We start from the raw sequence: 57,232 nt of genomic DNA, 5'->3' as shown, positions 1-57,232 counted from the left end.
CGTTGGAATAGGGCAATTTCTTTCGCCTGCTTGGCGATCTGCGGCACAAATTGAATTGCCGAAGCGCCCGTACCGATTACCGCAATGCGCTTGCCGTGCAAATCATGCTCATGTTGCCAACGGGCAGAGTGGAAATGCACCCCCTGAAAATCATCTCGCCCGGGGATATCCGGATACTTGGGGTTGTTCAGCTGGCCGGTGGCAGAAATAAGAAACTGACAACTGAACACCCGGCCATCAGCAAGCTGCACATGCCAACGCATTTCTTGCTCTATGTAGCGCGCTTCCACAACATCGGCACTGAGCTCAATATGAGGCGTAATGCGAAACTTACTAACGCAATTTTCAATATAGGTGCGTATTTCCGGCTGTGGGCTAAAGCGGCGAGACCAGTGTGAGTGCGGCGCAAAAGAGTACGAGTATAAATGTGATTGCACATCACAGGCGGCGCCTGGGTAAGTGTTATCGCGCCAAGTGCCGCCAATACTAGCGCCGCGCTCTAAAATTACAAATTGTTCGTGGCCGCTTTGTTTGAGCCGAATGCCCATGCCAATGCCGCCGAAACCAGCACCGATAATTACAAATTGGGTATGAATCAGTTGCTGTTCTGTAGGCATAAGAAGGCGCTATCGTTATGTAATTGGTATGGCACCGCGAATAGCGATGGTGCCATGCCATTAGCTCGCCAGCACGATGCCATTAGTGCAGCACTCGGCAGCGGATGGTGCCAGGAATCTCTTTCAACTGTTCCAAGGCGTTATCGGCTTGTTGGCTATCCACATCCATTACCACGTAGCCTAATTCACTATCAGTTTGTAAGTACTGGCCGGAAATATTCACGCCCAGCTCGGCAAAAATTTGGTTAATGCGCGTAAGTACGCCCGGTTGATTGTGGTGAATGTGCAGTAAACGGCTGCTGCCGCCGTGCAGCGGTAAACTTACTTCTGGGAAGTTTACTGCTGAAAGGGTAGAGCCATTATCTGAGTATTTGATCAGCTTATGCGCTACTTCAGTGCCAATGTTCTCTTGCGCTTCTTGGGTAGAGCCTCCAATGTGCGGTGTAAGGATTACATTACTTAAGCCACGTAAAGGCGAGAGAAACTCATCGTTATTGCTTTTCGGTTCTTGCGGGAACACATCAATTGCCGCGCCTGCTAAATGGCCATTTTCTAGAAACTGCGCCAGCGCTGCTAAATCCACCACGGTGCCGCGAGAAGCATTTATCAGAGAGGCGCCAGTGCGCATCAATTCCAGTTCGCTGGCGGTGATCATGTTTTGGGTTTGCTCTGTTTCCGGCACATGCAAACTTACAATATCACTGGCTTGAAGCAGCGCAGGTAATGATGGCATCGGCAATGCGTTGCCCAAGGAAAGCTTGGTTTCAATATCATAAAACACAACACGCATACCTAGTTGCTCCGCCAATACGCCAAGCTGGGTGCCGATATGGCCGTAGCCAATAATGCCTAAGGTTTTGCCGCGCGCTTCATGGGAGCCGCCCGCCGATTTCAACCAACCACCTTGGTGGCAGGCCATATTTTTCTCCGGAATTTTGCGTAGCAGCATAATAATTTCCGCGAGCACTAACTCAGCCACGCTGCGGGTATTCGAAAAGGGCGCATTAAATACCGGAATACCGAATTCGCGAGCAGCGCTGGTATCCACCTGGTTGGTGCCAATGCAAAAGCAGCCAATAGCATTCAGTTTATCGGCGCGGGCGAGCACTTTGCGGCTCAGCTGAGTTCGCGAACGAATGCCCACAAAATGATAATCAGCAATCATGTCTGCTAGTTCATCTTCGTTAAATGCCGTGGTATGGCAATCAATTTGTGTGTAGCCATGCTGGGCAAAGCACTCTGCCGCGCTTTGGTGCACTCCCTCTAATAAGAGAATTTTGATCTTGTCTTTTGCGAGCGAGAGTACCGGCGACATCTGAAATTCCTTGTGCTTGCTGCTTAAAATTGCGGGTTAATCTTATTTTTCTAGTGTTTCTAACTGCTCGCCATCACTCAGTAGGGCAATATTTGCACCACGGGCAGCGAATAAGCCATTCGTAACTACACCGGTAATTTGATTGATTTTCTGCTCAAGGTCTACGGCGTTTTCGATATGCAGATTATAAATATCAAGAATAACGTTACCGTTGTCGGTTACAAAATCTTCGCGATAGATTGGATCACCGCCTAGCTTCACGATTTGCCGCGCCACATATGAGCGGGCCATTGGAATTACTTCAATTGGCAGGGGAAACTCACCTAGAACATTCACCAGCTTAGAGCTATCGGCAATACAAATAAATTGTTCGGCCACGGCGGCCACGATTTTCTCGCGAGTAAGGGCGCCACCACCACCTTTAATCATGTGCAGTTGGGCGTTAATTTCATCGGCACCATCAACATAAATTTCTACGCGATCTACACCGTTTAAATCATATACCGGAATACCATGCTGTTTTAAGCGCTGGGTAGAAGCTTCAGAGCTACTTACCGCACCCTCAATCTCGTGCTTCATGCTCGCTAGTGCATCAATAAAATAATTTACCGTAGAGCCAGTGCCAACACCCACGATCATGTCGGGTTTAACATAGGCAATCGCAGCTTCTGCCGCATGTTGTTTCGCTCGGTTTTGTGCGTTTTCGGTAGGTTGTTGCATAGATGTACCCATTACTCGGAATCCTTGGATTTAGCGGGGCCAGTAAACTGGTAGAGAATGGAACGATATTATACGGCTAATCGTTACCACTGCTAGTGTTAAATTGCCAAGTGCGGCAAGGTGTAACTATTTGGGCAATGGGCACATCCCATGAAGCAACAGGCAACTGCTCAGCGTACTGGCAATCATGGGCAATACCCACGCGCTGCAAATTAGGGTAACGATTCATACTACAGCCGGCTAGGGTTCTATCATAAAACCCGCCGCCCATCCCCAAACGGTTGCCATGGGCATCGAATGCTACCAGCGGCATGCATACTAAATCGATAGCACTTAAAGGCATAATATCTTGGCAGCGCATACGCGGCTCGGGAATATTAAACTTGTTCGCTACCAGCTCCGTATTGGCGTGATAGCGCAAAAATAATAACTGATTAGGCACCACCGGATGTAGCACCGGCACCGCCACGGTAATCTCACGTTGCCACAGAGCGTGAATAGCAGCCGCTAAGCTTGGTTCCCCATCATTGGCAATGTAGGCAGCAACACAACGCACAGGCGTAGCACTCACCATCTCGGTAAGGTGTTTTGCAATTGCGGCACTTGCCTGCTGTTGTTGTTCATCAGAAAGGGCTTGCCGAGCAGCTCGGTATTGTTCCCTTAGCTGCTGGCGCAACAGGCTCTGCTGGGTTGTGTTGTGTTGCACTGCCGCGGCATGTGTTGCTGTGCTTTTATGCGAAGAGTTCGGCAAATTTAGGTCCTTTTGCGTTCGATTGCGCACCATACGCTTTACAGTACCCTGCACAAGTTGCGAAACTTGGAGTATGCTAACGTTTCAATAACAATTTGCTCATCATGATAATAATAGGCTGATTCATGCGTGTAATTCAATCGGTTCGCCGTATTCTAATCTGTAGTGTTGCAGTGCTGTGTGTAAGTGTTGCCACCCCATTCGTAATGCCCAACTCGGCAATTGCCGCCGAGCCTGTGCAACAAGGGCCATTTTCACGGGTAATTCTGCGTGGTGGCATTTTGGTAAACGGTGAAGGCGCGCCACCCGTAGGCCCGGTTGATATCGTGATTGAAAATGATCGTATTGTGCGGGTTGATGTAGTGGGCTACCCAGGTGTGCCTATTCGCGAAGGTGGCCGGCCCACGGCTGGCCCTGGCGATCATGAAATTGATATCAGCGGCCATTATGTATTGCCGGGCTTTGTGGATATGCACGGCCATATTGGTGGTTCGGCACCGAATATTCCACCAGAGTATGTTTATCAACTATGGTTAGCGCACGGCATTACTACGGTTCGCGAACCGGGTAGTTTTCGTGGCCTCGAGTGGACAGTAGATCAAGCCCAACAAGCGGCTGATAATGCCATTGCCGCGCCGCGTATTATTCCCTATGCAGGTTTTGGCAGAGGCTCTAGTGAGCCCATCATTTCTGCTGAGCAAGCGCGGGCATGGGTGCAAGGTGCCGCAGCCCAGGGCGCTCAGGGCGTGAAGTTTTTTGGTGCCCCACCACGGGTGATTGCAGCTGCTATTTCCGAAGCCAATGAGCTTGGCCTCGGTACCATGATGCACCATGCCCAGTTGAATGTGGTGCGCACTAATGTGCTTGATTCGGCGGCCATGGGCCTTACTACCATGGAACATTGGTACGGCTTGCCAGAGGCCTTATTTACCAATCAGGTTATTCAGAATTACTCACCAGATTACAATTATCAGAATGAACAAGATCGCTTTAGTGAAGCAGGGCGTTTATGGCAACAAGCTGCAAGGAAAGGCAGTGATCGCTGGAACTATGTGCGCGATAAGCTAATCGAGCTTGATTTCACGATTAACCCCACGCTTACTATTTATGAAGCCAGCCGCGATGCAGCGGCCCAACGTAATGCTGAATGGCATGCGGAATATACGCTGCCTACGTTAGAGCGTTTCTTCACACCAAGCCGATATGCGCATGGTTCGTATTGGTTCGATTGGACCACGGATGACGAGATAGCTTGGCGCGAGAACTACCGTTTGTGGATGGAGTTTTTAAATGATTTCAAAAACCATGGTGGCAGAGTTACCACGGGCTCCGATTCCGGTTACATTTATAAAATCTATGGCTTCGGCTTTATTCAAGAGCTTGAACTATTACGCGAAGCTGGTTTTAATGCGTTAGAAGTTATTCGCGCCGCAACACTTTCTGGTGCCGAAGCGCTTGGCTTAGAAGATGATATCGGTAGTGTAATTCCAGGTAAAAAAGCGGATTTAGTGATTTTGCGCGATAATCCCTTACGCAACTTTAAGGTATTGTACGGCACTGGCCATTATCGTTTAGATGATAATAATCAGCCAATGCGAACTGATGGTGTGGTGTATACCATGCGCGATGGTATTCTTTATGATGCAAAAGCAATGCTGAAAAATGTGCGTGATATGGTTCGCGCAGCAAAAGAAGCGGAAAGCGAATAAGGTAAACTTATGAATAATTCAGTGCTAAGCAACGTGGTAAATAAAATTGCAGCCTGCAAATTGTTAGGCTGCAAATCGCGTTTAGCGTATCAAATGCTGCGGCGCACCGCTTCGAAGCCGCGTGTACTCTTGCCTTTGGCTGGCTGCATGGTAATTACCGCCTGCCAACCCATGTATAGTTTAGAACTGAAAGGTGAATGGCGAATGCATACCATTCACACCACATCGTTGGCCACCTTATCAACCGAAGAAACGCTACGTTGGCGTGATTATCGCGCAGATTTTGGCGATCGCAATATTCGTTTTGCCGGGCGAGATTGTATTAATCCGGATATCACTAGTGATTGGCAGCAACTTGGCGTAGTGGCCAATCGCATTGGTATGAACCCAGATATTTTCGCTTTAAATCTCGAAACACCAGTGCAGTTGCTGTATATCGAATGCGAAAATGAAGCGCGGTTTGCGTTTGGTAGCGAAATTATTCGTATCGATGAGAAACGTTTGATTATGGCGCATGAAGGGGTGATGTTTGAGTTCCAGCCGCATTAAACGTGAGGGTGTTCTTTGTTAGGGTGTTCTTTGTTGGGTGTTCTCCAAGGTGCCGCTACATCGTGGTAGCCCTTGAACCCACTGGCTCAAGGCGGGTGCTGAGCAGGCTACTGTAGGCTTCCCGCTGCAAGGCGGGCTTGCGCACTGGTAACCCGACAGGACCCTATACTGACGGTATCGGCTCAGGGACATGCAGACGTTGGCAAACACCCCAGAGAACATTGTTTGTGCAACTTGGTTAGTACAACGTACGTTAGTATAACTTATTCCGCGTTAGAACTGGAGGGTGGCAGCGTTGGTTTCGTTTCGTTTGCTGAAGATTTAGGCTGCCCCATCGCTTTTTCAATCGTGGCTTGTAACAAGCTGATTTTATCTTCTAGTGCGGCAATTTTCTTGCCTTCGGTAGCACGCTCTTGAATCCATTCATGGCACAAATTCAGTGCCGCCATGATCGCAATCTGCTCCATATTGGTGAGCTTCGTGCTCGCACGTGTTTCTGCCATGCGGGTATCTAATTGCTCAGCAGCTTCACGTAACGCAGTTTCTTGCCCAGCAGGGCACATAACGCGATAGTTACGGTCGAGTATTTTGATGTCTACAACATTATCACTCATGTGTTTTCCCTCTAAGCTAGCGCGCTATTACCTGATAGTTTAGTTAATAATTGGCGCAGCAACTAATACAGCAATCCGATGCCAAACATTGCACTGTTTTGGTATTTTTTTACGTAGTAACCATAATAGCGCGAAGCATAACGAGAGCGCAGCAAAGTTGCAATGAGATTAACACAGCTTTTCTGGCTGCAAACGGTGTGTGGTGGTAGGATTACATTAAATTTAAGTAGCAAGAGTGGAATTTATGAGCGAAGCCTCAGCGCAAACCTTTGAACAGTTATCTCGGCAATTGCAAGAAGAGCAAATTATTCTATCTGCCGCAGAAGTGCACGGCATGTTGGCAGGTTTAGTGGCGAGCAGTGCGCCAAGCAAAGAGCGCGAGTGGTTGTTGATTATGGCTGATTTGGCCAACGAAGGGCACAAATTTAGCGATTCGATGATCAATACGTTGGAAGTATTGCACCAACAAACCATAGTAGGCCTAAGTTGCAGCGATTTAAGCTTTCAACTGATTCTGCCAAGTGATGACGATCCACTAAGCGAGCGTTTACAGGCGCTAACGGAATGGGCGCAATGTTTTTTGGTAGGATTTGGCGTAAATCAGCAAAACTTAGCGGCCGCTTCAGATGATTTAAAAGAGGCGATTCAAGATCTCGCCGAAATTTCCAAGCTTTCCACGGATGTGGCGTCTGGTGAAGATGATGAGCGGGCGTTTTTCGAAGTAAGCGAATATGTTCGCATTACCGCCATTATGTGTTTTAACGAGTTAAGCACAAAACCAGCACCGGCTCCGCCAACTAGCTCAACGTTACACTAGAGAGCAACATACATGATTGAAGTAAGTGAGTTGCAACAGCGCCGCGCGGCCTTCATGGCCAGTATGGTGCCTGGTAGTATCGCGATATTTCCCGCAGCGAAAGAAGTGGTTCGCAGCCGCGATACACACTTCCCGTTCCGCCAAGATAGCGATTTCTTTTACCTTACCGGTATTAATGAGCCCGATGGTTTACTCGTATTGGCGCCAGAACTAGAAGAGCCTGAAATCCTGTTTGTGCTGCCGAAAGATGCCCATGAAGAAGTGTGGCATGGCCGCCGCTTAGGCTGTTTGCAAGCGGGGCACGATAGCGGTATTCAGGCCTGCTACGAAAACACCAAAGTGGCCGAACAACTACCGCAACTCATGGATGGCCATTCTGATTTGTATATCGCTTTCGATCAATTTCCAGAGTTTGAAGCCGAATTGCAATTAATGCTGCGTACTTTACGGGCGGCACCTAAGCGCACTAAAACGGCGCCCGAGCGTTTACATGATCCGCGCGCGCAATTGCACCAACAACGGTTAATTAAAGGCCCAGCCGAACAACAATTAATGCGCCAAGCAGCGGAAATTAGCATGGCTGGGCATCGCCGTGCCCTTAATTTTGTGCGCCCTGGTGTATTTGAGTATCAAGTAGCCGCTGAGCTTGAACATGAATTTGTAACCCGTGGTGCGGCCGGCTCAGCCTATGCAAGCATTTGCGGTGGCGGCAACAACGCCTGCATTTTGCATTACACGGCCAATAGCGATGTATTGCATGATGGCGATCTTATTTTAATCGATGCTGGCGCCGAGTATCAGGGTTACGCTGGCGATATTACCCGCACTTTTCCGGTGAATGGCAAATTCACCCCAGCCCAGCGGGAAGTGTATGAACTGGTGTTAGCCGCACAACTGGCGGCAATGGCCGAGTTGCGTCCGGGTTCGAGTATTCCCCGTGCCCAAGATGCCTGTATTGATGTGCTTACCGAGGGCTTAATTAAGCTAGGTATTTTAACCGGCGAGTTTAAGCAGCATCGTGAAGCTTTAAGTTGTCGGCAGTTTTATATTCATGGCTTAAGCCATTGGCTTGGTTTAGATGTGCACGATGTGGGCGCTTACCAACAAGATGGCGTGCCAATGCCGTTGGTTCCGGGCATGGTGCTCACCGTAGAGCCGGGCTTATATTTTGCCAGCGACGATGAGCGTGTGCCGGCCCGTTACCGCGGTATGGGCGTGCGCATTGAAGATGATGTGCTGATTACCGCAAAAGGGCATGAGAACCTCACCGCTGGTGTACCGAAAAGTGTGGAAGGTATTGAAGCATTGATGGCACAAGCACAGCGCACGCGTAAATCTGCCAAGGCGCAGAACCGAGAATCGCAGCATGCCCAGTAATTCGCGCGCGAATGCAAAAAGCAGTGTTGATATTGCCATTGCCGGCGGTGGGTTAACCGGCTGTTTAGCGGCGTTGGTGATGCACCGGCGTTTCCCGCAGGCAAATATTGTACTTATTGATCAACAAAACGGCACGCCCCAACAAGATCCTCGTGGCTTAGCGCTAGCACTGCGCACCCAACAAGTGTTGGCGGAATACGGGGTGTGGCAAGGCGAGTTAGCAAAAAGCCCGGCGATTCAACACATTCATGTATCAGATGCCAACTCACCGGGCAGTACCATGCTGCATGCGCAACAAGAAGGTATTGATGCGCTAGGTTATGTGGCCATGGCGGGGTTGTTACAGCAAGAACTCTCTAATGCTTGCGCGCGTGCCAGCACCGCTGGCAACCAAACAGGCAGTTTCGAACACTTGCAAGGCACCGCGGTAGCTTCATTGGCGGCGGAAAATACCGCAATGCAGCTAAAACTTTCCGATGGCCAAGAGCTGGCGGCGAAGCTACTTGTGGTGGCAGAAGGCTCGAATTCGCCTACCCGCGCGATGCTCGGTGTGCAAATGCAGCGCGAAGCTTATGCACAAGTAGCAGTAGCAGCGCGCGTGGAATATGCACAGCAGCATGGCAATGTGGCCTATGAACGATTTACCGCTGAGGGGCCAGCAGCGTTATTACCGCAAGGCTCTAAGCATGCGGCGCTGGTATGGTGCATGCACCCAGAGCGAGCAGCTGCGTTGCAACAACAAAACGATGCCGATCGCACTCGCGCGGTGCAGGATATTTTCGGTGCTGCTCCCGGGCGCATCGTGAACTGTGAATACCAAGCAACCTTTCCATTGCAGCTGGCAATGGCAGAACGTTTTATTGGCCATCGCAGCGTAATTATTGGTAATGCTTGCCATACCCTGCACCCGGTAGCTGGCCAAGGCTATAATTTAGGTGTACGCGACATTCTCGATTTGGCCAAGTACATTAGCGCTGAAGATGCCGGCGCTATGGCGGGCTTGAATGCCTACCAACAGCAACGGCAACGGGATTATGCAGAAATTATTGGCCTAACCCATGGCTTGGTAGCTGTGTTTTCTAATCAAGATACATTGTGGCGGAATATTCGTAGTAAAGGCTTATATGCGTTACGTAGTTGTTCTCTGTTAAGTAAACCCCTAATGCGTAAAGCAATGGGTTTTCGAACACTGTGGTAAACAATGTGGTAAACAAAAAGGGTAAGGAAAAGTAATGGCGTTGCATAGAACCCAAGTAGCAATTGTTGGTGGCGGCATGGTTGGCTTAGCCTTGGCCTGCGCGTTAGCGAAAGCTGGGCGCAAGGTGGCAGTAATTGAACGCGATGCCAATGCGGGCCAGTTACCGGAACAGGCTACTCAGCGGGTGAGCGCAATTAACTTAGCAGCACAGCAATGGCTTACCGATATGGGCGCCTGGCAGCACTTACCAAGCGAACGTTTGGGTGCCTATCAGGGTATGCATGTATGGGATCATGATAGCTTTGGCGAAATTACCTTTAATGCCGATGATGTTGATTTACCGAGCCTGGGCACCATTCTTGAAAATGCCGTTTTAACCGCAGCACTTTGGCAACAAGCCGAGCAGCTTGGGGTAACACTGTACGCTGGCGCGAGTATCGCGGCGGTGGAATACCATGAAGATGATGCCACTATTCAACTGGAAGGTGGTGATGTAATTTTGGCGCAGTTAGTAGTAGCGGCCGATGGTGCGCGTTCCAAGTTGCGCGAACAAGTGGGCACCCCGGTTATCCACCGGGATTACCAGCAAGCCGGCGTAGTGGCTACCATTCGCACCAGCGAACCGCATAACGGCATTGCTAGGCAGGCTTTCTCAGTTGGTAGGCAACAGGCGTTACCTGGTGGCCCATTGGCATTATTGCCGCTGGCCGATGCGCATACGTGTTCCATTGTGTGGAGCGCACCGCTATTGGAAGCCGAGCGTTTATGCGCCTTATCGGCAGAGGAATTTAACAAAGAACTGAATGTAGCAAGTAACCAATGTTTAGGGTTACTTACAGTGCAGAGTGAGCGGGAGCAGTTCCCCCTTACCATGCGATATGCGCAAAAATGGGTATATGGGCGGCAAGTATTGGTGGGCGATGCTGCGCACACTATTCACCCGTTGGCTGGGCAAGGGGTAAACCTTGGTTTCGGCGATGCGCATTTGTTAGCGCACGAGATAACTGAATTAGGTACGTTAAACGGCCAATTTGATAGCCAGCAATTGCAACGCGCATTGCGCCGCTATGAACGCGCCCGCAAGGCTGCAGCAGTGCGCCATATTGCAACCATGGAAGGCTTCCACCAACTCTTCACCACCCGCAATCCATTGGTGAAACTGAGTAGAAGCATCGGTTTACAGTTGGTAAATCAAGCCAAACCGTTGAAAGATTATTTCTTGCGGCAAGCGAACCAACTGGATTAAGGGTTTAAATAATCCTGCAAGTACGCCAGTAAATGCTCGGCAGCATCGTTGTTCGGTTCGCCGTGGCGCTCTAAATAAATGCCCACAGTACCCAATGCTGGCAACTCGGCGCCCCGTAGTTCAATTAAATCTGCCGGCAACGAGCTACGCGCCAATACAGTAATACCCAAATCGCTTTTCAAAGCGCTGCTAATACCGGTGAGATCACTATTGGTATAAGTAATGCGGCACGGTTGCCCAGCGGCTTTCAGTGCTTGCAGCGTGCGGCGGCGATAAATGCAGCCTTCCGCAGCAAGCACCAAGGGCACATTGCGTTGCCATTGGTAATCAGCGCGGCCAGCTACCCAAATTAAAGCATCTTCTTTCACTTTCACCGCATCGGTGGGTGCTTGTTCGGCTACGGTAAGAATAATATCAAACTGGCCACGGCTGGCGCCAAGGCGCAAATCTCGGCTTAAGGCCGAGGTTACTTCCAAGGTAATTTGTGGATAACTGGCGGCAAACTGACCGAGAATGCGCGGTAATAGCGCGGTAGCAAACTCACTGGGAATACCTAACCGCACTTGCCCAGAAATTGGTGCTTTGGCGAATTTAGCCAGCAATTGATCGTGCATGGCCAACAGTTGCCGCGCACCTTGGTATAGCTCTTGCCCGGCCGGCGTAAGTTTTAGCTTGTTGCCTTGGCGTTCAAATACCGGGTGTTCAATGCGATCTTCCAAGCGTTTAATTTGCAAACTGATGGCCGGTTGCGAGCGGCCCAAACGTTCTCCGGCTTGGGTATAGCTTTGCAAATCGGTAACGGTAATAAATGAGCGCAAACTTTCTAACGATAAACTATTCATAATTGCAGGCCTAAAGCATAATCAAGCAGGTTGCATTTGCCATGAAATAAGCGAATTAACTCGCTGAATTTATGCATAATTTCATGGGTACAACGCTAGTTTTGTATAAAAATTATCAATCACATGCAGTTTATCATAAATTTTATTAATAGCATTATTGCCCTTTTTAATTTGTTGCTTATCGGTTGTGCTTCTATAATGGCTGCCATTCAAACTGCATAAAAAACCAACAGAGAAGTGATGGCAATTATGGCTAACAATACTGCAGCTCAACGTACTCCACTTTACAACAATCATGTGCAAGCGGGCGCGAAGATGGTTGATTTTCATGGCTGGGAAATGCCGCTCAACTATGGTTCGCAAATCGAAGAGCACCACGCAGTGCGTCGCGATGTAGGCATGTTTGATGTATCACACATGACCATCGTGGATGTAACCGGCCGTGATGCCAAGCCATACTTGCGCCATTTGTTGGCGAATGATGTAGCCAAGTTAACTACCCCAGGTAAAGCCCTGTACAGCGCTATGCTGAACGAAGAGGGTGGGGTTATCGATGATTTAATCGTGTATTTCTTTAATGAAGATTCTTACCGCTTAGTGGTAAATTCGGCAACTCGCGATAAAGATATGGCGTGGTTAGAACTACAAAGCGGCGAATTTGATGTGGCCATTACCGAGCGCACCGAGTTTGCCATGATTGCCTTACAAGGCCCGAATGCCAAAGCTAAAATTGCCAACCTAATGAGTGCTGAACAGCATGCGTTAATAAGCGAATTGAAGCCATTTGTGGGCGTGCAACTCGATGATTTATTTGTTGCCACCACCGGCTACACAGGTGAAGCTGGTTATGAGATCATTATTCCTAATAATAACGTAGCCGATGTATGGGAAAAACTCGTTGCAGTAGGCGTGCAACCATGTGGTTTGGGTGCTCGCGATACCTTGCGCTTAGAAGCGGGTATGAACCTGTACGGCCAAGATATGAACGAAACCGTATCCCCTTTAGCTGCCAACATGGGCTGGAGTGTTGCATTCGAACCGGCTGATAGAAACTTTGTAGGCCGTAGCGCATTAGAAGCATTAAAAGCAGCAGGCACCGAGAAGTTTGTTGGTTTAGTAATGGAAGAGAAGGGCGTGTTGCGCGGTGGCTTAAAAGTAATGGTAGATGGCGGCGAGGGTGTAATAACCTCTGGCACATTCTCACCTACTTTAGGCTACAGTATTGCCATGGCACGAGTGCCATTGCCAGTAGGCGAAACAGCACAGGTGGAAATGCGCAAAAAACTAGTTACAGTTAAGGTTGTGAAGCCTAGCTTTGTGCGTAACGGTAAAGCTGTAGTTTCTGCGTAACATTCTATTTAAACACTATTAACAATAAACGGCCTTTGGGCTTAGGTAAGGAATGAATCATGAGCAATGTACCAAACGAATTAAAGTATGCACCCTCACACGAATGGATTCGCGCAGAAGGCGACGGCGTGTACACCGTAGGTATTACTGAGCATGCTCAGGAATTGCTAGGTGACATGGTATTCGTAGAGTTGCCAGACGTAGGCGATAACGTAGCTGCTGGTGATGATGTTGCTGTTGCAGAATCAGTTAAAGCGGCCTCAGACATCTACGCACCAATCGCTGGTGAAGTATTGGCGGTAAACGAAGAGTTAGAAGATTCACCAGAATTGGTAAACAGTGACCCATACGGTGATGGCTGGTTATTTAAGCTGAAAGCTGATGATGAGAGTGAGCTAGAGAGCTTGCTAAACGCAGAAGGCTACGCGGCTTCTATCGACGAAGATTAATTCCCGCCGCCACGGAAGGCCCCCGCAACAATGCTGGGGCTTTTTTAATGATTTCGCAGTTTCTTTCGCACATTGATCTCAGGATACCAGGAACAGCACATGAGTAGTAAAACGCTAACCCAGCTAGAAAATAATCATGAATTCGTAGCGCGCCACATTGGCCCTGATCCGCAAGAACAGCAAGATATGTTGGCTGCCGTAGGCGCAAGTAGTTTAGAAGAAATGACGGCGCAAACCGTGCCGGGCTCTATTCTACGGGAACCTTTTTTGCAAGTTGGCGAATCAATGAACGAGCGCGATGCGCTGGCTCGCTTGCGCAAAATCGCCAAGAAGAACCAAGTGTTTTCTAGCTATATTGGTATGGGTTACTACGATACGCTTACCCCGAATGTAATTCTGCGTAATGTGTTAGAAAATCCAGGCTGGTACACCGCTTACACCCCGTATCAACCAGAAATTGCCCAAGGTAGATTGCAAGCGATTTTGAACTTCCAGCAGGTAACGATTGATTTAACCGGCATGGAAATGGCCAGTGCTTCGTTGTTGGATGAAGCAACTGCAGCCGCTGAAGCGATGGCAATGGCCCAGCGCGTAAGCAAATCAAAATCAAATGCGTTCTTTATTGCCAACAACGTGTTCCCACAAACGGTAGATGTAGTAAAAGCCCGTGCGGAAATGTTTGGCTTCGAGATTATTCAAGGCCCTTGGCAAGATGCAGCAGAGTACGATGTATTCGGCGCGCTTTTGCAAAGCCCAGCAGATAACGGTGCAGTGCTAGATTTAACTGATGTAATTGCCGCGGTGCAGGCGAAAAAAGGCTTAGTGGCAGTAGCTACCGATTTAATGAGCTTAATTGCGTGTAAATCTCCAGGTGAAATGGGCGCCGATATGGTGTTTGGTTCTGCGCAGCGCTTTGGTGTACCAATGGGCTATGGCGGACCACACGCTGCATTCTTCGCTACCCGCGAGAAGTTTAAGCGTTCATTACCTGGCCGCATTATTGGTGTATCAGTAGATACGCACGGTAAAACCGCGCTGCGTATGGCAATGCAAACTCGTGAGCAACATATTCGCCGCGAGAAGGCCACCTCTAACATCTGTACCGCGCAAGTATTGTTGGCCAATATTGCCTCGTTTTATGCCGTATTCCATGGCCCAGAAGGCTTGAAGAATATTGCTGGCCGCATTCACCGCCTTACCGATATTTTAGCGCTTGGCTTAAAGAGCAAAGGCGTGGAAATCGATAACGATACTTGGTTCGATACCCTTACCATTAAGGTAGCGGGCGGCGATCGCGTAGCGATTTTAGAGCGTGCCGCGGCAGCTGAAGTGAACTTCCGTATTGATCGTGATAACACCATTGGCATTAGCCTCGATGAAGCGAAAACCCGTGCTGATGTAGCGGCGTTGTTCGATATTATTTTAGGCGCAGGGCATGGCCTTGATGTGGCCGAGCTTGATGGCGAAGCGCAAAATAGCGATTCAATTCCAGCGCCATTAGCGCGCACCAGCAAGTTCTTAACGCACGAAGTATTTAACCAGTATCATTCTGAAACAGAAATGATGCGCTACATTCGTCAGTTGGAAGGCAAAGATCTTGCCCTTAACCACAGCATGATTTCATTGGGCTCATGCACCATGAAACTGAATGCTACTGCCGAAATGATCCCAATTACCTGGCCAGAGTTTGCTAACTTGCACCCGTTCTGCCCGCTTGAGCAAGCGCACGGCTATGCCGAGATGCTCAGCACGCTTGCAGATTGGTTAGTAGATATCACTGGCTACGATGCCATGTCGATGCAGCCAAACTCGGGTGCACAGGGCGAATACGCCGGCTTGTTAGCAATTCAACGCTACCACGCAAGCCGCGGTGAAGCGCACCGTAACGTGTGTTTAATCCCAGAATCTGCCCATGGTACCAACCCAGCATCGGCGCAAATGGCCAGCATGAAAGTTGTAGTAGTGGCGTGCGATGAGAAAGGTAATGTTGATATTGCCGATCTGCGCGAGAAAGCCGCTGCGGTTGCTGAAAACCTAAGCTGTGCAATGGTTACCTACCCATCTACCCATGGTGTATACGAAGAGCAAATTCGTGAGATTTGCGATATCGTGCACGAGTTCGGTGGCCAGGTGTACATGGATGGCGCCAACATGAACGCACAAGTAGGGGTTACATCACCGGGCTATATTGGTTCAGATGTATCGCACTTAAACCTGCACAAAACTTTCTGTATCCCGCATGGCGGCGGTGGCCCGGGTATGGGCCCCATCGGTGTGAAAAGCCACTTAGCGCCATTCTTACCCGGCCACGTGTTGCTCGATACCAATGGTTTAGCTAGAGGCAATGGCGCCGTTTCTGCGGCACCATTTGGTAGCGCAAGCATATTGCCAATCTCGTGGATGTATATCGCCATGATGGGCAGCGCAGGCCTTCGTGAAGCTACTGAAGTGGCCATCTTAAATGCCAATTACATGGCCAAACGTTTAAGTGAGCACTTCCCAATTCTATTTACCGGCCGTAACGATCGTGTTGCTCATGAGTGCATTATCGATTTACGCCCGTTAAAAGAAGAAACCGGCATTGCGGAAATTGATATCGCCAAGCGCTTACAAGATTATGGCTTCCATTCGCCAACCATGAGCTTCCCAGTTGCGGGCACGCTAATGATTGAGCCAACGGAATCTGAATCGAAAGCAGAAATGGACCGCTTCTGCGATGCCATGGCAGCCATTAAAGCCGAAATCGAGAAAGTTGCCGCAGGTGAGTGGCCAGCCGATAACAACCCATTGGTAAATGCACCACACACCTTGGCAGACATCACCAACGATTGGGATCGCCCCTATACTCGTGAAGAGGCCGTGTTCCCGAAAACTTGGTTACGCGATCACAAGTTCTGGCCAACCGTAAACCGCATCGATGATGTGTATGGTGATCGGAACTTAGTATGCAGCTGCCCACCACTTTCTGCGTATCAAGAATAACGGTGTGTTTGTTTCCCAGTAAATAAGATGTTTACTGGGAATAAATAAGCCGTTTACGGTTTAGTTTGTTGAATAAATAATAAGCAAGCATGGAAGTATTAATGAGCTTGCGCGTTTTGCAACGCACGAACACAGGGAACCGTTCATGAAATCCTCAGTATTCATCTACCACGTATCCCTTTTCCTGCCGTACTCGCTACGCTCGCCGATGTGGGCGAAACTATGTCGAAAGGTTGTCGATTGACAACCAATATTTGTTCGTCTACACTCCATCAAAAGATTTTTGATTAAGTATGCCTAGAAGAAAACATTCAAAAAAAGAAATTGAGGAAGCACTGAGTTACGCTGAAGAGCTCGGTTGGAGAGTGGAAGTAGGTGGTAGTCATGCTTGGGGTAAAATATATTGCCCTTACAACGATAAAGAGTGTCGTTGTGGTGAGTTTTGTATTTCAAGTGTCTGGAGTACACCTAGAAATGCTAGTAATCACGCCAAACAAATTAAGAGAGTTGTTGATAACTGCACTGCTCGGGATAGTGACCCGGAGGAGTAACTGATGAAAGAATTTGAATTTACCTTAAAATTTTCCCTTCCAGATTCTACTCAAGATCCGCAAGACTACATTGATGCTCTTGGAGAATCTGGCTGCGACGATGCGATTATTGGCATAGCTCAAAAAGGCCGTGTTGCGCTCCAGTTTACACGAGAAGCTAGCGATGCATTTTCTGCTGTAACATCAGCGATAGAGGATGTTAAATCAGCCATTCCAGATGCTAAATTAATTGAATCCACACCAGATTTAGTTGGGCTTACTGATATAGCTAAATTAATGGGAGTTACTCGGCAATATTTGCGTAAGTTAGAAACTACTAAGATAAACTTTCCACAACCTGTGCATAGTGGAAAAGTTGCAATTTGGCATCTTTCTAACTTTTTGCAATGGTACGAAGTATCTCAGCGTAAGCAAGTGAATATAACCATTAAAGAGATTGCGTCAGCAAATATGCAAATAAATATTGCTAAAGAATGGGCTCAATTAGATCATAGTACTAAATCAAAAATATCTTCGTTAGTACTTTAAGCGCATAACAATCAGATTAAGTCGATGGCAGGCTCGCTGGGACAGTAACACGGGGGCTCTTTCGCTTCGCTCGGATTTTAGCCCACGTTATGCTGCCCTTTATGTGGGCGTTATTTTTTATTTACTATTTGAGGATCGTTTATGTACCCAGGAGTAGCTTTATTAGCCATTATTGTTCAACTTACCATTATTATTGGGGTTATCGTTTTTGCAGTTAAATTACTTAACCGTATTACAGAGATTGCAGGTTCGCAAAAATCTATAGCTGAATCTCAAGCGAAGTTAATTAGTTTGTTAAGTAAAAAACAAACAACTCAGGATTCAGCTGATAGTTAATACGTAACAATGGCCATTAATATCAGTGTCAGCAGCGGAGTTAAAAACAAACTTCTAGCCGAAAACACCTAAAGCAAACAGGTATCACACCAACCAAACGGAAAGCCAGCAACTGAAGCGGGTTTATTGATTGGTGTGGGTACTGGTTGAATTTGATTTGCGTACTGGTAGGGCACCCATTGTTCTGCTTGCATGCGGGCGAAAGCTTGTCGCCAGAAGCTTGGGGTGAGCTGGTTTATGGCGCTGCTTTCGGCGTTGATTAACAGCACTAAGCCCATTTCATATTTTGGTGAATAAGATATTTCTGCGCGGAATCCTTGTACCCAACCGCCATGATAAATCAATTCTTCTTGTTGGAAATCGTATACCCGCCAGCCGAGGCCATAATGGGCATCGGTTAGGCCTTGGCGCCAATCGCGGCGGCGTAAATCGCGGCTGGTGCGTACTTTGCGTTCGCGGGTTGCGGCCACTGCCGATGGTGGTAGCACTTCGGGGTAATAGCCTAAGTGGGCGATTAGCCACTGGGCTAAATCGATCGCACTGGCGTTTACGCCTGCGGCAGCAGGAAAGTGATAATAATGGGGTGTTACTTCGCGGCTAAACCAGCCGTTACGGCCCCGAATATGCGCTGCTGCACGGTTTTCGTTGGCTAAATAGGCTTCTAAGCCATACGAAGCATGGTGCATGTTCAGTGGCTTAAATAACTCTTCTTGTACTAAGGCTTCGTAATTTTGGCCGGTTTTTTCGTGCAGTACATCTTCTACCAAACTGAACAATACATTTTGATACCCATAGCAAGCACCTGGCGTGCACATGGGGTTGATGCGGTTGAAGTGCGGAATAATGCGCTCGCGCGGGTATGCCGCTTCAATCAGGTTATCGTAAGCATTGGGAATGACCCCGGTGCTTTGCGATAACAAATGCTCTACGCGCAACTCGGTGGCGTACTCAGGGCTTTTGAATTGCAGCTCTGGAATATATTGGGTAACCGGATCATCTAAATTGAATGTGCCGCGTTCGGCGAGCAAGCTGGTAAGGCTGCCGGCAAAGGTTTTCGAAACCGAAGCAATACGGAATATGGTGCTTGCGTTTACCGGTTGGTTATCGGCTCTGCTGCGCACCCCAAAGGTTTTTAGCTCCACAATTTGATCGCGATGCACGATGGCATACACACCGCCGGGCACATTATCGAGTTGCAGGGCTTGCGCAAAAATATCGGCAAACTCGGGATATATGGATACCTTAGACGTATTCAGGTTTGCTATCGGCGCTTCTGCTCGCAGCACTTTCGGCGACAACACTGTCGGCGACAACATATTGGCCCAAGAATCCACATCGATTGCCGTGTTGATTTGAGTAGCACTAATTTGAGCAGCACTCACTTGTGCAGCATTGGCTTGGGCTGCGACAACAGGTGACGCAGCAGCCAGTGATAAGGCGCTACCAACAACCAGTGCCAGCAGCTTTTTGGGAATATTAGCGTGCACGTTTTTCAGATAAAACTTGGTCTATTAATTTAGTAAAGCTGAGCGCTGTTTCCGTGGTAATGCGGAAAAACTCTTCATCAGCTTTGTCGGAAGTATCGCGTGGTGAGTGGTAATCAGGGTGATCTGCCACACCAAAATACATAAACGGAATGCCTTCTACATGAAATGCGCCATGGTCTGAGCTCATTGTCCAATCCATCGTATTCCCTGCTCGCCATTTCGGCCGATCATGTGCCATTACAATTCGTGCCCCACTTTCCTGCTGAACTCGCCGCACCAAAGGTGCCAACCAAGGATGGTGATAGGTGCCCACCGCGTATAGCAGTTGATCGGTATCGCGGCTGAGCATATCCACGTTCACGTTAAAGGCGATATCATTCGGATTCAAGTGGCCGGTATTAAATAAAGCGTAAGCGCCGGCTAGGCCCTGTTCTTCACCATCCAGCGCCGCAAATAGCAGCGTGTGCTGGGGCTGATTTACACTGAAATACTCGGCGTAAGCTAACAATGCAGCAGTGCCAGAGGCGTTATCGTCGGAGCCATAGTAGATATCATCACCGCGCACGCCCAGGTGATCGTAATGGGCGGTAACCACAATGGTACGCAAGCTTGGATCTTGGCCAATAATGCTACCCAAAACATTTACGCCGCTTTCTACGCGCTCGCTACTGAATGGGTGCATGTAGCCATCACTTCCCGCTGGTGCTAAACCAAGCGCTGCAAAGCGTTCAATAATGTACTCACGGGCTTGGCGGCTGCCATCGGTGCCCGGTGCTCGGCCTGCGCGCTCGGCATCGGCTAACCAATGTAAATCGGCCATTAGCTGCTCTGCATCAATACGATGGGGTGTTTCGGCTGCGCCCGTAGCTGGGGTGATGGCTTCAATACGTGCTGCTTCACGATCGGTTAATACGGAAATAACAATGCTGCGGCCAGGCCACCATGCTAACAACACCAACAAAACGATAAGGCCAACTAGCCAATAGCGGCGTAACCATGATTGTTGCTTATGTTTTTCGGTATTCGTTGCACTCATTGCGGATTCCCATCATTTGTAGCCACTGTTTGTAGCACTTGTGGAGTAGCATTTAGCATTATTTTTCATTGCTACTATCTTATCTTACCCTGTGGCTGCTGCAAAACCTGAACAGATAGCATAGTATAAGCCCCTAACGGTATTTACCTCGCATTTTATTCCTCACATCACGAATGGCAAGCTAGAAATTTATGCAGAAACATGAAAAAGCAGAAAAACCAGCAGTAAAAGAACCCGGGTTAATGGCAAATATGCTGTTTAACATTTTCATTCCGGTGATTGTATTAATGCAGTTAAGTAGTGACGATCGCCTTGGTGCTGCCCCGGCCTTGGTGCTTGCTCTCGCATTCCCGATTGGCTTTGGCTTACGTGAGCTGTGGCAACGCAAAAAAATAAATGGCTTCTCGATTCTTGGTTTAGTAAGCGTATTGCTTACCGGCGGCATTGGCTTGTTGGAGCTAGATCCTGCCTATATCGCTATTAAAGAAGCTGCGGTGCCGGGGATCATTGGCTTGGTAGTGTGGGGTAGCCGTTTTACCCGCTTCCCGGTAGTGGAAAAAATTCTGCTGAACCCAAAAATGATGGATTTAGAGAAGCTGTATCAAACTCTAAATGAGCGGCAACAAACCGCATCGTTTCGGCGGGTAATTAACATTGCTGGCAATGCGGTGGCAGCGGCTTTTTTCTTATCGGCGGCCTTGAATTACTTTCTTGCTCGTATGATTGTAATCAGCCCTGCGGGAACAGAAGCATTTAATAATGAAATTGGCCGTATGACGGCGCTCAGTTTTCCAGTTATTGTATTGCCTACCATGATTATTTTGATGGGTGCTATATTTTACTTGTTCAAGCGTATCCATACGCTTACCGGTGAATCGGTAGAAACATTCTTGTTAGCAAAGGACTAAACACCGCCTGTGGTTACTGTTGATAGTAATGAATCGTTCAGTGTTCGAATTACTCGAGAACTCGGGGATTATCCAGAACACAAACTAGATATTTATCTGTTTGTGCCGGGTGAGTTGGGTTTAAATTTTGATTTGGTAACCGAGCGGGCGTTCTATCATCAAGCATTTCATGTGCAGCGTACCTACCACAGCCAAGTGCAGTTAGAACCCTTGGTGCGCAGCCGCTTAGTGCAGCGTTTAGCCAAACATGAAGAGCGCCCGGGGCCGGAATATCGCTTAAGCCTAAGTTTGTATGCCTATCAATATGTGAATGCGATTGAGCAAGAAGTAGGGCGCATTTTGCGTGATCGCCCAGAAAACTTGCGAGAATCGCTCGCCGAACTGCTTGATTTAAGTGCTACTATTTTGCGCAGGTTGCGCCGTACGGCACCAAAAGATGAAGGCTTGCGCCGTTATTACACTAACGTAGATAACTACCTTTCTTGGTTTTCTGAACAACAATTTTTGCGCTTATCGGTAGAGTTAGAGTTTGCTGATGATGAGCAAGATATTCGCGAATTATTGCTGCGTATTTCTCGCCGCGAATCGAAATACCGCGCCGAGAACGAATACAACTCGGAACGGGTGAATAGCGATAGCACGCGGGTATCGAATAAAATGCGCTTGTTACGCCGCTTAATTGAGTTTCCGGTTACCTTACGCCGCATCGGCCAAGAGCTAGGCAATATCGAAGAGCGGTTTGTGAAAGCCGGAGTGGCTGCGGTGGTAATGACCGCTGTTTCATATGCGGTGCTGCGTGCTCGCGATACCTTGGGTGATGTTACTGCTGTGTTTATTGCCGCCGTGGCCTTGTTGTATGCCGTGCGGGAAGTATTTAAAGACGATATTCGCCAGAAGTTATGGCTGTGGTTGCGCAAAGGGCGGCCAAAATGGCGCCATCAATATGTAGACCCAAATAATGAAAATATGGTGGGTAAATCGCTAGAGTGGATTGATTACAAAAATTTTGTGGATTTAGCCCCCGAGATTAAAAAAGCGCGGCAAGCTACCACGCCCCAGCGCGGTGAAACCGTGTTGCATTACAGCAGTTGGTCGAAAATGCTGCCGGCGCGTTTTTTAAGTGGTTATGCCACTACGCGCGAAACCATTGTGTTGGATTTGGAAGTGTTGGCGCCATTGCTAGAGCAAAGCACCTACCCAATTTATCGCCGCGATGGCAACGATGTGATTAAAGATATCGTAGAAAAACGTTCGGTTTTGAATATCGTTATCCGCGAACGCTGGAGCGATAATGACGATATTCAACGTTGGAAAGTGGTGCTAAACCGCAACGGCATTGTAGAAACCGAAGCCGCCCAGTAGGCAAGTTCGTGTTCATAGCAAGTTCGTGTTCATAAATAGTGATTACCATTTCTCTTTCACCTTGCACTTACACGTGCAGCTAAAAGGATAAGCACATGGCTGGTGCCGCTAAAAACGCTCCGAAACGACAGATATTCGGCTGGGCAATGTACGATATTGCCAATCAGGCATACACCACGATTATTATTTCCTTTGTGTACTCCGCCTTTTTTGTGGCCTACATCGTTCCGGTAGATAGCGTGTGGCGGGATACCTATTGGTCGATTGCCATTATTGGCTCTACGTTAATTGCGATGGTGTTATCGCCTATTGTTGGCCACTACATTGATCAAGGGGTTTCGAAAAAGCGTTTGTTGCTTTGGAGTACTTTGGTGTGCGCCATTTTCACCTGCTTTTTGTACTTTGTAGGCCCCGGTGATATCTGGTGGGGTATTGCCATTATCTTGATCACCAACACCGCTTGGATGCTCGGTGAAGCCATTATTTCCGCTTTCCTTCCTGATATATCTACCCGCAAAAATATGGGCTTAATTTCTGGATTGGGTTGGGGATTAGGTTATTTAGGTGGCTTTGTAAGCATGGTGATGGTGTCGGTGATCATTATTCGTGCCGATCCGGTAGCCGATACCGAGGCTTATATTAGCCAGCACCAATGGTCGATGATTGCGATCTCGATTTACTTTGTGTTGGTGGCCATTCCTACCTTTGTGCTGTTGAAAGAAAAACCCCGGCCGGTACGCAAATTAGCGCCAAGTAACTGGCGAGAAAGCCTGAACTTACTGAATCAACAACGCTTGCAGCCGGTGCTGTTTCGTTTTTTCTGGGCGTTCCTGTTTTATATGGCGGGCGTGCAAACGGTAATTAAGTTTATCGGCATTTATAGCACCGGTGAACTTGGCTTAAGCCAAACCGATTTAGTGGCGGTGTTTTTAGCTACTCAATTTAGTGCGTTGTTTGGAGCCATCGGCTTTGGCATCGTAGAGCGCTTTATTGGCGCGCGCAAAGTGTTGTTTATCGTAATCGGCCTGTGGATTATCGCCATTTCTGGCATGTACGGTATTTATGATATTGCTGCGTGGTTGGATATGAGTGTACGCAATGTGTTTTTGGTAATCGCGCTGCTGGCAGGCACCGGTATTGGTTCTATTCAGGCCTCTAGCCGCTCGCTAGTAGGCTTATTGGCCAGCCCGGAGCGCGATGGTAGTGCGTTTGGTTTGTGGGGCGTATTCAACCGTTTAGCGATGCTGCTTGCCGCCACCTTTGGTATTGCCGCAGATTTACTTACCCGGCAAAGCGCGCTGTTGTTGGTAATCGCATTCTTTGTTATTGGCGCTATTCTACTTACCCGCGTAAACCAGCTTTCGGCCCTCAGTAGGGGTGAATAGTAGGGGCGAATAGTACGGGGAATAGTAGCGGCGAATAACAGTAGCGGAACCGAGCTATTCTTTGCTACCTTGATAAAAAATAATACCAACAAGGTGGTTATATGATTGGCAATATCGGGCTTTTATTGGGCCTCGCATTATTAATAGGGTTGGCGCTGCGTGGGTGGAACATTCTACTGGCAGTGCTGTTATCCATTCTGGTGATTGGTTTAACCAATGGTATGGCGCTGCAGGAAGTGTTTCTACAACACTTTCCCTTTGGAGCTTCTGGTGCCTTTAGCTTCGCCGGTAATTTCCTGCTGCTGTTTTTGTGTGGCGCTTTATTTGGCCGCGTGATGGCCGCAAGCCAAGCAGCCCAAGGTGTTGCCATGGCGATCACCAACTGGTTAGGGCCGAAGCAAGCATTGCTGATTGCGATGCTTGTGTGCGCCTTACTTACCTACGGCGGCGTTGTGGTGTTTGTAGTGATTTTCACTATGTACCCGATTGGCGTAACGCTGATGAAAGAAGCCAACATTCCGCGCCGCCTATACGCAGCTGCTATCGCGCTTGGCGCCGGTACTTTCACCATGACCGCATTGCCGGGCACTCCTTCTATTCATAACGTAATTGCCGCGCGTGAGCTGGGCACCGATTTGTTTGCCGGCGGCTGGTATGGCGTGCTTGCGGGTGTGTTGATGGCCGGTTTGGGGATGTGGTACTTGCAAACCCAATGGCGCAAGGCATTAGCCGCTGGTGATGGTTACGTAGCTACCCCGAAAGATGAGCAAATGGCCGCACTGGCAAGTGCTACCGGCAGTAGCCTGCCCGGCTGGGTACGCAGTATTACGCCGGTAGTGGTTGTGCTGTTGTTGATTGTATTACCGCGCGTACTCATGATGGCCGGCTTAAACGCTGAATGGATCAGCTTTGCCCTAACGCAGCCGGTGCTGTGGGCTAGTTTCGCCTTACTGATGGGGGCGGCGTCTTGCTATCTGCTGTTTCCACCTGTACGCGAAAACTTTGTGCGCACGGCCGGCCAAGGTGCGGATGACGCGCTACTACCACTGATTAACACCGCCGCCGTAATTGGCTTCGGTGGTGTAGTAATTCAAACATCGGGCTTTCATAGTTTTGCGGCTTGGCTGCTTGGGCTGGATTTACCCACCTTAGTTTCGGTGTTCTTATCGGCGAATTTAATCTCGGGTATTACGGCCTCTGCTTCGGGCGGATTGCAAATATTTATGTCGAGCTTAGCGCCTGCTTATCTTGAAGCTGGGGTGTCGCCTGAATTACTGCATCGTATTGCCAACTTGGCTGCCGGTGGCTTAGATTCGTTGCCACATTCAGGAGCGGTGATCGCCTTGTTCACACTCATGGGGCTTACCCATAAAGAAGCCTATCGCGATATTTTTGTGGTAACGGTGTTGGTGCCAATGTTAGCGGCGCTTGCTGTGGTAGCGGTAGCGATGGCGCTTTCATAAATAGGTGTTGTGTAAGAGTACGGGCAGGCTTATCGCACGCTCATGTAAGTTGAACGCGGCTGTGTTTACATTCCGGCCGCACTGTTTTACAACAGAGAGTGGAATTCAATAAAAATAACCTTGATGAACCAAATCAACCAGGGGTTTGCATGTTAGCACTGAAAAAATTATTACCGTTAGCCGGCATTGTTGCATCGTTATGTGTAGCAAGCGCGGTAACGGCAGATACGCGTTGGTCGGTAAACGAACCAATGGGTGAATTTAGCACCGTAGAAATCAATACCACCGAGGGAACTTGGATGAGTGTTGATATTAGCCCAGATGGGGCCTACGTGATTTTTGATATGCTCGGCGACATTTATCGTATGCCAGCGGGTGGTGGTTCTGCGGAATTATTGCGCGGTGGTATCGGTTGGCATATGCAACCAACCTACAGCCCAGATGGCCAATATATTGCTTATACCTCAGATGAAGGTGGTGGCGATAATGTTTGGATTATGAAGGCTGATGGTAGCGAAGCATGGCCAGTAAGTAATGAGAATTTCCGCCTGCTGAATAGCCCAGCGTGGAGCCCAGACGGTGAATTTATTGTGGCGCGGAAACACTTTACCGCGCGCCGTTCATTGGGTGCTGGTGAAATTTGGATGTATCACAAATCGGGCGGCCAGGGCGTAATGCTTACCGCGCGGCCTAATGATCAGAAAGATCTGGGTGAGCCAGCGTTTTCTCCAGATGGTAAGTATGTGTATTACTCGCAAGATGATACCCCGGGCCAAACATTCCATTACAACAAAGATTCTACCGCTGGTATCTACACCATCAAACGTTATGAATTGGAAACTGGCGAGATTGAGAATGTGATCTCCGGCATGGGTGGTGCAATTCGGCCAACGCCATCTCCTGATGGCCGCTATCTTGCCTATGTAAGCCGTGATGATTTCCAAAGCAAATTGTATGTATATGATTTAGAAACCGGTGATCGCCGCGAACTGTATGGCGATCTTACCCGTGATATGCAGGAAACATGGGCCATTCATGGTGTGTATCCAACCATGAGCTGGACCAACGATGGTTCGGCTATTGTGTTTTATGCGCAGGGCGGTATTCACCGAGTGAACGTGGCAAACGGTGCGGTAACTGCATTGCCATTCTCTGTGAATGTGGAAAAAGAAGTACAAAATGCAGTACGTTTCCGCCAGCCGATTGAAGCGGATGAGTTTCCAGTGCGCATGTTGCGTAATACGATTGTTGCACCAAGCGGTGATCGGGTGATTTACGAGGCATTGGGATACTTGCATACCCGGGCGCTACCAAATGGTGAACCACAGCGTTTAACGCGGCAGAACGATCGCTTTGAACTGTTCCCTTCATTCTCACGTGATGGCCGTTATTTGGTGTACACCACCTGGCATGATCAAGAACAAGGGCAAGTGGTAGTGCGCGATTTGCGCAATAATCGTGAGCGCGTGTTACCTACCGGTGTTGGCAAATTCATTGAGCCGGTGTTCTCGCCAGATGGCAAAGCGGTGGTGTACCGGAAAATTAGTGGTGGTTACTTAACCGACCCAAGCCATGGTTTGCAGGCAGGTATTTATCACTTACCGTTAGATAGTGATGAACCGAAGCGTATTGCTACCAGTGGCAGTTCAGTGCAGTTTGGTGCGCGCAACGATCGCATTTATGTAAATGGCTTTGGCGCGAGCGGGCCAGAGTTGCGCAGTGTGGATATTGCTACCGGTGAAAGCCGTACCTTGTATACATCTTCCCACGCAACTGAATACAAAGTATCTCCAGATGGCAAGTACCTTGCGTTTGCCGAGCGCTTTCGTGTATTCGTAACGCCGTTTGTTGAACGTGGCCAAGCGATTAGCATTAGCCCAACGGATCGCCAGTTCCCGATTGAGCAACTTTCCCAGCGTGCTGGTGATAACCTTTCGTGGACAGCGGATAGCAGTAACTTGTACTGGACCTTAGGCCCAGAACTGTATTCTGCGAACCTGAACGGTATGTTTGATATCGGTGGTGATGATACCTTTGAAAAAGTGAGTGATGGCACGAATATTTCATTCACCGCGAATACGTATATTCCAGAGCAAACTATTGCCTTTGTTGGCGGTACTGTGGCTACCATGAATGGCGATGAAGTGATTGAAAACGCTGCCGTTGTGGTGCAAGGCAATAAAATTGTAGCCATTGGGCCGCGTGCCGATGTATCGGTGCCACGTAATGCTGAGGTAATCGATTTTACTGGCAAAACCATGATTCCAGGCTTAATTGATACCCATGCTCATGGTGCGCAAGGTGAAAATCAGATTATTCCGCAGCAGAACTGGGTGTTGTACGCCGGTTTAACCTTTGGCGTAACTACCATTCATGATCCATCGAATAATACGCAGCAAATTTTCACCTCAAGTGAAATGCAGCGTGCTGGTAATATTGTTGGCCCGCGTATTTTCTCTACCGGTACTATTTTATATGGTGCGAATAGCCCAGCGGCTACAGCCCATGTAGATAGCTTAGATGATGCTCGTTTCCATTTAGAGCGGATGAAGAAAGTAGGCGCGTTTTCGGTGAAAAGCTATAACCAACCTCGCCGTGATCAACGCCAACAAATTATTCAAGCCGCGCGTGAGCTGGAAATGATGGTGATGCCAGAAGGTGGCTCGCTGTACCAGCACAACATGAGCATGATTTTTGATGGGCATACTGTGATTGAGCACTCTATTCCTGTAGAAATCATGTATGAAGATGTGTTCCAGCTTTGGGAGCAAACCGAAACTGCCTATACGCCAACCTTAGGTGTTGCTTACGGTGGTATTTGGGGTGAAAACTATTGGTATGCGCATACCGATGTTTGGAACCATCCGCGCCTAAGTAAATTTGTACCAGAGCGTGTATTGCGCCCGCGTTCAATGCGCCGTGAAATTGCCCCTTCGCATCATTACAACCATATCAACATCGCTACTGGCGCTGCCCAGCTGCAAAATCGTGGTGTAATGGTTACTGCTGGTGCCCACGGGCAGCGGGAAGGCCTGGCCCAGCATTGGGAAATTTGGATGATGGAGCAAGGTGGCATGAACCCACATCAAGCGCTTCGCACCGCAACTTATGATGCTGCGAAAAGCTTAGGTATGGAGCATGCGATTGGATCTTTAGAAGTGGGCAAGTTAGCCGATTTAGCGATTATTGATGGCAACGTATTGGAAAATATTCGCTACAGTGATCGGGTTACGCACACGATGATTAATGGCCGTTTATTCGATGCAGAAACCATGCAAGAAATCGGTGCTAATGCACGTGAGCGGAAACCGTTCTACTTTGAGAAGTAAGTAACGCGTTCACTTGTTCGCATATAAAAAGCCACTTCAGAAGTGGCTTTTTTATTGCCCGAGAGCGCATTATTAAACTGGCATTTACTGTAGGCTAGTTGCAGCTGTGGGCTGCTACATCTGCCACTAGTTGGCGGAACCAGCGATGCCCTTCATCGTGCTGAAGTAACGGGCTCCAAATCATTTGTAAATCAATTTCTGGGATCGCAAATGGTGGCGTTTTCAGTACCAAATCAGGATTATCTTCATATAGCTCGGCCGCGCGCGTAGGTAAGGTGGCAATTAACCCCTCGCGTGCTAAGTGCATGGCTACATGGTAATTTCGTGTGAACACGCGAATTTTTCGCTGATGCCCTAATTTTGCTAACGCTTCATCTACCCAACCGAGCTTTTGCACGGCATCGGGGGTCATGCCGATGCCTACGCCAAAGCCGGTTTTGCTTACCCAGCAATGTTGCGCTTTTAAGTAATTATCTAGCGAGTAATCGGTTAACAGTGGGTGCTCATGGTGAATTAGGCAGGTGAAATCATCACTCCAAAGATTCTTTTGGTGGAATGATTGGGGTAAATCATCAAAGCGATTGATGGCGATATCTACTTTGCCGTTTTCTACATCATGGAAGCTCACATCACTTGGGGTCATTAAATCGATGGTAACTTGCGGTGCTTGATCACGCAGCGCCTTCAGTAAGGGCGACATCAGCGTGGAAGCGGCGTAATCGGAAACCATGATGCGAAACACGCGCTCGCTGCTTTCAGCAGTGAAGGTGCGTGAAGGCTGAATCACTTCTTCTACCGAGTACAAAATTTGCCGTACCGGTTGTTGCATGGTTAACGCGCGCTCGGTAGGCACCATACCTTCGCTAGTACGCACTAAAATAGGGTCGTTTAATAGGTTGCGGAGGCGTTTAAGGCCATTACTCATCGCTGGCTGAGTAATGTTTAATTGTTCCGCAGCTCGGGTTACATTACGTTCACGGAGCAGGGCATCAAGATAAATGAGCAGGTTGAGATCGATATTGCGAAAATGATTCATCTGGTGAATTGCCTATGCTGCAAAGAATAAATAAGATGAATGAATTATAAAGAAGCAATTCAGAACTGCAATGATTGAATGTGCATACATGAGGCAAGGTGTTGTGGGCAAAATACCGTACGCGATTCGGTAATTTGCTGCCCCACGAATGCCTCACCAAGGAGAACAAATGGCTGAAAGCCGCCGCATTGCGCGCCTAATACTGCATGGATTTCATACCCATTATCGGCGCTTCCAAGCGATTACCAATACTGCGCAAGGGTACTTTGTAGAAAAGAATTGGCTGGCATTGCAAAAGGCTGCGCGCGATCGTATTTCTTTTTACGATATTCGCGTGCAAGAAACCATTGCCATGTTGAATAAGGAAGTTGCCAGCGATGCGCCGGAAACCGAGCTTTGGCAAGAAGTAAGAACCATTTATGCAGAGCTATTGCAGTTTCATCCGCAGGCCGAGCTGGCAGAAACATTCTTTAACTCGGTTTTTTGTAAGCTATTCCACCGGCGCTATTTTCATAATCAGTTTATATTTGTGGAATCAACGCTTGCCCGGCGCATTCCATTACCGGTAGAAACCGAATACGAAAGCTACTTCCCGGTAGCGGAAGGGGTTCGTGAAACCCTGAGGCGCATTATTCATGAGATGGATTTTCAAGCCGAGTTTGCCGATTTAGAGGCCAATATTGCCCAATTAATGCGCTCATTTCAGCGCCAAGCGAATGTACGCGCCATAGCCGCGCATCAATTGCGCTTAGATGTGCTGCAAAATCCGTTCTATCGGAATAAAGCTGCTTATGTAGTAGGGCGCATTGTTACCGAGCATCAGCAATATCCTTTTATTGTGCCGGTGTTGGTGAACGCTGAGAAAAAGCTGTATTTAGATGCACTGATAACCGATGTAAATCAGATGACCATCATTTTTAGTTTTTCGCGTGCTTATTTTATGGTGAACACCCGTGCGCCTTCGGCATTAGTGCGCTTTTTAAAAGGCTTAATGCCGCGCAAAACCCTTGCCGAGTTATATTCTTCGATAGGTTTGCACAAGCAGGGGAAAACGGAATTTTACCGTGAGTTACTTACCCATTTAGCGGAAACCGATGAGCAAATGGTGCCGGCACCCGGGGTGCGGGGTTTAGTAATGATGGTATTTACCTTGCCTTCCTTTCCTTATGTTTTCAAAGTAATTCGTGATGAATTTGGCGAAAGCAAACCATTTGGCAGAGATACGGTATTAAAGCGTTATCAACTAGTAAAACGCCACGATAGAGTGGGGCGCATGGCGGATACCATTGAGTATTCGAATGTGGCATTGCCGCTAAGTTGTATTGCCGATGATTTATTGGCGGAACTGCAAGCAAGCATTGCTAGCTCTCTCGAGTTTGAAGGCGATTTACTGATTATTCGGCACGTGTATATTGAAAAACGCATGACCCCGCTAAATCTGTACCTCGAATATGCGGATGAAGCGGAAACTGAAGCTATTATTTACGATTACGGCCAAGCACTGAAAGATATGTTGGCGGCGAACATTTTCCCGGGTGATATGTTGCTGAAAAACTTTGGTGTAACCCGCACCAAGCGCGTAGTGTTTTACGATTATGATGAGGTGCAGTATTTGCACGAAATGAACTTCCGCGATCTGCCCAGAGCGGCCTCTATGGAAGAATCATTACAAGCTGCAGATTCAATATCGGTGGCTCCAAACGATGTATTTCCCGAGCAGTTACCCCAGTATGTATTTTATAACCCGAAGCTGCGTGATAAGTTCTTACGCATGTACCCAGAGCTGGCCACGGCGAGTTATTGGCGAGAACAGCAACAACGCATTGCCGATGGCGAACTGGCCGATGTATTTCCCTATCCGCAATCAATCCGGTTTTTACATGTGCAATATGATGAAGCAAATTAGCCTAGCGGTGTATTTAATGGGCTTAACTGTGTGGTGAAGTAAGGCTCATGGCACTAAGCTGAATAAAGTTATTGTAGATAAAGCTGAATAAAAACAACAATGAGGTGTTGAAGATGCGCGGTATCATTTTTTGTATATTAATTGCATGCGCTTGGCCTGTGCAGGCTGAAAAAATCGCTTTAGTAGGCGGCCGATTAATTGATGGCACTGTGGCGGAACCTATTTTGCGCAGCGTGGTATTAATTGAAGATGGAATTATTCAACAGGTGGGCACGGTAGATACGCTTCCTGTGCCGGAAGGTTACCGCGAAATCAATATGGGCGGCCACGATCTTCTACCGGGGCTGTGGGAAAACCACGCTCATTTAATGTTGGTTGGGCACGCCGATTACCCGCATTGGAATGCCACCTATTCAGATCGTTTCGAAAGTGAAATTATGCCTGCGGCAGCGTTGCAATTACTGCTCGCAGGGGTAACGAGTGCGCGCGATTTAGGTGCTCCATTAGCCGCCTCGCGGAATGTGAAGCACGCGATTAATAGTGGCCAAATTCCTGGGCCGCATTTATATACTTCGGGGCCGTTCTTACAGCATAAAGTGGATGATTGGCAACGAGGTTATCGTTGGGAAGTTCGTTCCGTGGCTGAGGCGCAAGCGCGCGTGCAAGAGCTGTATGAAGCGGGCATGGAAATGGTAAAACTGATTGATCATGATGATATGGAGCTTGAGGTTGCTCAAGCCATTGTTGATGAAGCGCACAAACGTGGCATGAAAGTTGTTGGCCATGCCCATAAACCGGATGAAATTCGGGTGGGGTTAGAAATTGGCATTGATAACTTTGAGCACACCGGATTAACTACTGCTCCTGGTTATCCGCAGGATATTCTCGATGCATTAATTGAGCGCACCGCCACTGGGATTTTTCACGGCTTATTGTTTTGGACGCCTACGGTTGAAGGGCTGTGGAATTTTACCGATACGGTAAAGAACCCCACGCGCTTGGACGATCCCTGCTGGGAAATGGGTTTATCAAACGACATTATCGCTGATATCCGGCAATCGATAGCGCAACCTTCACAGCTTGGCTATATGCAACTTACGCCACTGCGCCGATCTACGTTACGCAATAAGATTGCGCAATTGAAAGAAACCGGGGTAGTGATGTTAATTGGCACCGATAGCGGTATCCCAATGAAATTCCATTGCCAATCTACTTGGCAAGAGATGGCGTGGTGGGTGGATGTAATGGAGTTTGATGCTATCGAAACGATTCGTGCGGCAACCTACTGGCCTGCGGTAATGATGGGCGTGCAGGATCGTTTCGGTTCAGTACAGGCCGGTAAAGTGGCTGATATCATTGCTGTTCGAGGAGACGTACTACGCTATATTAATCTGCTACAGAGCGTTGATTTTGTAATGAAGGACGGCACTATTTATAAAGAAAATGGGCAAATTAACCCGGCTGTGTTGTAAAAAAATAACGCCGTAAGTGCTGGGCACTCACGGCGTTATCTGTTGCTTGTTCGTGTTAAGAGAATTGCTCTTCTTCGGTAGAGCCTTTTAATGCAGTAACCGACGAAACCCCGCCTTGAATCACGTTGGTAATATCATCGAAGTAGCCGGTGCCCACTTCTTGTTGATGGGCAACGAAGGTATACCCACGATCGGCAGATGCGAACTCTTCCTGCTGTAACTTCACGTACGCCGACATATCATTGCGTGCGTAATCGTAAGCCAAGTTGAACATGTGGTACCACATGTTATGCACACCCGCTAAGGTGATGAACTGGAACTTGTAGCCCATTGCAGCAAGCTCCCGTTGGAACTTGGCGATAGTGGCATCATCGAGGTTACGCTTCCAATTGAACGAGGGTGAGCAGTTGTAAGCTAATAGTTTACCCGGATATTTAGCGTGGATTGCTTCGGCGAACTGGCGCGCTTCTTCTAAATCGGGCTTAGCTGTTTCACACCACACTAAATCGGCGTACGGGGCGTAGGCCAAACCGCGCGAAATAGCTTGTTCAATGCCCGCTTTTACCTTGTAAAAACCTTCCGCTGTGCGCTCGCCGGTTAAGAAGCGAGTATCGTTAGGATCTACATCATTAGTAAGTAAATCGGCAGCATTGGCATCTGTGCGAGCAACAATAAGGGTGTTTGTACCGGCAACATCGGCTGCTAAGCGCGCGGCTATTAGTTTTTGCACGGCTTCTTGGGTAGGCACCAGTACTTTGCCGCCCATATGGCCACATTTTTTCACTGATGCGAGCTGATCTTCAAAGTGGACACCCGCAGCGCCTGCTTTGATCATGCCGAGCATTAGCTCGTAAGCGTTTAACACACCACCAAAACCTGCTTCTGCATCTGCAACGATAGGGGCAAAGTAATCGATATAGCCTTCATCATCTGGGCCAATGCCCTTCGAACATTGAATTTGATCGGCGCGGGCGAACGAGTTATTAATCCGCTCGACAACTTTTGGCACTGAATCAACCGGGTACAAAGATTGATCTGGGTACATACTTGCGGCCGAGTTGTTATCTGCAGCTACTTGCCAGCCAGATAGGTATATTGCCTGTAAACCAGCTTTTACTTGTTGCACCGCTTGGCCACCGGTAAGTGCGCCTAACGCATTCACATAGTTCTTGCCAAATTTCTCTTGCGCTGCCCCGTTCACTAAACGCCAGAGTTTTTCGGCGCCGTGTTCGGCGTGGGTGTAGGTGATTCGGCGTGAGCCTCGTAAACGCAGCACATCTTCAGCGCTGTAAGTGCGGTTCACTCCTTGCCACCGTGGTGAGGTATCCCATTCTTGCTGTAAATCTGCAGCAGCTTGATGTAGGTTCTTTGCAGTAGTCATGGCGTTAATTCCTTTCGTTGTATTAGCGTAAGTTTTATAAGTATTGGTAGCCCGGCAGGGTAAGAAACTCGGTAAGCTCATCTGCCGTAGTAATGTCATCAAATAGGGTGATTGCGGTGGCGAAGTTCTCGTTTTGCCAGCGTTGTGCGCCCACTTCTTCTTGCACTACAGCAGCCTCCTCGGCGAGCATTTCACGGAATAACACTTTGCTAATGGTGCGCCCATCGCTAAGAGTTTTGCCGTGTTTAATCCATTGCCAAATTGAGGTGCGGGAAATTTCCGCAGTAGCCGCATCTTCCATTAGCCCGTATATCGGTACGCAGCCCTTGCCCGATAGCCATGCGGCAATGTATTGCAGCGCCACGCGAATATTAGTGCGCATGCCTGCTTCGGTGCGTTCGCCACCGCTTGGTTCGAGTAAATCAGCAGCGGTAATGGCTGCATCTTCAGCGCGGGTAACGCGCAGTTGATTGGGGTAATCGCCAATGTACTTGGCCACCACATCGCGAACAGTGGGCGCTAGGCCGGGGTGAGCTATCCATGTGCCATCGTGGCCATTACTAAATTCGAGCTCTTTATCAGCTTTTACTTTGGCTAAAATGGCGGCATTTTCGCCAGCATCTTTGACAGGAATAAATGCGGCCATCCCGCCCATGGCCAGCGCCCCATGTTGATGGCAAGTTTTGATAAGTAACCGCGAGTATGCGCTAAGGAAAGGCTGATTCATGGTAACTACTTGGCGATCGGGGAGAACACGATCGGCATGGGCACGCAGGGTTTTGATGTAACTGAAAATGTAATCCCAGCGGCCACAATTAAGCCCCACAATGTGCTCTTTCAGGCTGTGCAAAATTTCATGCATTTGGAATACAGCAGGTAGAGTTTCAATTAATACCGTGCAACGAATAGTACCGCGCAGCACCTGGAATTTGTTCTCGGTGTAGCAGAACACATCGCTCCACCACTTGGCTTCTTGATGGTGCTGTAGTTTAGGTACGTATAGATACACACCGCTGCCGTTAGCGATACGCGTTGGGTAGTTGTGGATAAAATACAGGGCGAAATCTACTAAGGCGCCCGGCACGGGTTCGCCATCAACCAGTAGGTGTTTTTCCGGCAAATGCAAGCCGCGCACACGAGCAATTAATAGAGCAGGGTTTTCTTTCAGAGCATAGTGCTTACCGCTGTTCGCATCGGTGTGCGTGATAGTGCCCAGATTGGCATCGCGCAAATTAACTTGGCCCTGCATTAGGCCTTCCCAGGTAGGCGATTGAGCATCTTCAAAATCGGCCATAAACACATCAACATCGGCATTTAAGGCGTTAATGATCATCTTTCGTTCTACTGGGCCAGTGATTTCTAAATGGCGTTTTTGTAAATCTGCAGGAATGGCTGCCACCTGCCAATCGCCTTCTCGAATGCTGCTCGTTTCGCTAGCAAAATCCGGTAGCTCGCCGCCATCGTAATGGTTCTGGGCAATTTCCCGTTGTTCTAAGAGCTCTTTTAGCTGCGGCCGGTACTTACGCGTAAGCTCAACGATAAATTGCTGTGCTGCGTTAGTGAATAGCTCCTGAAATTCAGGCGCTAGCGGAACAGTGAAGGTTAGATCTTGGTGTGGCGTGAAGTTGCTCATATTTAAACCCAATTTGTTGGATGTATGTTAACCATGAGCTGAGTATGAGCGTGGTTATTGCATTCAGCCAATCTATGGGTAAAATTTCAGCCATTCACACAGTTTATGTATCTGGGGTATAAGTTTTATGAATGAAGGGGAGTAGTAGGAAGGTTTCAGCAATAAAAAAGACCGCCGAAGCGGTCTTTATAAGGAGCAGAGTTAAGCGTTCGTTACACTTTGCCAAATACCAAGAAGGTAGCGCTATTTAGCCATAAGTGCATAAAGATACTGGCAGCGTAGCCAAGGAAAATAACCGGCGCCCATTTTAAATGCACCATAAAGGTATAATACCCGCGAGCTTGGCCCATCAATGCAACACCTGCTGCCGAGCCAACCGATAACAAACTACCGCCGGTACCTGCTGTTAGAGTGATCAATAGCCATTGGCCATGGGACATCTCTGGTTGCATGGTGAGTACGGCAAACATTACTGGAATGTTATCAATTACCGCCGAGGCCATACCTAACACAACGTTTGCGTAAGTAGGATTCCATTCATTGTAGAGGAAATCCGACATTAACCCGAGGTAGCCGAGAAAGCCTAAACCGCCAACACACATTACCACGCCGTAGAAGAATAGTAGCGTATCCCACTCGGCTCGTGAAACTCGGCTAAATACATCGAATGGCACTACGCCACCTAATCGTTTTAACCGCTCTTGATCGCCAGCTCGTTCTGCCATCGCGCGTTTGCGTGCCAGTGAGCCAGGGAGTGTCATGCGTAAGAAATAGCCGAAGAACTGCAAGTAACCTAAGCCCATCATCATGCCCAGTACTGGCGGCAAATTCAGGAATGTATGGCAGGCTACGGCTGTAGCAATAGTGAGCAAGAATAGGGCGGTAATACGAAAAGCACCGCGTTTCAACTCAACCGATTCGCTGATAGCAGAGGGTTTCCGATTCTCAACAAAGAAACTCATGATGATGGTTGGAATCAGGAAGTTAACCGCCGCCGGCACCATCAGCGCTAAGAATTCTTGCGCAGACACCATGCCGGCTTGCCATACCATGAGCGTGGTAATATCGCCAAAGGGTGAGAATGCACCACCAGCGTTTGCGGCAACTACGATATTTACGCAACACAGGCCAATAAACTTCTTATCGCCTTCAGCAACTTTCATTACTACGGCACACATCAGTAACGCGGTGGTTAAGTTATCGGCAATTGGCGAAATAACAAATGAAAGTATGCCGGTTATCCAAAATAGGGTGCGGTAACTAAACCCTTTACGAATCATCCATGCTCGCAAGGCATCGAACAAACGCCGTTCTTCGAGGGCGTTAATGTAGGTCATTGCCACCAATAGGAAGAGCATCAACTCCGAGAATTCGAGCAATGTTTGCCGAAATGCATGTTCGGCCGATTCTTGCATACCTTGCTGGGTATACACCCAACCGATAAGAATCCAAATAATACCTGCGGCTACCAGCACCGGTTTTGATTTGCGCATGTGCAGTTTTTCTTCGCCCATCACCAGGATGTAAGCAACGATAAATACACCAAGCGCAATAAAACCAACGCTGGTTGCGGTCATATCAAGTTCTGGGGCAGCAGCATAAGCAGCCGGGCTTATGAACAAGCCAAGAGTGAGGAGGAGCATTCCTATTGCGATTTTCATTATTTTTAACCTGCAATGTTCCAGTACGCGCAGGATCGCGCACTGTGAGTGCGAACAAGAAGAGAGAGTGCCTTTAGTGGCCTAAAAACGGCGCAAGGGTATCACAATTTGAGGAAAATGCGAGCGGAAAAACTGTGTTAAGTAGACCAAAGTATAGGTTTCTTTGGGGTACCTAAAAATAGGCATAAAAAAACCTGCAATTAAGCAGGTTTTTTTATAATGGTGCCCGGAGGCGGAATCGAACCACCGACACGAGGATTTTCAATCCTCTGCTCTACCGACTGAGCTATCCGGGCAAAACTAGTTAACGCGTTGCGTTGTGGCTGCAATTAAACGTTTTTAGGGCTTTGAAGTCAACCGGTTTTTCCTGTTTGCCGTTTGATTGCTCACGAAATGCGCACTTTCAGTGCATTTTCGTGTTCAAAGCACTAAAACCACTACTTTCGTTCATCTCGTAAGTAGGTAGTACCGTTTAAACAACGCTCATAAAAATCGCTCCAACGCACACCTTGGCGAGGCGCTATTGCGCCTTTGCGAATTTGTTTATCGATAGATTTCTTCACCATTTTCGCCATGTAATCTGTGTTGTACTGCATGGTTTCAAGCACTTTCGCAGCGGCATGGCCTGGTACTACTTCTTCGATATAAAACGCGCCAGGTTCATCGTCATGGCTGAAGATATGTACTTCGGTTAAACGGCCAAACAAGTTATGCATATCACCCATAACGTCTTGGTATGCGCCGGTTAAGAACATGCCAATCGGGTAGGATTCATCTTTGCGTAAGCGATGCATTGGAATGTTATCGCTAATGCTGTTGTTCTCGATGTATTTACCGATTTTGCCATCACTATCACAGGTAATATCGACAATAGAAATTCGTACTTCCGGTTTTTCGTTCAGGCGAATGAGCGGAACAATCGGTAATAATTGGCCAATTGCCCAAGTATCCGCAGCAGATTGGAAAATCGACATGTTCGCTAAATACTGGCTGGCGAGCGTATCTTCAAGTTCTTCTAGTTCTTGAATTTGGCTTGTTTCTTCATCAAGTGAATGATGAATATCGGTAAGTACGCGCCAATACATAGTATCGATTTTCGCCATTTCGCGAATGCTTAAAATACCGAGTTTAAAGGCTTCATACGCGCTTTGTTTATATGCTGCAGCATCGTTAAATAGCTCTTGCGGGTGTAAATCATTAGCCCCCACGAGCTCACGAATATTGCTTACTAAAACATGCTCGCCTTCTTCTGCGGCAAAATCAAACTGAGTAGCACCAGGGTTTATTTCACCCACGATGTTGGTTACTACCAAACTGTGGTGCGCGGTAATCGCGCGGCCACTTTCGCTTACTAAGTTCGGGTGCGCTACATCTTCTAAATCACAGATTTGCTTCACACCGTAAACGATATCCGCTACATACTCATCAGTGGAGTAATTCCGTGAAGAATCGGTAGTAGTACTGCTGCCATCGTAATCGATGCCTAAGCCACCGCCGATATCAAGGTATTCAAGGGGCACGCCCATTTGCACTAATTTGGCGTACAGGCGAGCACCTTCGGTAATGGCTTCTTTGATCTTGCGGATATCTGAAATTTGGCTGCCGATATGGAAGTGTAATAGCTTGGCACAATGCAACATATTGTGTTGTTGCAAGTATTCCATGGCATTCACAATTTCCGCGATGCTTAAACCAAACTTCGCGCGATCACCGCTAGAGCTTGACCACTTACCGGTGCTGCGTACCATCATTTTCGAGCGTAAGCCGATCATCGGATCGATACCATACTTCTTGGCCAAACGAACCAACATTTCCAGCTCAGAGAACTTCTCCACCACCACAATCATTTTGCGGCCGATATTGCGGCCGAGCAGGGCTAGGGTGAGGTAATCTTCATCTTTGTAACCATTTAAAATGGTTAATGCTTCTGGATTTTCGTTATATGCCAATACGGCCATAAGTTCAGGCTTTGAGCCTGCTTCTAAGCCGTAATTATAGGGTTCGCCGGCATCAATGATTTCTTCAACCACTTCGCGCATTTGGTTAACTTTAATCGGATACACGCCAATGTACTTACCTTCATACTCGGCTGTATCGATGGTATCGCGAAATGTTTCGTTTAGAATTTCAACTTGCGAGCGCAAAATATCGTGGAAACGAATTACGGCAGGAAACTCGATGCCTTCTGCTTTCATTTCTTCGAGCACTTCATTCATATCAATGTAAACATCAGGCTTACGATGATTTGGTGAAATCTGGATATTGCCATTCTCGCCAATACTAAAATAACCGGCACCCCAACGCTTTACACCATACAGCTCTTCAGCGTTTTCAATCGTCCATGCTTGGCTCATGCGCGGCTCTCCTCTAATACCAGTAATAACTCGCGCACCACTTTGGCGGCAAATACATCAGAATTTCCAGTAGGATCTATTTGCGGTGATAACTCAACCACATCACAACCTACAAAATTGCGCTCTTTCAAAAGCTTAGTGAGGCTCACAAAGGAGTGAAAATCTTCGCCACCAGGTTCGGGTGTACCGGTGCCTGGCAAAAATGAAGGATCGAAGTAATCGAGATCTAGGGTTAAATAAATTGGCCGATTTGCTGGTATAGCGGCAACGCTATCAAGGAAATCTTTACGCGATGTGCGCACGGTGTTGTGCTCACGCATAAATGCATACTCTTCGCGAGTACCAGAGCGAATACCATATTGAATAAGTTCGTGGCCCGCGCCGAAATGATCAAGAGCGCGGCGAATAATAGAGGCATGCGAATAATGATAGCCGCTAAAGCCATCGCGCAAATCCGCATGGGCATCTAAATGCAACAACACAAGATCGGGGTATTGTTGTAAATACTTCACGATAGGGGCGTAAGAAATTGAATGCTCGCCACCCAGTGTGAATACTTTAATTTGTTCAGCGGCTAAATCTAACTCGCCAAATATTTTGTTGAAATCATCGTTGGCGTGTTGCCACTGTGCTTCCACATCAGTGCTTTCGCCCAACTGCAGATTACCGAGATCGAAAAACTCATAATCTTCTAGATCACAATCGAGATAGGGTGAATACGATTCGATATCTTCGGAAACAGAACGCAGCCCATCAGGCCCATAGCGGGTGCCTTTACGAAAACAAGCGGTACCATCAAAACCGAAACCTATTACGTAACTTTTGTTGCTGTTAATTTCAGTTGCTAATTCGGCGCCAAAATAGGCACGAACGGGCTCATCTAATGTAACCTGAATAGGGAATGTGTTTGCCAATTGCCAATCACCTCTGCGTTGAAAACGATTTTATTGAGCCAAAAAAACAATTTTTCTTGGGTAAAAAAGCACCCATTCAAAAGGGACGCCATTATGCGGTTTTAGCGCCATTTTTTGAAGCGAAATTTACGCCCTGCAATCCATGTTGCAACTCTACTAATCGAGGGTCGAGTGGCTTATCGCGAGCAAAGGTTGCAGCAAGCGGTACTTCAACTACGTGCTCTTGCTCAAGGCCGATCATAATGGTGCGTTTGCCTTCCATTATAGCCGACACCGCTGCAGCCCCAAGTTGCATTGCCAGTATACGATCTTGGGCATTGGGCCTACCGCCGCGCTGAATATGCCCTAATGGGCAGGGATGGCAGGTAACACCGGTGGCTTTAGATAAATTATTACCTAGTTCGTGAACGCCGCCTGGCCAGAGATTTTCTGCTACCACTACAATGTAGCTACTATCGGGGAATGCTGCGCGGGCGCGTAAAATATTATCGGCAATGTCTGCGAGCTTTGGTTGCGGCTCTAACTCGGGTAACAGCATGCCTTCGGCAGCACCAGCAATGGCGGCATGTAAGCCGATAAAGCCCGCATGGCGGCCCATTACTTCAATTAGAAATACGCGAGCCATGGCTTCGGCGGTTTCCCGCACCTTATCAATAGCATCCATTGCGGTATCTACCGCGGTTGCGAAACCAATGGTTACATCGGTTCCCGCCAAATCGTTATCGATGGTTCCCGGAATGCCAATTACTTGGCCGTGCCAATGATTTTGCAAATGCACGGCGCCGCGGAAGGAGCCATCACCGCCTATCACGATAAGCGCGCTTATATCATGTTCGTTAAGAACCCCAGCAGCCTGCTGTGCAACGGCTACTTCGCGAAACTCGGGAAAGCGCGAGCTTTTCAAAAATGTACCGCCGCGCTGGCTAACTAAGCGCATATCATCGGGATGCAGGGGTTGCGCTAAGTTCTCAGCAATACCACGGAAGCCATGACGAAAACCGATCACCTCGATATCATGCTGCCAAGCGGTATTTACAATTGCGCGAATGCAGGCGTTCATGCCTGGCGCATCACCGCCACTGGTGATTACTGCGATTTTTTTCATTGCTTATTCCTTTCTACTAACCTTTCCACAATGCGTGAACCTTACAGCTTAACTCGCGAAAGGGCGCTGACCAAGTATGAATTTCCAGTTACACTATATTTTCTAACAATCTCTTGGCTTTGGAGCAACAATTCATGGCGGTTCGTGTTCACCAGCAAGATTTAATTAAGTTCAGCGCAAAGTGCCTGCGGCAAGCGGGTGCAGAGGAAAATATCGCTAACACGATGGCGCAATCGTTAGTGTGGGGTGATTTGCTTGGTTTTCGCACCCATGGTGTTCGTCGTTTACCGTATAACGTGAAGCAGCTACAAAGTGGAGCCATGCGTGGCAGCGGTGAGGTTGAGGTATTGCGCCAGCGGGCCGCAGTTGAAACTTGGGATGCCCACCAGCTATCTGGCTTATATGTGGCGCCAAAAGCAGTACAACGTGCCTGTGAGATGGCTAGCAGCGCTGGTACCGGCACCATTGTAGTGAAAGGCTGTGAACATGTGGCGAGCTTGGCTGCCTATCTACAAATAGCTACCAATCAAGGCATGCTGGTGAACTTGATGGCAGCAACTCCTGCACAAGAGAGCGTTGCTCCAGCGGGTGGCTGCAGCCGGGTATTTTCGCCAAACCCATACGCGATTGGCGTACCTACTAGCGCCGATCCGGTATTGTTGGATATGAGTTTCTCGGTAACGGCTGCGGGCAAAGTTCGGCAAGCATACGAACGTAACGAGCGGCTACCGTGGCCCGCCATTATTAGTAAAACCGGTGAAATCTCTGATGATCCCAAGGTTTATATAGAAGAGGGCGGCGCGATTTTGCCGTTAGGTGGGGGAGACCTAGGCTACAAAGGGTATGGCTTATGCTTACAAAGCGAGCTTTGGACATTAGGCTTAAGTGGCCATGGCCGCAATGATGCGGCCGCAGATGGCGAGCAAAATACCCTGTTTGTGCAAGTTTTAGACCCCGAGGCCTTCGCTGGCACTGTGGCTTTAAAACGTGTTACCGATGATTTACTCGCGCGCTGCCGGGCAGCAACGCCGGTGGATGCGAACCAGCCAGTGCGAATACCAGGCAGCGGTGCGTTAGCGAATTACCGAGAGCAAGTAGAACAAGGTGTGTTACTTGATGAGCTAACTTGGCCTCGGCTCATTCATTATGCGGAAAAGTTGGCGGTTACCTTACCAAAAACTTGTTAATGGATGGCGGCAACAGCGGTTAGGGCTGCAACCGCTCTAAATTCCATTCTGAGCCTTGTTCAGTGGCTTGGCGTTGATAGCGGAATCGATCGTGCAACCGCCCGCTGCGGCCTTGCCAAAACTCGATACTGTTGGGAATAATGCGAAAGCCCCCCCAAAATGGCGGCAAGGGCAATGTATCTTGGTCGGCAAAACGGCTTTCAATATCAGCCAATTGCTGATCCAGCTCGATGCGGCTCGCAATCGGCTGGCTTTGGCTGGAAGCCCAAGCGCCAAGCTGGCTAGCCCGTGGCCGAGATTGAAAGTAAGTAGTATTTTCAGCCTCAGTTAATTTTTCAGCAACGCCTTCGATATGAATCTGCCGCTCTTGTGGTAGCCAAGCAAAGTGGATACTACAGTTTGGATTCGCCTGTAGTTGCTGGCCTTTCACGCTGTTGTAGTTAGTGTAAAAAATAAAGCCATTTTCCGAAAAACCTTTTAACAGCACAATGCGCTGGGTAGGTTTATTATCGGCGCAGGTGGCCAGTACCATTGCCGTAGGATCTGTGCCGCAATCGCTGCTTAACGTGGTATCAAACCATTCTTGAAATTGCAGCATAGGGTTGTTCTGCATGTTACTGCGGGCAAGCGTTTTTTGCGTATAATCGCGGCGGATGTGTTCAATACTCATAGTAACCTTATTTTGCTACATTACTTTGCAACATTATCTTGCAACATAACCGCGTGCTCGAATGCAATCGCGGTATTGTTCATAAATAAGCTCAACAAATGTTTATCTGTTTCGCTGAGTTCCCCAATCCCTTTAATAAATAATAAATAACATTGTTTCTGTGATGTTTGATACAACCCATAGTAGGTATCGTTATCGATATAATAGGTTACTGATTCATCACGGCTGCGCAATTCTTCTAGAATTCGCTGGCCATCAGATTGCTGCAATACTTCGCCAATGCGCTGCTTGTACTCACCGGTAGCGGCAATAATATGCGCTGGTTGATTATCTTCTGAGCTGGCCGTGAATCCATTTGGGCTTAATTTAAAGTATGCCGCCGATTGCGTGCGGGTAAGTAGTGCTACCAGTTGCTCTAAAATACCCTGGCTCAGCTTAGTTACCGATTGGGCAGAGAATATTTCTGCCGATGCCTTAATAATCCGCTCAAGGCCTGATTTATAGTTTTCAATGGCCTGTAAATCACGGAATGCGCGCAAGCTGGAGTACATTAAGGTCATTAACTTGCGGTAGGTAAGCTCGGTTTTTTCTTTGTAATCGTCGATATCATATTTGGCGATTACTTCTTCTTCCGGAGCTTGCCCTGGCTGACCAGTGCGCAGCACGATGCGGATTAGTTTATTTTTCAGTATTTCGCGGGTCCAGCGGGCTACATCGAGCCCAGCATGGTCAGATTCCATTACCACATCTAGCAGCATTAAAGCGAAATCATCACGCTGCTGCAGCATTGCCTGAGCTTCCGCCGCGGAATATGCGGAATGAAAGGCTAGTGGCCGTTGATCTAGCTGAAAATCAGCTAGCGCCATTTTGGTGATCACGTGAATTTCTTCATCGTCATCCACAATCAGAATATGAAATGGATTAATGACATCCTTGTCTTCATTAGCCGCAGGTTCATCAGCGAATAAAAATTGCTCGGCCATTTAGTGTTCCTTGCTTGAATTAATCAGTATTGATTACATCGGGCGGCGATATTTCCGCTCACCAGCAACAAAGGTTGCTTCTACACGAATTCGCCATAAGTTTTTCACATCGATACGGAATGGGTCTTGATCCACAACAATAAAATCAGCCCATTTGCCGGCTTCTAGGGTTCCTGTGCTGTTATCTAGGTGGCCCGCATAGGCGGCATCAAGGGTGAAGCTGCGAATTGCCTCTTGCACACTCATGCGCTGCTCTGGATACCAACCCTCAACAGGCTGATTTTGCCGATCTTGGCGGGTAACCGCGGCGTGAATGCCATAAAACGGGTTTGCCAGTTCTACTGGAAAATCAGAGCCAGCTGCAATTAATGAGCCTTGGTTTAAAAACTTCCGCCATGCATAGGCACCGGCAATTCGATCTGCGCCAACCCGATCTTCCGCCATGTTCATATCGCTAGTAGCGTGCGTAGGCTGCATCGAAGGGATGATATTCAAGGCTTTAAAACGCGGGATATCTTCTAACGTAACAATTTGCGCGTGCTCAACACGGTGGCGCATATCGGTTTCTGTTTGCTCAAGCTTGGCAAAGGCATCTAACGCCAAACGATTGGTGAAATCACCAATCGCATGGTAGTTAATTTGGAAGCCACTGCCGTGCACTGCGCGGAAAATTTCGTGGACACGATCTGCTGGCGTTATCAACAGGCCAATATTCTCTGGATCGTCGCTATACGGCTCGATTAATCGAGCGCCACGGCTACCTAAGGCGCCATCGCCATACACTTTCACGCTATTAACTTGCAGCATATCGTAATCATCACGATAGGTACCTGCGTTGAGTAAACTTACTAAGGTAGGTTCGCTGGCAGCAATCATGGCATTTACCCGCAGCGGTAATGCGCGTTCTTCTGCAAGATTTTTAAATACCTCGAGCTCGCGCGCATCAACCCCAGCATCGTGCACTTGCGTAATACCAAGTGCTAGTAAATGCTCAAACGCTAACTCGTTTGCTGCTATAATTTGCTCTTCGCTTACCACTGGTAACGCTTGCTGTACCATCGCCATTGCGGTATCGATTAATAAGCCAGTGGCGTTGCCGCTATCGTCGCGAACAATTTGGCCACCCGGCGGATCAATTGTATCCTCGGTAATACCGGCCATTTCCAATGCTTTTGAATTTGCCCAACCGGCATGCGCATCAACACGCACCAACCATACTGGCCGATCGCTAATTACTTCATCTAAATCTTGGCGAGTAGGGAAGCGGCGGTCTGGCCAAAGCTCTTGGTTCCAACCACGGCCAATAATCCAATCGTGTTGCTGATTTTGGTCGGCATAATTCACCACCGTAGCAACCGCTTGCGCTTTGCTATGAGTATCGCGTAAATCTACTACAGAGAGGTTTGCCCCTAAACTTTGAATATGGCCATGGGCATCGATTAAACCAGGTAACACGGTTCTACCCATCAAGTTTACGCGCTTTGCATTCGCATACTCATCCAGCAAGGCTTCGTTGCCAGTAGCTACTACTTTGCCGTTCTGCACCACCATTACCGCAAAGCTCATTAAACGAGCATCATTGCCAGCAGAACCAGTGAAGGTATAGCCAGTGAAATTATGGAAGGCAGTTGCTTCTGCTTCTTTCTGATCACTAGCGTTTACTGTACTGAACAACAGGAGCGAACACATGGCGGCAACTAGCATCGCCATGCGGTGAATTGTGAGTTTGTTGCTGCGCACTTGCGAGCTGAGTACCTTCAGTGTATTAAACTGCAGTACAGAACCTACCTGTTGCATAATGAACCTTTTGTGTTGGAAAAAAGTTAACGGCTGGCTATTTTTGTTTTTCTGCAGCCATGGTTGTTGCTGTGATTTATCCCTTTAATATACTGATTTTCAAGCAGCAGTACAGGAGTTTTCAAATACTTTAAAGGCATATCTTACTCGCTGTATTACATAAGAAATATGCGATTCAGTGAATTTCATCTCATAATCTATACTTATGATCTTGATTTAGGTAAAGATCGCTAACACTTAACTAATATATTTGTTAAGGTTTGTAGCTAGCATGGACGTTAAACACTCACTGCACCTGAACATTGCTATAGCTGTTCTTTCTCGCAGTGCATAAACTAAGAGAGCCGCAGAAATTATGAAGATTTTGATTATTGATCCGCAGTTCATAACACGAACAGGATTGATTCACCTGCTCACTAGTCAGCCTGGGTCAATTGCTATCTATGAAGCAACAAGTTTGGAAGTTGCTAGAGGCTACATTGAATCTGGTGAAACTTATGATCTCATTTTTTCTGAGCTGGATCTGCCAGATGCAGACCACCGCTTTGTTACTAATACCCTGCAATCTCTGGCACCGAAATCGCATATTGTGTTGTTTACATGGCGGCGGAGCGCAGCAGATATTCAAACGGGTATAGCCCAAGGCGCGCAAAGCTATTTACGCAAAGATGCTTCGGCTGAAAGTGTGAAAATGGCGATTCATGGTTTATTACAGAATAAAGTGTACTTACCTACAGATGATATGCCGTATCGCCAACAAAGCGAAGCTGATCGTAAGCTTTCGCCACGGCAACGGGAAATTATGCAATTGCTGGCTCAGGGCTTATCGAATAAAGAGATCGCCAACATTCTGGGTATTACTGAAGGCACGATTCGGGTTCACCTTTCTGCTATATTTAAAGCCATTAAGGTTTCTAACCGAACTGAAGCAACCTTATGGTACTTATTACGGCAAAGTTAATAGATTAATTCCCTTCACGAGGTGAGCGATATGGATCTGGCGAAGCTGCAGCAAAGCCTAGCAAACCCCAAGCGAGCACCGGTAGAGAGCTGGAACCCGCCTTTCTGTGGCGATATCGATATTCGTATCGGTACCGATGGGCGTTGGTATTATATGAATTCCCCGATTGGTAGAATGCCCCTTGTAAAGCTCTTCGCGAGCGTATTAAAGCAAGAGGATGATGAATACTTTTTGGTTACTCCAGCTGAAAAGGTGCGAATTAAGGTAGACGATGTGCCGTTTGTGATTACCGAATGGCAATTTGTAGAACACAACAATGTTAAGTTTATCCAAGTAACCTCCAATATCGACGAGCGCTACTTGCTGAGTGCTCAGCATCCTCTGTTACAAATAGATGATTTACCCGCCATGCAAATTCGCGATCAGTTTTTAGCGCGAGTACATCGTAATGTTTATTATCAATGGGCAGAGTTAGTTGATACGGAGCAAAATGGTGAAGCCCCCGGTTATTACCTTACCAGCGGTGGCGAACGGTTCTTTTTTGCGGAGCGCTGATATTTGCCCAGCCAGCAGCGTTACTATATTATTCGTTAAATTCTGCTACCTATTTCCTGGATTAACTGGATACCTGCAATGTTGGCACCTTTAAAGATCACGCTCGCGCAATTAAACCTAACTGTGGGCGCCATCCTCGATAACAAAAATAAGCTCTTAGCTGTAATCAGAGATCAGCAAGATTCTGATTTAATTGTGTTTCCCGAGTTAGCGATAACCGGGTATCCGCCAGAAGATCTGCTATATCGGCCCGATTTGTATCAAGCGGTGGCCGAAGCGTTAGCAGAAATACAAGCGGCAACAGAAAATGTAGCCGTTGTGGTGGGCTATCCAGAAACTGATGGTGAGCGGGTTTGGAATTGTGTAAGTGTGTATGCAAACCAACAAGAAATTGCCCGGTATCACAAGCAACAGCTGCCAAACTATGGCGTGTTTGATGAACTACGATACTTTACTCCTGGCGATAAACCCTGTGTGTTTCAACTGGGTTCACATCGCATTGGCTTGTTAATTTGCGAGGATTTGTGGGTACCAGATCATGCCCGCGCTGCTCGTGAAGCTGGCGCGCAAATTCTGCTTTCAGTAAATGCCTCTCCTTTTGAAGAATATAAGTATTCCCAACGCTTGCAGGTGCTTTCGGCCCGATGCCGCGAAAGCCAATTACCGTTGGTGTATGTGAATACGGTGGGTGGCCAAGACGAAGTGATATTTGATGGCAACTCGGTGGTATTAGATGCCGATGGCGAGGTGGCGGTGCATTTGCCGCATTGCGAAGAAGCGGTAACAACCGCGCATTTTGTGGGTAAACAGCCACAAGCACAGCCATTGCCTGTAGTGCCTGAAAACGAAGCTAGTATCTATGCGGCGTTGGTGCTCGCCCTCCGCGATTATGTAGAGAAAAACGGTTTTCCAAGTGTGTTACTGGGCTTATCGGGTGGTATCGATTCGGCGCTAACCTTAGCCTTAGCGGCAGACGCACTAGGCCCTGAGCGCGTACGCGCCGTAATGATGCCGTATCGGTATACTGCGGATATTAGTGTTACAGACGCTAAGTTGCAGAGTGAATGGTTAGGTAACTCGCTAGATATCGTGCCAATTGAGCCGATGGTAGATAGCTTTCTAACCACGTTAAACCCGTTATTTGGCAGTAACAACACCCAAGATGTTACTGAGGAGAATTTGCAGGCCCGCTGTAGAGGTGTGCTGTTAATGGCACTTTCAAATAAATACGGCAGTTTACTGTTAACTACAGGTAATAAGAGTGAGCTAGCGGTAGGCTATTGCACGCTTTATGGTGATATGTGCGGCGGCTTTGCCCCCATTAAAGATTTACCGAAAACACTGGTATACGCGCTATGCGAATATCGAAACACTCTTAGCCCTGCGGTTCCAGAACGAGTAATTACTCGGCCTCCATCGGCAGAGCTGGCGCCTGATCAGAAAGACCAAGATTCATTGCCAGCGTATGATGTGTTAGATGAAATTATTGATGGCTACGTTGAGCGCGATTTATCGGTTGCAGATATAGTAGCAGCGGGCTATGCAGAAGATGTAGTGAAAGACATTATTCGCAAAATTGAGCGCAATGAATATAAACGTAAACAAGGTGCGGTGGGGCCGAAAGTAACGCGGCGGAACTTTAACAAAGATCGCCGTTATCCAATTACCAATCACTTTGTAAAAACCATTACGTGATGTGTTCTATGCTTAGTTTGCTAGAGAAGAAAAATCTTTAGGTAGAAAGGAATTACTAGATGAAGAAAATTGAAGCGATTATTAAACCGTTTAAGTTAGATGATGTTCGCGCGGCATTGTCGGATGTAGGTATCGCGGGCATGACGGTATCTGAAGTGAAAGGGTTCGGTAGGCAGCGTGGGCATACTGAGTTATATCGTGGTGCCGAGTATATGGTTGATTTCTTACCTAAGGTGAAATTAGAAATAGTGGTAGTAGATGACGACGTAGAGCGTTGTATCGAAGCGATTATTGAAACTGCACAAACAGGTAAGATTGGTGATGGGAAGATTTTTGTTTCTGCTGTAGAACGCGTGATACGAATTCGTACCGGTGAAGAAAATGAGGACGCAATTTAATTTGCGTCCTCACTGTAGTGAACTCTTAACCTGTGTAGCAGTTTTAGAAGTTAGCAACTAAAACCGCACGGGCATCATCAGCCTGTTGCGTAAGGCCAAGCTCAGTGTAAGCGGTAACCATGATTTCTAATGCACGTTGTACTTGCACTGTACTTTGGAAGTTCTCCAAGATATAAGCACCACGGCGCGCGGCAGCCATATAGGCTTCTCGGCGCAAGTAGTATTCAGCCGCAGCAAGTTCATGCTGTGCTAATCGCGATTGAATTGCCACCATTCGTTGTCTAGCATCAGCAGCATATTTGCTGTCGGGATGGCGCTGAACTAATTCTGCGAAATCATCGTAGGCACGTTCCGCATATACAGGGTTACGATCGCTACGATCAATGCCGAATGCGTCTTGGAAAAATGCTCGCTCCGCTTGTAAATGCACTAATCCGCGCATGTAACGCACATAATCATTGTCGCCATGATTCGGGTTTAACGATAAGAAACGATCGATTACGGTAAGGGCTTGATCTTCACGCCCCACTTTATATTGCGCATAAATCAAATCAAGCTGCACTTGCTGAGCATAAGCTCCAAACGGGTAGCGCGTATTGATTTGGCTAAGCAAAGTTGCGGCATCAGCAAAGCGCCCAGCTTGTAAATAGGTTTGTGATAATTCATATAAATTATCGAGCTCAGAGCGCTGAATTTCATCGTTTGAACGAGATGAACACCCACTTAAAAACAATACTGTACAGATAGCGAAGGCAAAAACTACTCTCATGGTTTAATCAATCTCTTTTAATTTTCCGTGAATTCCCTGGGATGTTTATCATCATCTGAAGTACACTAGGCACTAATTGATGATTGTAACGCACTAATGCAATGATGCACAGCCGTAACTGATGGCTATACTTACACTAGGTTGGTACCTGCCATACTCGTAAGTTAGAGTTCAATACTAACGTGCCGTACAACAACAGTAAGGGATGCACAGCACAATTTTTATGACAGATTACGTAAAACAAACAGCCATAGTTCCGGACCATTTATTAGGTTCACGTTTAGACCAAGCTCTTGCAGAAATGTTCCCAGATTTTTCGCGCTCGCGATTAAAGGCTTGGATTCAGGATGGCAGTGTAACCGTGTCTGGCACGGTAGTTACCAAGCCCCGCGAAAAGGTGATTACTGGCCAAGAAGTGGTACTTGAAGCTGCTTTGGAACCAGAGGTTTTTTCGGAACCACAAAATATTGCCTTGAATATTGTGTTCGAAGACGAGCATCTGTTGATTCTCGATAAGCCTGCGGGGCTAGTTGTGCACCCGGGTGCTGGAACGCCAGATGGCACATTATTGAACGCGCTGTTGCACCACTGCCCAAGCTTAGAGCAACTGCCACGCGCAGGAATTGTGCATCGGTTAGATAAAGAAACCACTGGCTTAATGGTAGTGGCGAAAACCTTGCCTAGTTACACTGCTTTGGTAGCTGCGTTGCAAGAGCGCAATATTACCCGCGAATACGAAGCGGTAGCTACCGGTGTAATGACCGCGGGTGGATCGGTGGAAGCACCGATTGGCCGGCATCCTACCAAACGCACATTAATGGCAGTAACGCGCTCCGGCAAACCGGCAATCACCCACTATCGAGTTGCGGAACGCTTTCGGGCGCATACGCGATTACGCTTGCGCTTAGAAAGTGGCCGTACGCACCAAATTCGCGTGCACATGGCACATTTGAATTACCCTCTCGTGGGTGACCCGCAGTATGGCGGCCGGCCGCGGCCACCGCGCGAAGCAAGTGAAGCATTTATTGCCTTATTGCGTGGTTTTGATCGGCAGGCATTACATGCGGTTCGCTTAGCGTTAAAGCATCCGGCTACCGGCGAGCAAATGGAATGGGAAGCACCGATACCAGCAGATATGCAAGAACTTTTACGAGCATTGCGGCAGGATTTACGGGAGCACGGAAGTAGCGAATGATTACTGGGTTGCGGCCAGATTGGCCTGTTGCAAATAAAGTGCATGCATTTAGCAGCCATCGCGATGGTGGCGTTAGTGTTGCACCTTACACCAGTTTAAATCTTGGCACCCATGTAAATGATCTAGCATCAGCGGTGCTTACTAACCGGCAGCGCCTTGCTGAATATCTAGATTTACCCGCTCAGCCCTGTTGGTTGCAGCAAGTGCATGGCAATCGGGTATTAAAGGTAAGTGCTAACGGTTGTGTTGATACACCCGAGGCTGATGCCGCATATACCAACGCCAAGAACGTTGTGCTCGCTATCATGACCGCAGATTGCTTACCCTTATTACTTGCCAGTGCTGATGGCAGCGAAATTGCTGCAGTTCATTGTGGCTGGCGCAGTATTGCTAGCAACATCATTGCTAGAACATTACAAGAGTTCTTGGCGCCCCGTACTGAAATTCATGCATGGCTCGGCCCAGCCATTGGGCCTAAAGCCTTTGAGGTGGGTGAAGATGTGCGCACCGCAATGCTTACATTGAATGCTGATCTAGATATCGCGTTTAAACCCAAGCATGGCAAATACTTTGCTGATATTTATAAAATTGCCAGCAAGGAATTGAATTCTCATGGGGTAAACTCCATATTTGGTGGAGGTGAATGCACTTTCACGCAAGCCGATAATTATTTCTCCTATCGTCGCGATGGCGCAACAGGGCGTATGGCCACTCTGATCTGGCGTTAACCGCGTTTATTTTGTAAGTACTATAGCCTCCCGAATAACACCTTCCGTAAATAAAAGTTTACAAATTTTCCTTATCGCCCTTGATATTGGGCAAAATACACCCATATTCATTCCATATAGATAATGTTTCTGCTCTCCACGAGGTGAACTATGCGGATGGATAAATTTACTAGCAAATTTCAATCAGCAATTGCTGAATCGCAATCATTAGCACTTGGCCATGATCATCAGTTTATTGAGCCAGTGCATCTTATGATTGCACTGCTTAACCAAGAAGGCGGTGCGGTGCGGCCGTTGTTGCAGCAGTTGGGAGTGAATATCGCTACCTTCCGCACTGAGCTGAGTAAAATTCTGGAAACCTTTGCGCAAGTTCAAGGTACTGGCGGTGATGTGCAAATATCGCGCGATACCGCGAACTTATTAAACCTGTGCGATAAATATTCGCAGAAGCGCAAAGATAGCTTTATCTCTAGCGAACTGTTTGTGCTTGCCGCCTGTGAAGATAAAGGCAAGCTTGGCGAGTTGCTAAAACACAGTGGTGTACAGAAAGAGCAAGTAGAGAAGGCAATTAACGATATTCGTAAAGGACAAGCTGTGGACGACCAAAATGCAGAAGAGCAACGGCAAGCGTTGCAGAAGTACACAATTGATTTAACTGAGCGAGCAGAGCAAGGCAAGCTTGATCCTGTAATTGGCCGTGATGAAGAAATTCGCCGGGCGATTCAAGTATTACAGCGGCGAACTAAGAACAACCCAGTATTAATAGGCGAACCTGGTGTTGGTAAAACAGCGATTGTTGAAGGTTTGGCTCAACGTATTATTAATGGCGAAGTGCCTGAGGGCTTGAAGAACAAGCGCGTGCTTTCGCTTGATCTTGGTGCGTTACTGGCCGGTGCTAAATACCGTGGTGAATTTGAAGAGCGTTTGAAAGCAGTATTAAATGAACTGCAGCAAGAAGAAGGGCAGGTAATTCTCTTCATTGATGAACTGCATACTATGGTGGGTGCCGGTAAAGCAGAAGGTGCCATGGACGCAGGCAATATGCTGAAACCAGCGTTGGCTCGCGGTGAATTGCACTGCGTTGGTGCAACCACCTTAGATGAATATCGGCAGTATATTGAGAAAGATGCAGCGCTTGAACGACGGTTCCAGAAAGTGCTGGTAGATGAGCCTTCAGTAGAAGATACCATTGCGATTTTGCGTGGCTTGAAAGAGAAATATGAGTTGCATCACTCAGTGGAGATTACCGATCCAGCGATTGTGGCTGCCGCATCATTATCTAATCGCTACATTAGTGATCGCCAGTTACCAGACAAAGCGATCGATTTAATTGATGAGGCGGCATCTAGTATTCGTATGCAAATGGATTCCAAGCCGGAAGAATTGGATCGCTTGGAGCGCCGAATTATTCAGCTGAAAATAGAGCAGCAGGCGCTAGCGAAAGAAAAGGATGATGCGAGTAAGAAACGCTTAGAAACGCTGGAAAGCGAATTGCAAGAGCTAGAGGGTAGCTATGCCGAATTAGAAACCGTTTGGAATACTGAAAAGCTAGCGGTGCAAGGGCATCAACATATTAAAGAACAACTTGATCAAGCGCGTATTGATTTAGAGGCCGCTAACCGAGCGCGGGATCTCAATCGCATGGCTGAATTGCAGTATGGCAAGATTCCTGATCTCGAGCGCAAACTAGAATTAGCGTTGAATGCGGATATACAGGACATGACGTTGTTACGAAATCGCGTTACCGATGAAGAGATTGCCGAAGTGCTTTCGCGTTGGACCGGTATTCCGGTGGCACGTATGCTTGAAGGTGAGCGTGATAAATTGCTGAAAATGGAAGAAAACCTGCATCAGCGTGTAGTAGGGCAGCATGAAGCTGTGGTGGCGGTTGCTAATGCTATTCGCCGTTCTCGAGCTGGCTTGAGCGACCCTGATCGGCCAATTGGTTCGTTCCTATTTCTTGGGCCAACTGGGGTTGGTAAAACCGAGCTTTGCAAAGCACTTGCGCGTTTTATGTTTGATTCTGACAACGCGATGGTACGCATCGACATGTCGGAGTTTATGGAAAAACATAGCGTTTCCCGCTTAGTTGGTGCGCCTCCTGGATATGTAGGGTATGAAGAAGGCGGTTACTTAACGGAAGCAGTGCGGCGTCGGCCATACTCAGTAATTCTGTTGGATGAGGTAGAGAAAGCGCATCCGGATGTGTTTAACATTCTGTTGCAAGTGCTAGATGATGGCCGGTTAACCGATGGCCAGGGGCGTACGGTAGATTTCCGTAACACAGTAATTATCATGACCTCAAACTTGGGTTCGCACCTTATTCAGGAGCATGCCGGTGAGGTTGATTATGATGAAATGAAAGCGATGTTAGGTGATGTATTAAGTGGTGCGTTCCGGCCAGAGTTTTTGAATCGAATAGATGAAACTGTGGTATTCCACCCGCTAGCAGATCAACACCTTACTCGAATCGCTCGTATTCAGCTGGAGCGCCTGTTAGCGCGCTTAAGTGAGCGCGATTATCAACTGGAAGTGAGTGAAGAGGCAATTGAGCACTTGGCCAAAGTTGGCTTCGATCCGGTGTTTGGCGCCCGCCCACTAAAACGAGCGATTCAAACAGAGCTTGAGAATCCGCTTGCCCAGCAAATTCTGGCGGGTAAATTGCTACCAGGTAAGCCGGTAAAGGTTACTTTGGGTGAGCATGATTTAGTTATAACTCAGTAAGATAACCACTCTTAACAAGCGCCACTAAATAGTGGCGCTTGTCATTTGCATAGCTACCTGTGGTATGCTGTAACACTAAGTAATCATTAGTTTTGCAGCAATTATAGGAAGGCTTATGCCAGATCAAAGTAAACATCGTGGTATCTACTTATTACCAAATCTTCTCACTACCGCTGGCTTATTCTCCGGCTTTTACGCCATAGTTGCGTCTATGAACGGTAGTTTTGAACTTGCTGCAATAGCAATCTTTGTGGCTATGGTATTCGATGGCTTAGATGGTCGTGTTGCCCGTTTAACAAATACGCAAAGTGAATTCGGTGCAGAATATGACAGCATGGCTGATATCGTTTCGTTTGGTATTGCACCTGCGTTGGTAGCCTATAATTGGGCGTTACATGATGTGGGTAAATTAGGTTGGTTGGCAGCCTTTATCTTTGTAGCCGGCGGCGCCCTGCGTTTGGCCCGCTTTAATACCGCACACGGTTCTTCAGATACACGCTATTTCCAAGGTTTAGCTATTCCAAGTGCTGCGGCAATTGTTGCAGGTTTGGTATGGGTTGGTGCGAAGTACGACATTGATCCCGAGAATGTTAGCTTGATCGTTGTGTTCTTCACTATTGCTTGTGGCCTATTAATGGTGAGCAACTTTAAATATCATTCATTTAAAGATGTTGATTGGCGCGGCAAAGTAAACTTCTTAGTTATTCTCTTAGTAGTGCTTGTTTTCGTAGTGGTTGCTACTGAACCAGCGTTGGTGCTGTTCCTGATTTTCACCGCGTACGCTGTTTCGGGCCCAGTGATGACCATCAAAAATGTGAACAAGCTAAGGCTCGAACATATCTTGGGTGATCAGAAAGAAGAGTGTGAACCGAACTCCGCCACTTCTTCTGTTAAGCAACAAGATGATGCACCGGCAAAAGAAGGTGCTTCCGAAACGGATACAAATAAGAAAGCAGAAGCAAAGCGTAACGATGCACCAAATGATTAACTAAGCTTCTTTAAGCTAAGTAATTTTTCGGGGTTTCTTTAAATTCACATCTGAACCGCCGATAATTATGCAATAAGCACGCTTGAGTTAAACCTATATGAGGGCTCTTATCATTAAGATAAGGGCCCTTACTTGTTATAATATTGTCAAAAAAACGCGTCTTTGTTGTTGTTTCACACTGATATTGATGAAAGCTTAA

Annotated in this window: 46 protein-coding genes, 1 tRNA gene and 1 other RNA gene; 27 read left to right on the top strand and 21 right to left on the bottom strand. The window is 47.8% G+C overall.

Annotated elements, in window-relative coordinates:
- The 4 genes from ACNA7P_RS05820 to ACNA7P_RS05805 all read right to left on the bottom strand — a co-directional run.
- Positions 1 to 617: flavin-containing monooxygenase (locus ACNA7P_RS05820; RefSeq protein ID WP_416257673.1), on the bottom strand; the 617-nt coding region annotated here is incomplete at its 3' end.
- 82 nt (positions 618 to 699) lie between these two features.
- Positions 700 to 1,932 (bottom strand): phosphoglycerate dehydrogenase, encoded by a 1,233-nt coding sequence (gene serA / locus ACNA7P_RS05815; RefSeq protein WP_416257672.1) that lies wholly within the window; start codon positions 1,930 to 1,932, stop codon positions 700 to 702.
- Positions 1,933 to 1,974: 42 nt separating this feature from the next.
- Positions 1,975 to 2,652, bottom strand: coding sequence for a ribose-5-phosphate isomerase RpiA (gene rpiA / locus ACNA7P_RS05810; protein WP_416257676.1), 678 nt, complete (start codon positions 2,650 to 2,652; stop codon positions 1,975 to 1,977).
- Positions 2,653 to 2,728: 76 nt separating this feature from the next.
- Complete coding sequence (locus ACNA7P_RS05805) at positions 2,729 to 3,403, bottom strand: 5-formyltetrahydrofolate cyclo-ligase (RefSeq protein ID WP_416257671.1); 675 nt, start codon at positions 3,401 to 3,403, stop codon at positions 2,729 to 2,731.
- 125 nt (positions 3,404 to 3,528) lie between these two features.
- Between ACNA7P_RS05805 and ACNA7P_RS05800 the strand changes: the two genes are divergently transcribed.
- Positions 3,529 to 5,112: an amidohydrolase family protein gene (locus ACNA7P_RS05800; RefSeq protein WP_416257670.1), complete on the top strand. Its 1,584-nt coding sequence runs from the start codon at positions 3,529 to 3,531 to the stop codon at positions 5,110 to 5,112.
- 9 nt (positions 5,113 to 5,121) lie between these two features.
- Positions 5,122 to 5,661 carry a hypothetical protein gene (locus tag ACNA7P_RS05795; protein WP_416257669.1) on the top strand — a complete coding sequence of 180 codons (540 nt, stop codon included), beginning with the start codon at positions 5,122 to 5,124 and terminating at the stop codon, positions 5,659 to 5,661.
- 37 nt (positions 5,662 to 5,698) lie between these two features.
- On the opposite strand, the gene ssrS is transcribed toward ACNA7P_RS05795, so the two are convergent.
- Together ssrS and ACNA7P_RS05785 are read right to left on the bottom strand one after the other, a co-directional pair.
- A non-coding RNA gene (gene ssrS, locus ACNA7P_RS05790) (6S RNA) lies at positions 5,699 to 5,882 on the bottom strand.
- Positions 5,883 to 5,924: 42 nt separating this feature from the next.
- Positions 5,925 to 6,275, bottom strand: a complete 351-nt coding sequence (locus tag ACNA7P_RS05785) for a cell division protein ZapA (protein WP_416257668.1) — start codon at positions 6,273 to 6,275, stop codon at positions 5,925 to 5,927.
- A gap of 244 nt (positions 6,276 to 6,519) precedes the next feature.
- On the opposite strand from ACNA7P_RS05785, the gene ACNA7P_RS05780 reads away from it, so the two are divergent.
- The 4 genes from ACNA7P_RS05780 to ACNA7P_RS05765 are packed head-to-tail and all read left to right on the top strand — an operon-like array spanning position 6,520 to position 10,913.
- Positions 6,520 to 7,092 (top strand): UPF0149 family protein, encoded by a 573-nt coding sequence (locus ACNA7P_RS05780; RefSeq protein ID WP_416257667.1) that lies wholly within the window; start codon positions 6,520 to 6,522, stop codon positions 7,090 to 7,092.
- A 12-nt stretch (positions 7,093 to 7,104) separates the two neighbouring features.
- Positions 7,105 to 8,469, top strand: coding sequence for a Xaa-Pro aminopeptidase (gene pepP, locus ACNA7P_RS05775; protein ID WP_416257666.1), 1,365 nt, complete (start codon positions 7,105 to 7,107; stop codon positions 8,467 to 8,469).
- Entirely contained in the window at positions 8,459 to 9,667 is a 1,209-nt protein-coding gene (locus ACNA7P_RS05770; protein ID WP_416257665.1) for an FAD-dependent monooxygenase, read from the top strand. Before pepP ends, ACNA7P_RS05770 begins: the two co-directional genes overlap by 11 nt.
- Positions 9,668 to 9,701: 34 nt before the next feature.
- On the top strand, positions 9,702 to 10,913 hold the full coding sequence (locus ACNA7P_RS05765; protein WP_416257664.1) for an FAD-dependent oxidoreductase: 1,212 nt from the start codon (positions 9,702 to 9,704) through the stop codon (positions 10,911 to 10,913).
- On the opposite strand, the gene ACNA7P_RS05760 is transcribed toward ACNA7P_RS05765, so the two are convergent.
- Complete coding sequence (locus ACNA7P_RS05760; RefSeq protein ID WP_416257663.1) at positions 10,910 to 11,755, bottom strand: LysR family transcriptional regulator; 846 nt, start codon at positions 11,753 to 11,755, stop codon at positions 10,910 to 10,912. The two genes, ACNA7P_RS05765 and ACNA7P_RS05760, sit on opposite strands and share 4 nt — an antisense overlap.
- 249 nt (positions 11,756 to 12,004) lie before the next feature.
- On the opposite strand from ACNA7P_RS05760, the gene gcvT reads away from it, so the two are divergent.
- From gcvT to ACNA7P_RS05735, 5 genes are all read left to right on the top strand, one after another.
- Positions 12,005 to 13,105 carry a glycine cleavage system aminomethyltransferase GcvT gene (gcvT, locus tag ACNA7P_RS05755; RefSeq protein WP_416257662.1) on the top strand — a complete coding sequence of 367 codons (1,101 nt, stop codon included), beginning with the start codon at positions 12,005 to 12,007 and terminating at the stop codon, positions 13,103 to 13,105.
- Positions 13,106 to 13,164: 59 nt separating this feature from the next.
- Positions 13,165 to 13,554, top strand: coding sequence for a glycine cleavage system protein GcvH (gene gcvH, locus ACNA7P_RS05750; RefSeq protein WP_416257661.1), 390 nt, complete (start codon positions 13,165 to 13,167; stop codon positions 13,552 to 13,554).
- 99 nt (positions 13,555 to 13,653) lie between these two features.
- A complete protein-coding gene (gene gcvP / locus ACNA7P_RS05745; RefSeq protein ID WP_416257660.1) occupies positions 13,654 to 16,536 on the top strand; it encodes an aminomethyl-transferring glycine dehydrogenase in 2,883 nt (960 codons plus the stop codon).
- A 554-nt stretch (positions 16,537 to 17,090) separates the two neighbouring features.
- Positions 17,091 to 17,615, top strand: coding sequence for a DNA-binding protein (locus ACNA7P_RS05740; RefSeq protein ID WP_416257659.1), 525 nt, complete (start codon positions 17,091 to 17,093; stop codon positions 17,613 to 17,615).
- A gap of 141 nt (positions 17,616 to 17,756) precedes the next feature.
- Positions 17,757 to 17,951, top strand: a complete 195-nt coding sequence (locus ACNA7P_RS05735; protein WP_416257658.1) for a hypothetical protein — start codon at positions 17,757 to 17,759, stop codon at positions 17,949 to 17,951.
- A 68-nt stretch (positions 17,952 to 18,019) separates the two neighbouring features.
- Here the strand turns inward: ACNA7P_RS05735 and ACNA7P_RS05730 are convergent, their stop codons facing one another.
- The gene (locus ACNA7P_RS05730; protein WP_416257657.1) at positions 18,020 to 19,438 is read right to left on the bottom strand and encodes a serine hydrolase domain-containing protein; all 1,419 of its coding nucleotides are present in this window, start codon (positions 19,436 to 19,438) and stop codon (positions 18,020 to 18,022) included.
- Positions 19,428 to 20,474: a M28 family peptidase gene (locus tag ACNA7P_RS05725; RefSeq protein WP_416257656.1), complete on the bottom strand. Its 1,047-nt coding sequence runs from the start codon at positions 20,472 to 20,474 to the stop codon at positions 19,428 to 19,430. Before ACNA7P_RS05725 ends, ACNA7P_RS05730 begins: the two co-directional genes overlap by 11 nt.
- A 191-nt stretch (positions 20,475 to 20,665) precedes the next feature.
- Between ACNA7P_RS05725 and ACNA7P_RS05720 the strand changes: the two genes are divergently transcribed.
- The 5 genes from ACNA7P_RS05720 (at position 20,666) to ACNA7P_RS05700 (ending at position 28,921) form a co-directional block, all read left to right on the top strand.
- A complete protein-coding gene (locus tag ACNA7P_RS05720) occupies positions 20,666 to 21,382 on the top strand; it encodes a VC0807 family protein (protein WP_416257655.1) in 717 nt (238 codons plus the stop codon).
- A 9-nt stretch (positions 21,383 to 21,391) separates the two neighbouring features.
- Positions 21,392 to 22,744, top strand: a complete 1,353-nt coding sequence (locus tag ACNA7P_RS05715) for a hypothetical protein (protein ID WP_416257654.1) — start codon at positions 21,392 to 21,394, stop codon at positions 22,742 to 22,744.
- Between the two features lie 95 nt (positions 22,745 to 22,839).
- A complete protein-coding gene (locus tag ACNA7P_RS05710; protein ID WP_416257653.1) occupies positions 22,840 to 24,129 on the top strand; it encodes an MFS transporter in 1,290 nt (429 codons plus the stop codon).
- Positions 24,130 to 24,230: 101 nt separating this feature from the next.
- A complete protein-coding gene (locus tag ACNA7P_RS05705) occupies positions 24,231 to 25,592 on the top strand; it encodes a GntP family permease (protein ID WP_416257652.1) in 1,362 nt (453 codons plus the stop codon).
- 158 nt (positions 25,593 to 25,750) lie between these two features.
- Positions 25,751 to 28,921 (top strand): amidohydrolase family protein, encoded by a 3,171-nt coding sequence (locus ACNA7P_RS05700; protein WP_416257675.1) that lies wholly within the window; start codon positions 25,751 to 25,753, stop codon positions 28,919 to 28,921.
- Positions 28,922 to 29,015: 94 nt separating this feature from the next.
- Here ACNA7P_RS05700 and ACNA7P_RS05695 read toward each other — a convergent pair whose 3' ends face one another.
- Positions 29,016 to 29,957 (bottom strand): LysR family transcriptional regulator, encoded by a 942-nt coding sequence (locus ACNA7P_RS05695; protein WP_416257651.1) that lies wholly within the window; start codon positions 29,955 to 29,957, stop codon positions 29,016 to 29,018.
- Between the two features lie 169 nt (positions 29,958 to 30,126).
- On the opposite strand from ACNA7P_RS05695, the gene aceK reads away from it, so the two are divergent.
- Both aceK and ACNA7P_RS05685 read left to right on the top strand, forming a co-directional pair.
- Positions 30,127 to 31,863: a bifunctional isocitrate dehydrogenase kinase/phosphatase gene (gene aceK, locus ACNA7P_RS05690; protein WP_416257650.1), complete on the top strand. Its 1,737-nt coding sequence runs from the start codon at positions 30,127 to 30,129 to the stop codon at positions 31,861 to 31,863.
- A gap of 113 nt (positions 31,864 to 31,976) precedes the next feature.
- Positions 31,977 to 33,335, top strand: a complete 1,359-nt coding sequence (locus ACNA7P_RS05685; RefSeq protein WP_416257649.1) for an amidohydrolase family protein — start codon at positions 31,977 to 31,979, stop codon at positions 33,333 to 33,335.
- Between the two features lie 55 nt (positions 33,336 to 33,390).
- Here ACNA7P_RS05685 and aceA read toward each other — a convergent pair whose 3' ends face one another.
- The 7 genes from aceA to ACNA7P_RS05650 form a co-directional block, all read right to left on the bottom strand.
- On the bottom strand, positions 33,391 to 34,716 hold the full coding sequence (aceA, locus tag ACNA7P_RS05680; protein ID WP_416257648.1) for an isocitrate lyase: 1,326 nt from the start codon (positions 34,714 to 34,716) through the stop codon (positions 33,391 to 33,393).
- Between the two features lie 34 nt (positions 34,717 to 34,750).
- Complete coding sequence (gene aceB / locus ACNA7P_RS05675; protein ID WP_416257647.1) at positions 34,751 to 36,349, bottom strand: malate synthase A; 1,599 nt, start codon at positions 36,347 to 36,349, stop codon at positions 34,751 to 34,753.
- Between the two features lie 212 nt (positions 36,350 to 36,561).
- Positions 36,562 to 38,010: a sodium:proton antiporter NhaD gene (nhaD, locus tag ACNA7P_RS05670; protein ID WP_416257646.1), complete on the bottom strand. Its 1,449-nt coding sequence runs from the start codon at positions 38,008 to 38,010 to the stop codon at positions 36,562 to 36,564.
- Between the two features lie 220 nt (positions 38,011 to 38,230).
- A tRNA-Phe gene (locus ACNA7P_RS05665) sits at positions 38,231 to 38,306 on the bottom strand.
- Between the two features lie 141 nt (positions 38,307 to 38,447).
- A complete protein-coding gene (speA, locus tag ACNA7P_RS05660) occupies positions 38,448 to 40,364 on the bottom strand; it encodes a biosynthetic arginine decarboxylase (RefSeq protein WP_416257645.1) in 1,917 nt (638 codons plus the stop codon).
- A complete protein-coding gene (gene speB, locus ACNA7P_RS05655; RefSeq protein WP_416257644.1) occupies positions 40,361 to 41,278 on the bottom strand; it encodes an agmatinase in 918 nt (305 codons plus the stop codon). The genes speA and speB overlap by 4 nt, the downstream gene beginning before the upstream one ends.
- A gap of 91 nt (positions 41,279 to 41,369) precedes the next feature.
- A complete protein-coding gene (locus ACNA7P_RS05650; RefSeq protein WP_416257643.1) occupies positions 41,370 to 42,383 on the bottom strand; it encodes an ATP-dependent 6-phosphofructokinase in 1,014 nt (337 codons plus the stop codon).
- A gap of 134 nt (positions 42,384 to 42,517) precedes the next feature.
- On the opposite strand from ACNA7P_RS05650, the gene ACNA7P_RS05645 reads away from it, so the two are divergent.
- Complete coding sequence (locus ACNA7P_RS05645; protein ID WP_416257642.1) at positions 42,518 to 43,570, top strand: Ldh family oxidoreductase; 1,053 nt, start codon at positions 42,518 to 42,520, stop codon at positions 43,568 to 43,570.
- Positions 43,571 to 43,589: 19 nt separating this feature from the next.
- Here the strand turns inward: ACNA7P_RS05645 and pdxH are convergent, their stop codons facing one another.
- From pdxH to ACNA7P_RS05630, 3 genes are read right to left on the bottom strand one after another with little or no spacing between them, the layout of a single operon-like run.
- Positions 43,590 to 44,240 carry a pyridoxamine 5'-phosphate oxidase gene (pdxH, locus tag ACNA7P_RS05640; RefSeq protein ID WP_416257641.1) on the bottom strand — a complete coding sequence of 217 codons (651 nt, stop codon included), beginning with the start codon at positions 44,238 to 44,240 and terminating at the stop codon, positions 43,590 to 43,592.
- 20 nt (positions 44,241 to 44,260) lie between these two features.
- On the bottom strand, positions 44,261 to 45,223 hold the full coding sequence (locus ACNA7P_RS05635) for a DUF3369 domain-containing protein (protein ID WP_416257640.1): 963 nt from the start codon (positions 45,221 to 45,223) through the stop codon (positions 44,261 to 44,263).
- A gap of 33 nt (positions 45,224 to 45,256) precedes the next feature.
- Positions 45,257 to 46,912 carry an amidohydrolase gene (locus tag ACNA7P_RS05630; protein ID WP_416257674.1) on the bottom strand — a complete coding sequence of 552 codons (1,656 nt, stop codon included), beginning with the start codon at positions 46,910 to 46,912 and terminating at the stop codon, positions 45,257 to 45,259.
- Between the two features lie 463 nt (positions 46,913 to 47,375).
- On the opposite strand from ACNA7P_RS05630, the gene ACNA7P_RS05625 reads away from it, so the two are divergent.
- The 4 genes from ACNA7P_RS05625 (at position 47,376) to glnB (ending at position 50,629) form a co-directional block, all read left to right on the top strand.
- The gene (locus tag ACNA7P_RS05625) at positions 47,376 to 47,981 is read left to right on the top strand and encodes a LuxR C-terminal-related transcriptional regulator (RefSeq protein ID WP_416257639.1); all 606 of its coding nucleotides are present in this window, start codon (positions 47,376 to 47,378) and stop codon (positions 47,979 to 47,981) included.
- A 30-nt stretch (positions 47,982 to 48,011) separates the two neighbouring features.
- Positions 48,012 to 48,536 (top strand): DUF1285 domain-containing protein, encoded by a 525-nt coding sequence (locus tag ACNA7P_RS05620; RefSeq protein ID WP_416257638.1) that lies wholly within the window; start codon positions 48,012 to 48,014, stop codon positions 48,534 to 48,536.
- A 78-nt stretch (positions 48,537 to 48,614) separates the two neighbouring features.
- Positions 48,615 to 50,231: an NAD+ synthase gene (locus ACNA7P_RS05615; protein ID WP_416257637.1), complete on the top strand. Its 1,617-nt coding sequence runs from the start codon at positions 48,615 to 48,617 to the stop codon at positions 50,229 to 50,231.
- 59 nt (positions 50,232 to 50,290) lie between these two features.
- Positions 50,291 to 50,629 carry a nitrogen regulatory protein P-II gene (gene glnB / locus ACNA7P_RS05610; RefSeq protein WP_416257636.1) on the top strand — a complete coding sequence of 113 codons (339 nt, stop codon included), beginning with the start codon at positions 50,291 to 50,293 and terminating at the stop codon, positions 50,627 to 50,629.
- A 43-nt stretch (positions 50,630 to 50,672) separates the two neighbouring features.
- Here glnB and ACNA7P_RS05605 read toward each other — a convergent pair whose 3' ends face one another.
- Positions 50,673 to 51,398: an outer membrane protein assembly factor BamD gene (locus tag ACNA7P_RS05605; protein ID WP_416257635.1), complete on the bottom strand. Its 726-nt coding sequence runs from the start codon at positions 51,396 to 51,398 to the stop codon at positions 50,673 to 50,675.
- 223 nt (positions 51,399 to 51,621) lie between these two features.
- Between ACNA7P_RS05605 and rluD the strand changes: the two genes are divergently transcribed.
- The 4 genes from rluD to pssA all read left to right on the top strand — a co-directional run bounded on the left by rluD (position 51,622) and on the right by pssA (position 57,033).
- Positions 51,622 to 52,593, top strand: coding sequence for a 23S rRNA pseudouridine(1911/1915/1917) synthase RluD (rluD, locus tag ACNA7P_RS05600; RefSeq protein WP_416257634.1), 972 nt, complete (start codon positions 51,622 to 51,624; stop codon positions 52,591 to 52,593).
- Positions 52,590 to 53,321, top strand: a complete 732-nt coding sequence (pgeF, locus tag ACNA7P_RS05595) for a peptidoglycan editing factor PgeF (RefSeq protein ID WP_416257633.1) — start codon at positions 52,590 to 52,592, stop codon at positions 53,319 to 53,321. Before rluD ends, pgeF begins: the two co-directional genes overlap by 4 nt.
- Positions 53,322 to 53,471: 150 nt before the next feature.
- Positions 53,472 to 56,045, top strand: a complete 2,574-nt coding sequence (clpB, locus tag ACNA7P_RS05590; protein WP_416257632.1) for an ATP-dependent chaperone ClpB — start codon at positions 53,472 to 53,474, stop codon at positions 56,043 to 56,045.
- Between the two features lie 115 nt (positions 56,046 to 56,160).
- Entirely contained in the window at positions 56,161 to 57,033 is an 873-nt protein-coding gene (gene pssA, locus ACNA7P_RS05585; protein ID WP_416257631.1) for a CDP-diacylglycerol--serine O-phosphatidyltransferase, read from the top strand.
- Positions 57,034 to 57,232: the final 199 nt, after the last annotated feature.

This window comes from Aliidiomarina sp., from assembly GCF_047920995.1.
Lineage (GTDB): Bacteria > Pseudomonadota > Gammaproteobacteria > Enterobacterales > Alteromonadaceae > Aliidiomarina.
The sequence above is the reverse complement of the archived record's forward strand: the minus strand, read 5'-3'. Positions and strand labels throughout refer to the sequence as shown.

Bases quoted from the DNA above. Each gene is read 5' to 3' on its own strand.
- serA (WP_416257672.1), bottom strand. From the start codon at position 1,932: ATGTCGCCGGTACTCTCGCTCGCAAAAGACAAGATCAAAATTCTCTTA.
- rpiA (WP_416257676.1), bottom strand. From the start codon at position 2,652: ATGCAACAACCTACCGAAAACGCACAAAACCGAGCGAAACAACATGCG.
- ACNA7P_RS05800 (WP_416257670.1), top strand. From the start codon at position 3,529: ATGCGTGTAATTCAATCGGTTCGCCGTATTCTAATCTGTAGTGTTGCA.
- ACNA7P_RS05795 (WP_416257669.1), top strand. From the start codon at position 5,122: ATGAATAATTCAGTGCTAAGCAACGTGGTAAATAAAATTGCAGCCTGC.
- ACNA7P_RS05785 (WP_416257668.1), bottom strand. From the start codon at position 6,275: ATGAGTGATAATGTTGTAGACATCAAAATACTCGACCGTAACTATCGC.
- ACNA7P_RS05780 (WP_416257667.1), top strand. From the start codon at position 6,520: ATGAGCGAAGCCTCAGCGCAAACCTTTGAACAGTTATCTCGGCAATTG.
- pepP (WP_416257666.1), top strand. From the start codon at position 7,105: ATGATTGAAGTAAGTGAGTTGCAACAGCGCCGCGCGGCCTTCATGGCC.
- ACNA7P_RS05770 (WP_416257665.1), top strand. From the start codon at position 8,459: ATGCCCAGTAATTCGCGCGCGAATGCAAAAAGCAGTGTTGATATTGCC.
- ACNA7P_RS05765 (WP_416257664.1), top strand. From the start codon at position 9,702: ATGGCGTTGCATAGAACCCAAGTAGCAATTGTTGGTGGCGGCATGGTT.
- ACNA7P_RS05760 (WP_416257663.1), bottom strand. From the start codon at position 11,755: ATGAATAGTTTATCGTTAGAAAGTTTGCGCTCATTTATTACCGTTACC.
- gcvT (WP_416257662.1), top strand. From the start codon at position 12,005: ATGGCTAACAATACTGCAGCTCAACGTACTCCACTTTACAACAATCAT.
- gcvH (WP_416257661.1), top strand. From the start codon at position 13,165: ATGAGCAATGTACCAAACGAATTAAAGTATGCACCCTCACACGAATGG.
- gcvP (WP_416257660.1), top strand. From the start codon at position 13,654: ATGAGTAGTAAAACGCTAACCCAGCTAGAAAATAATCATGAATTCGTA.
- ACNA7P_RS05740 (WP_416257659.1), top strand. From the start codon at position 17,091: ATGAAAGAATTTGAATTTACCTTAAAATTTTCCCTTCCAGATTCTACT.
- ACNA7P_RS05735 (WP_416257658.1), top strand. From the start codon at position 17,757: ATGTACCCAGGAGTAGCTTTATTAGCCATTATTGTTCAACTTACCATT.
- ACNA7P_RS05725 (WP_416257656.1), bottom strand. From the start codon at position 20,474: ATGAGTGCAACGAATACCGAAAAACATAAGCAACAATCATGGTTACGC.
- ACNA7P_RS05720 (WP_416257655.1), top strand. From the start codon at position 20,666: ATGCAGAAACATGAAAAAGCAGAAAAACCAGCAGTAAAAGAACCCGGG.
- ACNA7P_RS05710 (WP_416257653.1), top strand. From the start codon at position 22,840: ATGGCTGGTGCCGCTAAAAACGCTCCGAAACGACAGATATTCGGCTGG.
- ACNA7P_RS05705 (WP_416257652.1), top strand. From the start codon at position 24,231: ATGATTGGCAATATCGGGCTTTTATTGGGCCTCGCATTATTAATAGGG.
- ACNA7P_RS05695 (WP_416257651.1), bottom strand. From the start codon at position 29,957: ATGAATCATTTTCGCAATATCGATCTCAACCTGCTCATTTATCTTGAT.
- aceK (WP_416257650.1), top strand. From the start codon at position 30,127: ATGGCTGAAAGCCGCCGCATTGCGCGCCTAATACTGCATGGATTTCAT.
- ACNA7P_RS05685 (WP_416257649.1), top strand. From the start codon at position 31,977: ATGCGCGGTATCATTTTTTGTATATTAATTGCATGCGCTTGGCCTGTG.
- aceA (WP_416257648.1), bottom strand. From the start codon at position 34,716: ATGACTACTGCAAAGAACCTACATCAAGCTGCTGCAGATTTACAGCAA.
- aceB (WP_416257647.1), bottom strand. From the start codon at position 36,349: ATGAGCAACTTCACGCCACACCAAGATCTAACCTTCACTGTTCCGCTA.
- nhaD (WP_416257646.1), bottom strand. From the start codon at position 38,010: ATGAAAATCGCAATAGGAATGCTCCTCCTCACTCTTGGCTTGTTCATA.
- speA (WP_416257645.1), bottom strand. From the start codon at position 40,364: ATGAGCCAAGCATGGACGATTGAAAACGCTGAAGAGCTGTATGGTGTA.
- ACNA7P_RS05650 (WP_416257643.1), bottom strand. From the start codon at position 42,383: ATGAAAAAAATCGCAGTAATCACCAGTGGCGGTGATGCGCCAGGCATG.
- ACNA7P_RS05645 (WP_416257642.1), top strand. From the start codon at position 42,518: ATGGCGGTTCGTGTTCACCAGCAAGATTTAATTAAGTTCAGCGCAAAG.
- pdxH (WP_416257641.1), bottom strand. From the start codon at position 44,240: ATGAGTATTGAACACATCCGCCGCGATTATACGCAAAAAACGCTTGCC.
- ACNA7P_RS05635 (WP_416257640.1), bottom strand. From the start codon at position 45,223: ATGGCCGAGCAATTTTTATTCGCTGATGAACCTGCGGCTAATGAAGAC.
- ACNA7P_RS05630 (WP_416257674.1), bottom strand. From the start codon at position 46,912: ATGTGTTCGCTCCTGTTGTTCAGTACAGTAAACGCTAGTGATCAGAAA.
- ACNA7P_RS05625 (WP_416257639.1), top strand. From the start codon at position 47,376: ATGAAGATTTTGATTATTGATCCGCAGTTCATAACACGAACAGGATTG.
- ACNA7P_RS05620 (WP_416257638.1), top strand. From the start codon at position 48,012: ATGGATCTGGCGAAGCTGCAGCAAAGCCTAGCAAACCCCAAGCGAGCA.
- ACNA7P_RS05615 (WP_416257637.1), top strand. From the start codon at position 48,615: ATGTTGGCACCTTTAAAGATCACGCTCGCGCAATTAAACCTAACTGTG.
- glnB (WP_416257636.1), top strand. From the start codon at position 50,291: ATGAAGAAAATTGAAGCGATTATTAAACCGTTTAAGTTAGATGATGTT.
- ACNA7P_RS05605 (WP_416257635.1), bottom strand. From the start codon at position 51,398: ATGAGAGTAGTTTTTGCCTTCGCTATCTGTACAGTATTGTTTTTAAGT.
- rluD (WP_416257634.1), top strand. From the start codon at position 51,622: ATGACAGATTACGTAAAACAAACAGCCATAGTTCCGGACCATTTATTA.
- pgeF (WP_416257633.1), top strand. From the start codon at position 52,590: ATGATTACTGGGTTGCGGCCAGATTGGCCTGTTGCAAATAAAGTGCAT.
- clpB (WP_416257632.1), top strand. From the start codon at position 53,472: ATGCGGATGGATAAATTTACTAGCAAATTTCAATCAGCAATTGCTGAA.
- pssA (WP_416257631.1), top strand. From the start codon at position 56,161: ATGCCAGATCAAAGTAAACATCGTGGTATCTACTTATTACCAAATCTT.